Annotated in this window: 56 protein-coding genes and 1 pseudogene (1 of these 57 only partly in view); 19 read left to right on the top strand and 38 right to left on the bottom strand. The window is 50.1% G+C overall.

Features of this window, described 5'->3' with window-relative positions; genetic code table 11:
• The 7 genes from atpB to BMX58_RS07415 all read right to left on the bottom strand — a co-directional run.
• A protein-coding gene (gene atpB, locus BMX58_RS07445) for a F0F1 ATP synthase subunit A (protein WP_068623130.1) crosses the window boundary here: on the bottom strand, window positions 1–391 show its 5' portion. Its footprint begins 326 nt before the window's first position; the window shows 391 of its 717 coding nt (coding positions 1–391); it begins with the start codon at window positions 389–391; its stop codon lies off the left edge, out of view.
• 602 nt (window positions 392–993) lie between these two features.
• On the bottom strand, window positions 994–1,629 hold the full coding sequence (gene upp, locus BMX58_RS07440; RefSeq protein ID WP_068623131.1) for a uracil phosphoribosyltransferase: 636 nt from the start codon (window positions 1,627–1,629) through the stop codon (window positions 994–996).
• A gap of 305 nt (window positions 1,630–1,934) precedes the next feature.
• Window positions 1,935–3,173: a serine hydroxymethyltransferase gene (glyA, locus tag BMX58_RS07435; protein ID WP_068623132.1), complete on the bottom strand. Its 1,239-nt coding sequence runs from the start codon at window positions 3,171–3,173 to the stop codon at window positions 1,935–1,937.
• 161 nt (window positions 3,174–3,334) lie between these two features.
• Window positions 3,335–4,354 (bottom strand): L-threonylcarbamoyladenylate synthase, encoded by a 1,020-nt coding sequence (locus tag BMX58_RS07430; RefSeq protein WP_068623133.1) that lies wholly within the window; start codon window positions 4,352–4,354, stop codon window positions 3,335–3,337.
• Window positions 4,355–4,520: 166 nt separating this feature from the next.
• The gene (gene prmC / locus BMX58_RS07425) at window positions 4,521–5,369 is read right to left on the bottom strand and encodes a peptide chain release factor N(5)-glutamine methyltransferase (protein ID WP_068623134.1); all 849 of its coding nucleotides are present in this window, start codon (window positions 5,367–5,369) and stop codon (window positions 4,521–4,523) included.
• The gene (gene prfA, locus BMX58_RS07420; RefSeq protein ID WP_068623135.1) at window positions 5,356–6,435 is read right to left on the bottom strand and encodes a peptide chain release factor 1; all 1,080 of its coding nucleotides are present in this window, start codon (window positions 6,433–6,435) and stop codon (window positions 5,356–5,358) included. The genes prmC and prfA overlap by 14 nt, the downstream gene beginning before the upstream one ends.
• A 33-nt stretch (window positions 6,436–6,468) precedes the next feature.
• Window positions 6,469–7,050 (bottom strand): thymidine kinase, encoded by a 582-nt coding sequence (locus BMX58_RS07415; RefSeq protein ID WP_068623136.1) that lies wholly within the window; start codon window positions 7,048–7,050, stop codon window positions 6,469–6,471.
• A gap of 372 nt (window positions 7,051–7,422) precedes the next feature.
• On the opposite strand from BMX58_RS07415, the gene BMX58_RS07410 reads away from it, so the two are divergent.
• Window positions 7,423–8,775 carry a Mur ligase family protein gene (locus BMX58_RS07410; RefSeq protein ID WP_068623137.1) on the top strand — a complete coding sequence of 451 codons (1,353 nt, stop codon included), beginning with the start codon at window positions 7,423–7,425 and terminating at the stop codon, window positions 8,773–8,775.
• Window positions 8,776–9,435, top strand: a complete 660-nt coding sequence (locus tag BMX58_RS07405; protein WP_068623138.1) for a type 1 glutamine amidotransferase — start codon at window positions 8,776–8,778, stop codon at window positions 9,433–9,435.
• A gap of 60 nt (window positions 9,436–9,495) precedes the next feature.
• Here the strand turns inward: BMX58_RS07405 and BMX58_RS07400 are convergent, their stop codons facing one another.
• From BMX58_RS07400 to BMX58_RS07370, 6 genes are all read right to left on the bottom strand, one after another.
• Entirely contained in the window at window positions 9,496–10,632 is a 1,137-nt protein-coding gene (locus tag BMX58_RS07400; protein WP_068623139.1) for a DUF1648 domain-containing protein, read from the bottom strand.
• Window positions 10,619–11,020: a GntR family transcriptional regulator gene (locus tag BMX58_RS07395; protein WP_068623140.1), complete on the bottom strand. Its 402-nt coding sequence runs from the start codon at window positions 11,018–11,020 to the stop codon at window positions 10,619–10,621. Before BMX58_RS07395 ends, BMX58_RS07400 begins: the two co-directional genes overlap by 14 nt.
• A 180-nt stretch (window positions 11,021–11,200) precedes the next feature.
• Window positions 11,201–11,770, bottom strand: a complete 570-nt coding sequence (locus BMX58_RS07385) for an RDD family protein (protein ID WP_239420556.1) — start codon at window positions 11,768–11,770, stop codon at window positions 11,201–11,203.
• Window positions 11,770–12,810, bottom strand: a complete 1,041-nt coding sequence (gene sppA / locus BMX58_RS07380; protein ID WP_068623142.1) for a signal peptide peptidase SppA — start codon at window positions 12,808–12,810, stop codon at window positions 11,770–11,772. The genes BMX58_RS07385 and sppA overlap by 1 nt, the downstream gene beginning before the upstream one ends.
• Before the next feature lie 24 nt (window positions 12,811–12,834).
• Entirely contained in the window at window positions 12,835–14,034 is a 1,200-nt protein-coding gene (locus BMX58_RS07375; protein ID WP_068623143.1) for an AI-2E family transporter, read from the bottom strand.
• Window positions 14,035–14,045: 11 nt separating this feature from the next.
• The gene (locus BMX58_RS07370; protein ID WP_162268622.1) at window positions 14,046–14,405 is read right to left on the bottom strand and encodes a PTS glucitol/sorbitol transporter subunit IIA; all 360 of its coding nucleotides are present in this window, start codon (window positions 14,403–14,405) and stop codon (window positions 14,046–14,048) included.
• Window positions 14,406–14,581: 176 nt separating this feature from the next.
• On the opposite strand from BMX58_RS07370, the gene BMX58_RS07365 reads away from it, so the two are divergent.
• The 3 genes from BMX58_RS07365 to BMX58_RS07355 all read left to right on the top strand — a co-directional run bounded on the left by BMX58_RS07365 (window position 14,582) and on the right by BMX58_RS07355 (window position 16,591).
• Window positions 14,582–15,613, top strand: coding sequence for a lactonase family protein (locus BMX58_RS07365; RefSeq protein WP_068623144.1), 1,032 nt, complete (start codon window positions 14,582–14,584; stop codon window positions 15,611–15,613).
• A gap of 184 nt (window positions 15,614–15,797) precedes the next feature.
• Window positions 15,798–15,911 (top strand): VOC family protein, encoded by a 114-nt coding sequence (locus BMX58_RS15065; protein WP_084253926.1) that lies wholly within the window; start codon window positions 15,798–15,800, stop codon window positions 15,909–15,911.
• Between the two features lie 62 nt (window positions 15,912–15,973).
• Window positions 15,974–16,591, top strand: a complete 618-nt coding sequence (locus BMX58_RS07355; RefSeq protein ID WP_068623145.1) for a flavin reductase family protein — start codon at window positions 15,974–15,976, stop codon at window positions 16,589–16,591.
• A 112-nt stretch (window positions 16,592–16,703) separates the two neighbouring features.
• On the opposite strand, the gene BMX58_RS07350 is transcribed toward BMX58_RS07355, so the two are convergent.
• The gene (locus BMX58_RS07350) at window positions 16,704–17,213 is read right to left on the bottom strand and encodes a PTS sugar transporter subunit IIA (RefSeq protein ID WP_068623146.1); all 510 of its coding nucleotides are present in this window, start codon (window positions 17,211–17,213) and stop codon (window positions 16,704–16,706) included.
• Window positions 17,214–17,431: 218 nt separating this feature from the next.
• Between BMX58_RS07350 and BMX58_RS07345 the strand changes: the two genes are divergently transcribed.
• Both BMX58_RS07345 and BMX58_RS07340 read left to right on the top strand, forming a co-directional pair.
• On the top strand, window positions 17,432–18,253 hold the full coding sequence (locus tag BMX58_RS07345) for an undecaprenyl-diphosphate phosphatase (protein WP_068623147.1): 822 nt from the start codon (window positions 17,432–17,434) through the stop codon (window positions 18,251–18,253).
• A gap of 259 nt (window positions 18,254–18,512) precedes the next feature.
• Window positions 18,513–20,456 (top strand): heavy metal translocating P-type ATPase, encoded by a 1,944-nt coding sequence (locus BMX58_RS07340; RefSeq protein WP_068623148.1) that lies wholly within the window; start codon window positions 18,513–18,515, stop codon window positions 20,454–20,456.
• 296 nt (window positions 20,457–20,752) lie between these two features.
• Here BMX58_RS07340 and BMX58_RS07335 read toward each other — a convergent pair whose 3' ends face one another.
• Window positions 20,753–22,114, bottom strand: a complete 1,362-nt coding sequence (locus BMX58_RS07335; RefSeq protein WP_068623149.1) for an aspartate kinase — start codon at window positions 22,112–22,114, stop codon at window positions 20,753–20,755.
• Window positions 22,115–22,326: 212 nt separating this feature from the next.
• Between BMX58_RS07335 and BMX58_RS07330 the strand changes: the two genes are divergently transcribed.
• Window positions 22,327–22,689: a DUF4828 domain-containing protein gene (locus tag BMX58_RS07330; protein WP_068623150.1), complete on the top strand. Its 363-nt coding sequence runs from the start codon at window positions 22,327–22,329 to the stop codon at window positions 22,687–22,689.
• 335 nt (window positions 22,690–23,024) lie between these two features.
• Here the strand turns inward: BMX58_RS07330 and BMX58_RS07325 are convergent, their stop codons facing one another.
• The 7 genes from BMX58_RS07325 to BMX58_RS14655 form a co-directional block, all read right to left on the bottom strand.
• The gene (locus tag BMX58_RS07325; RefSeq protein ID WP_068623151.1) at window positions 23,025–25,421 is read right to left on the bottom strand and encodes a glycogen/starch/alpha-glucan phosphorylase; all 2,397 of its coding nucleotides are present in this window, start codon (window positions 25,419–25,421) and stop codon (window positions 23,025–23,027) included.
• A gap of 18 nt (window positions 25,422–25,439) precedes the next feature.
• Entirely contained in the window at window positions 25,440–26,879 is a 1,440-nt protein-coding gene (glgA, locus tag BMX58_RS07320) for a glycogen synthase GlgA (protein WP_068623152.1), read from the bottom strand.
• A gap of 17 nt (window positions 26,880–26,896) precedes the next feature.
• Window positions 26,897–28,042 (bottom strand): glucose-1-phosphate adenylyltransferase subunit GlgD, encoded by a 1,146-nt coding sequence (glgD, locus tag BMX58_RS07315; RefSeq protein WP_068623153.1) that lies wholly within the window; start codon window positions 28,040–28,042, stop codon window positions 26,897–26,899.
• Window positions 28,029–29,177 carry a glucose-1-phosphate adenylyltransferase gene (locus tag BMX58_RS07310; RefSeq protein ID WP_068623154.1) on the bottom strand — a complete coding sequence of 383 codons (1,149 nt, stop codon included), beginning with the start codon at window positions 29,175–29,177 and terminating at the stop codon, window positions 28,029–28,031. The genes glgD and BMX58_RS07310 overlap by 14 nt, the downstream gene beginning before the upstream one ends.
• A 62-nt stretch (window positions 29,178–29,239) precedes the next feature.
• A complete protein-coding gene (glgB, locus tag BMX58_RS07305) occupies window positions 29,240–31,150 on the bottom strand; it encodes a 1,4-alpha-glucan branching protein GlgB (RefSeq protein ID WP_068623155.1) in 1,911 nt (636 codons plus the stop codon).
• 599 nt (window positions 31,151–31,749) lie between these two features.
• Window positions 31,750–33,033: an alkaline phosphatase family protein gene (locus BMX58_RS07300; protein ID WP_068623156.1), complete on the bottom strand. Its 1,284-nt coding sequence runs from the start codon at window positions 33,031–33,033 to the stop codon at window positions 31,750–31,752.
• A gap of 78 nt (window positions 33,034–33,111) precedes the next feature.
• A complete protein-coding gene (locus tag BMX58_RS14655) occupies window positions 33,112–33,273 on the bottom strand; it encodes a hypothetical protein (RefSeq protein WP_157077233.1) in 162 nt (53 codons plus the stop codon).
• Window positions 33,274–33,388: 115 nt separating this feature from the next.
• Between BMX58_RS14655 and BMX58_RS07295 the strand changes: the two genes are divergently transcribed.
• Complete coding sequence (locus tag BMX58_RS07295; protein WP_068623157.1) at window positions 33,389–34,441, top strand: inorganic phosphate transporter; 1,053 nt, start codon at window positions 33,389–33,391, stop codon at window positions 34,439–34,441.
• A gap of 13 nt (window positions 34,442–34,454) precedes the next feature.
• Window positions 34,455–35,087 carry a DUF47 domain-containing protein gene (locus BMX58_RS07290; protein ID WP_068623158.1) on the top strand — a complete coding sequence of 211 codons (633 nt, stop codon included), beginning with the start codon at window positions 34,455–34,457 and terminating at the stop codon, window positions 35,085–35,087.
• A 135-nt stretch (window positions 35,088–35,222) separates the two neighbouring features.
• On the opposite strand, the gene BMX58_RS07285 is transcribed toward BMX58_RS07290, so the two are convergent.
• From BMX58_RS07285 to gloA, 3 genes are all read right to left on the bottom strand, one after another.
• Complete coding sequence (locus tag BMX58_RS07285; protein ID WP_068623159.1) at window positions 35,223–36,353, bottom strand: DUF4349 domain-containing protein; 1,131 nt, start codon at window positions 36,351–36,353, stop codon at window positions 35,223–35,225.
• 458 nt (window positions 36,354–36,811) lie between these two features.
• Window positions 36,812–37,459: an SGNH/GDSL hydrolase family protein gene (locus BMX58_RS07280; RefSeq protein ID WP_068623160.1), complete on the bottom strand. Its 648-nt coding sequence runs from the start codon at window positions 37,457–37,459 to the stop codon at window positions 36,812–36,814.
• Between the two features lie 9 nt (window positions 37,460–37,468).
• Window positions 37,469–37,843 (bottom strand): lactoylglutathione lyase, encoded by a 375-nt coding sequence (gene gloA, locus BMX58_RS07275; protein WP_068623161.1) that lies wholly within the window; start codon window positions 37,841–37,843, stop codon window positions 37,469–37,471.
• A gap of 149 nt (window positions 37,844–37,992) precedes the next feature.
• Between gloA and BMX58_RS07270 the strand changes: the two genes are divergently transcribed.
• On the top strand, window positions 37,993–38,841 hold the full coding sequence (locus BMX58_RS07270; protein WP_068623162.1) for a hypothetical protein: 849 nt from the start codon (window positions 37,993–37,995) through the stop codon (window positions 38,839–38,841).
• Between the two features lie 77 nt (window positions 38,842–38,918).
• On the opposite strand, the gene BMX58_RS07265 is transcribed toward BMX58_RS07270, so the two are convergent.
• The 3 genes from BMX58_RS07265 to BMX58_RS07255 form a co-directional block, all read right to left on the bottom strand.
• Window positions 38,919–39,317 carry a cytidine deaminase gene (locus tag BMX58_RS07265; RefSeq protein WP_068623163.1) on the bottom strand — a complete coding sequence of 133 codons (399 nt, stop codon included), beginning with the start codon at window positions 39,315–39,317 and terminating at the stop codon, window positions 38,919–38,921.
• 154 nt (window positions 39,318–39,471) lie between these two features.
• Window positions 39,472–40,584, bottom strand: coding sequence for an iron-containing alcohol dehydrogenase family protein (locus BMX58_RS07260; RefSeq protein ID WP_068623164.1), 1,113 nt, complete (start codon window positions 40,582–40,584; stop codon window positions 39,472–39,474).
• Between the two features lie 23 nt (window positions 40,585–40,607).
• Window positions 40,608–41,069: an S-ribosylhomocysteine lyase gene (locus BMX58_RS07255; protein ID WP_068623165.1), complete on the bottom strand. Its 462-nt coding sequence runs from the start codon at window positions 41,067–41,069 to the stop codon at window positions 40,608–40,610.
• A 181-nt stretch (window positions 41,070–41,250) separates the two neighbouring features.
• On the opposite strand from BMX58_RS07255, the gene BMX58_RS07250 reads away from it, so the two are divergent.
• Together BMX58_RS07250 and BMX58_RS07245 are read left to right on the top strand one after the other, a co-directional pair.
• Window positions 41,251–42,162 (top strand): AEC family transporter, encoded by a 912-nt coding sequence (locus tag BMX58_RS07250; protein WP_084253929.1) that lies wholly within the window; start codon window positions 41,251–41,253, stop codon window positions 42,160–42,162.
• 24 nt (window positions 42,163–42,186) lie between these two features.
• Window positions 42,187–42,813, top strand: coding sequence for a carbonic anhydrase (locus BMX58_RS07245; RefSeq protein WP_068623166.1), 627 nt, complete (start codon window positions 42,187–42,189; stop codon window positions 42,811–42,813).
• Between the two features lie 88 nt (window positions 42,814–42,901).
• On the opposite strand, the gene BMX58_RS07240 is transcribed toward BMX58_RS07245, so the two are convergent.
• From BMX58_RS07240 to aroF, 7 genes are all read right to left on the bottom strand, one after another.
• Window positions 42,902–43,459 carry a hypothetical protein gene (locus BMX58_RS07240; RefSeq protein WP_068623167.1) on the bottom strand — a complete coding sequence of 186 codons (558 nt, stop codon included), beginning with the start codon at window positions 43,457–43,459 and terminating at the stop codon, window positions 42,902–42,904.
• A gap of 86 nt (window positions 43,460–43,545) precedes the next feature.
• Window positions 43,546–44,070: a transcription repressor NadR gene (locus BMX58_RS07235; protein ID WP_068623168.1), complete on the bottom strand. Its 525-nt coding sequence runs from the start codon at window positions 44,068–44,070 to the stop codon at window positions 43,546–43,548.
• A 121-nt stretch (window positions 44,071–44,191) separates the two neighbouring features.
• Window positions 44,192–45,337: a prephenate dehydratase gene (gene pheA, locus BMX58_RS07230; RefSeq protein ID WP_068623169.1), complete on the bottom strand. Its 1,146-nt coding sequence runs from the start codon at window positions 45,335–45,337 to the stop codon at window positions 44,192–44,194.
• Window positions 45,338–45,357: 20 nt separating this feature from the next.
• Window positions 45,358–46,455: a chorismate synthase gene (gene aroC / locus BMX58_RS07225; RefSeq protein WP_068623170.1), complete on the bottom strand. Its 1,098-nt coding sequence runs from the start codon at window positions 46,453–46,455 to the stop codon at window positions 45,358–45,360.
• Entirely contained in the window at window positions 46,452–47,747 is a 1,296-nt protein-coding gene (gene aroA, locus BMX58_RS07220; RefSeq protein ID WP_068623171.1) for a 3-phosphoshikimate 1-carboxyvinyltransferase, read from the bottom strand. The genes aroC and aroA overlap by 4 nt, the downstream gene beginning before the upstream one ends.
• A 60-nt stretch (window positions 47,748–47,807) precedes the next feature.
• On the bottom strand, window positions 47,808–48,881 hold the full coding sequence (gene aroB, locus BMX58_RS07215) for a 3-dehydroquinate synthase (protein WP_068623172.1): 1,074 nt from the start codon (window positions 48,879–48,881) through the stop codon (window positions 47,808–47,810).
• Between the two features lie 50 nt (window positions 48,882–48,931).
• Window positions 48,932–49,957, bottom strand: coding sequence for a 3-deoxy-7-phosphoheptulonate synthase (gene aroF / locus BMX58_RS07210; protein WP_068623173.1), 1,026 nt, complete (start codon window positions 49,955–49,957; stop codon window positions 48,932–48,934).
• A gap of 452 nt (window positions 49,958–50,409) precedes the next feature.
• On the opposite strand from aroF, the gene aroE reads away from it, so the two are divergent.
• The 6 genes from aroE to BMX58_RS07180 all read left to right on the top strand — a co-directional run bounded on the left by aroE (window position 50,410) and on the right by BMX58_RS07180 (window position 54,194).
• The gene (gene aroE / locus BMX58_RS07205; RefSeq protein ID WP_068623174.1) at window positions 50,410–51,219 is read left to right on the top strand and encodes a shikimate dehydrogenase; all 810 of its coding nucleotides are present in this window, start codon (window positions 50,410–50,412) and stop codon (window positions 51,217–51,219) included.
• Between the two features lie 18 nt (window positions 51,220–51,237).
• A complete protein-coding gene (locus BMX58_RS07200) occupies window positions 51,238–51,768 on the top strand; it encodes a shikimate kinase (protein ID WP_084253935.1) in 531 nt (176 codons plus the stop codon).
• Window positions 51,752–52,612 (top strand): prephenate dehydrogenase, encoded by an 861-nt coding sequence (locus tag BMX58_RS07195; protein WP_239420557.1) that lies wholly within the window; start codon window positions 51,752–51,754, stop codon window positions 52,610–52,612. The genes BMX58_RS07200 and BMX58_RS07195 overlap by 17 nt, the downstream gene beginning before the upstream one ends.
• A 159-nt stretch (window positions 52,613–52,771) precedes the next feature.
• The gene (locus BMX58_RS07190) at window positions 52,772–53,509 is read left to right on the top strand and encodes a DUF2238 domain-containing protein (protein WP_068623176.1); all 738 of its coding nucleotides are present in this window, start codon (window positions 52,772–52,774) and stop codon (window positions 53,507–53,509) included.
• A complete protein-coding gene (locus BMX58_RS07185) occupies window positions 53,506–53,949 on the top strand; it encodes a GNAT family N-acetyltransferase (protein ID WP_068623177.1) in 444 nt (147 codons plus the stop codon). Before BMX58_RS07190 ends, BMX58_RS07185 begins: the two co-directional genes overlap by 4 nt.
• Window positions 53,950–53,969: 20 nt before the next feature.
• Complete coding sequence (locus BMX58_RS07180; protein WP_068623178.1) at window positions 53,970–54,194, top strand: hypothetical protein; 225 nt, start codon at window positions 53,970–53,972, stop codon at window positions 54,192–54,194.
• 209 nt (window positions 54,195–54,403) lie between these two features.
• Here BMX58_RS07180 and BMX58_RS07175 read toward each other — a convergent pair whose 3' ends face one another.
• From BMX58_RS07175 to BMX58_RS07165, 3 genes and pseudogenes are all read right to left on the bottom strand, one after another.
• On the bottom strand, window positions 54,404–55,408 hold the full coding sequence (locus tag BMX58_RS07175; protein ID WP_068623179.1) for a sugar kinase: 1,005 nt from the start codon (window positions 55,406–55,408) through the stop codon (window positions 54,404–54,406).
• Window positions 55,409–55,808: 400 nt separating this feature from the next.
• Window positions 55,809–55,952, bottom strand: a pseudogene (locus tag BMX58_RS14920) (group II intron reverse transcriptase/maturase); the annotation flags it as partial.
• A gap of 114 nt (window positions 55,953–56,066) precedes the next feature.
• A complete protein-coding gene (locus BMX58_RS07165; RefSeq protein WP_068623181.1) occupies window positions 56,067–56,840 on the bottom strand; it encodes an IclR family transcriptional regulator in 774 nt (257 codons plus the stop codon).
• Between the last annotated feature and the right edge of the window lie 292 nt (window positions 56,841–57,132).

Genomic DNA, 57,132 nt, shown 5'->3' with positions numbered 1-57,132 from the left:
AGTAGTGCGTCAGCAATATCACCATCAAGGCCAAGCCTAATGTGACGATCGGGCTAGCTGTCGGACTCTTCCAATAGGAATGCCCATCAATGTTCAGGATGAACACAAGCCCCAGCATATTGGCTACCCATACAAACAGGAACAGAGTGAATCCCAACAAGTGGAATTGCTGTCCCACTTTCCAGTGCAGCGAGCTGGAAATCATGTTCCGGATAAAATCAGCCAAGTACTCAATCGCCAGTTGGCCTTTGGATGTTGGCCTCACCGCCAGTTTCCGGGTAGCAATAAAACTAAATAAAAAAACAACAATGCAAGTTACCAATACGCTAATGATGATATTCAAACTGAAACCCAATCCCATAAAATGGATGACTTTAGATTCAGCTTCCAATATTTTCACCTCTTTTCAATGCAAATAAAAAAACAGCCATGCCTAACCCAGTCCACGCTACATTATTATTCAAAGACATTCGTAAAAGCAGACAACTAAATTAGCTGGACCTCCCATACTCTAGTCACAATAAGTGGCTATTTCATAAGTTTTTTTGCATACCTGTTCAACATCGCTAATCATAACACCAAGTTTATCGAAATTCAAAGCAAATCTATTGATTATAAAGATATTTTCAGCCTTTTCATGAAAATGATGAAAAGATACCGCCTTCATTATCAAAGATAGTCTATACATAAATATGTTGATATTATTCTGAAAATCGGCTTAATGGCAAAAAAGTGCGTCCGGCTAACGAAAGAAAAGCAATTTTATTGCTTTTGACGCTGTCACGAAAAGCCGTGGAAGCTGTAGCCTTAAGCGTTCAGAGTATAACAAACTTAGCTTCAGAAAACAAAAACAGAGCCGAAAATCCCGATCGGAATTCCGGCTCTGTTTTTGTTTTTGCTGGGTATGACCATGGAAAACGTAAGGCTGTTCTCATGATAATATTGATGTTTTGACAATTGCGGACACAATTGTCCGAACGCCATTGTGAAGGGTTATTTTGTGCCGAAGAGGCGGTCGCCGGCATCTCCCAAACCAGGCAGGATGTAGCTGTTTTCGTCCAATCTTTCATCCAATGATGCTGCATAGATGTCCACATCCGGATAAGCCGCATGCAAGGCTTCCACGCCTTCAGGTGCTGCCACGAGACAGATGAATTTCATCGATGATGGCGAAGCGCCTCTCTTTTCCAAAGCTTCGATGGCTGCGATAGCCGATCCGCCGGTCGCCAACATCGGATCAACGATGAACAATTGACGTTCCTGGATATCTGTCGGCAGTTTGACGAAATACTCGACAGGCTCCAATGTGTCATGGTCACGGTACATGCCGATGTGGCCGACTTTTGCAGCAGGCAACATCGCCAGGAAACCGTCGACCATGCCCAAACCTGCACGCAAGATCGGAATGATGGCAACCTTTTTGCCGGACAATGTTTTTTGAGTCGTTTTCACCAATGGCGTTTCGATCTCGATGTCCTCCAAAGGCATATCCCTTGTTACTTCATAAGCCATCAACATCGCGATTTCGCTTACTACCTCACGGAATACTTTGGTTCCGCAGTCTTTTTCGCGGATGATTGTTAATTTGTGTTGAATCAACGGGTGATTCATTACATGGAATTCTCCCATATACTTTTGCCCCACTTTCCTATTTTTGCTCAACCTATTGTAATGGAAATCGGCTACAAATACCAGAAATAAAACAATGAGAAAACACTGAAAGGCAAGTTTAAGGCGAAACATTTGTGGTTTAGCGGCATAGAGATTTGATCTCGGGTTCTTGTTCACGGCGGAATTCCCCGCCAAAACGGTTTCGGCGGGGAATCTCGTGTTGTCTAAGGGCGATTAGGACAGAACGCGTTTGCGCAAATTTTGGTCGGATGCAGACAAAAAGGCCGGGGTTTGTCCCGGCCTCTCCTTCTTCGATGATTGATTTATGCTTCGACAGCAGCTGGTTTTTTGTGCAATGGGAATGCTTTTGTGATGGCTTTGACTTCTGCACGGACTTCATCCAATTTCGCTTCGTCTTCGTGGTTGTGGATGGTCTTGATGATCAATTCCGCAATCTTGCGAGCTTCCGCTTCCTTCAGGCCTCGTGTCGTGATGGCAGGTGTACCGATACGGATGCCGCTTGCTTTGTTGGCGCCCAACGTTTCGAAAGGAATCGTGTTTTTATTGACAGTGATTTCGACGCTGTCCAACAATTTTTCCACTTGCTTACCGTTCAGGCCGCTGCTGGTGATATCCAGCAACAACAGATGGTTTTCCGTACCACCGCTGATGACGCGCAGGTCGGAGGCATTGAAGACATCAGCCATTGCTTGGGCGTTCTTGATGACTTGACCGATGTATTCCTTGTATTCCGGTGTTGCAGCTTCAAAGAATGACACGGCTTTTGCAGCGATGACGTGCTCCAAAGGTCCGCCTTGGATGCCAGGGAAGACCGCGCTGTTCAATTTTTTGCCGAATTCTTCTTTTGCCAAGATGACGCCTCCGCGTGGGCCGCGCAAGGTCTTGTGCGTTGTGGTGGTTACGATATGGGCATATTCGACTGGGTTTTGGTGATAGCCTGTTGCGCAAAGTCCGGCGATGTGCGCCATGTCCACCATCAGGTAGGCACCGACTTCGTCAGCGATTTCTCTGAAACGTTTGAAGTCGATTGCGCGTGGGTATGCGCTCGCGCCGGCAACGATCAATTTTGGTTGTTCTTTCAACGCGATTTCCCTAACAAGGTCATAGTTGATTGTTTCGGTTTCTTTATCGACTCCGTAGGCAACGAATTCATAGGTTTGACCGCTGAAGTTCACGGATGCGCCATGCGTCAAGTGGCCGCCATGGCTCAAATCCATCCCCAAGATCTTATCCCCTGGTTGCACCAAAACACGGTAAGCTGCCATGTTCGCTTGTGAACCGGAGTGCGGTTGCACGTTGGCGTATTCGGCGCCAAAGATTGCCTTGATGCGATCGATCGCCAGGTTTTCGATGACATCGATAAATTCGCAGCCACCGTAGTAACGACGACCAGGATAGCCTTCAGCATATTTATTGGTCAAGATGCTGCCTTGCGCTCTCATTACATCTTCCGATACAAAGTTTTCGGAAGCGATCAGTTCGATTCCGTTCTCTTGTCTTTCGCGTTCTTTATCAATTGCTGCAAATAATTCTTTATCCATGTTTGCACCCTTCCATCACATTATTCCAAAATTTTAAATACTTAAAAAAATGTAAGTTGAGTATAGCATAATTCTTCAGAAAATAAAGCAAATACGCTCACGGATTTGAATATTTCGTATAAAAAGTAAGCTAAACACGGATGTTATGCAATAGGACCCGTCTACTTTTTCGGATATTTTGCAGATGCGGCTTTTTCCAACCGGTTCATGTAAGCCTCGCCAATGCCGGCAGCGTCATAGGCTTCGGCCAAAATGACATCGACCGGTTGTTCATCGAGATATCGCAACCCGGCATAGAGGCGTTGCGATGCTGCGGCAACATCCATCTTCGGGCCCAACGAATAGACAGCTTCCGCTGCATCCTGATGGACAGCCACTAGTTCTTCCGATGCCAAAAGGCCGATTTTGTCGCCTTTTCCTCTGTACGCTTCGATGGCGGCTTCCCAATCGGCCGCTGCGCCATCGATGAGGATGACCGGCTGAGCGGGGGCATAATGTTGGTATTTCATCCCTGGCGCTTTCGGAGCTGTTTTTTCGTCGGCCGGGTGTGCACTGCCGGCCAGTTTGCCGATGATCGGCTCCAGCTCCACTTCCGTGATGGCGCCTGGGCGCAAAATCACAGGTCCGTCGGTATTGGTCAGATCCAGCACGGTCGATTCCAAACCGATCCGGGTTTCCCCTCCATCGAGGATGCCCGCAATTTTTCCGGAAAGGTCGTGCAGCACATGCTGGGCTGTCGTAGGGCTCGGTTTGCCGGATGTGTTAGCGCTCGGTCCGACCAACGGAAACCCAGTCTTCCTGATCAATTCAAGTGTCTGCGTTTGGGCAGGCATCCGTAGCGCGACAGTCTGATGGCCGGCTGTGACGGTCGGCGCGAATACCCCTTCCTTCATCGGAAAAATCAAGGTCAAAGGGCCCGGCCAAAATGCCTCCATCAACGCTTCGGCTTGTTCGGGCACGTAAGCCACATATTGGGCGATCTCCCTGTCGGCGACATGGACAATCAAAGGGTTGTCACTCGGCCTTCCTTTTACTTTGTAAACATTTTTGACTGCTTCATCATCGCAAGCGATCGCTCCCAGACCGTAGACAGTCTCTGTCGGAAAAGCGACCAATTCCCCGGTCCGCAGCAATTCGGCTGCCTCATCGATGGTTGATGCATCATATATTTTCGTTTCCATCCTATGTTTTTGCTCCTTTCTGGGTGTATCAGCAAGCAACGCGCTGTGCAGGTAAAAAAATAGCCGCGGCAATTGCCCGCAGCCATTTATTGCCCATGGATAACAGGCGATTCTTTTCATAATCTATTTGAGGTACTGGTTGGCTGGCGAACCAGCGCTGCTTTTCTTATTTGACTATCAGCATGCGGTCGAGGCCGGAAAGGTCTTTTTCGATCGTCACCATCTTGTCGGGGAATGCTTTTTTGTAGAGCTCCAGTAATTTTTCGCCTTGGTTGAAGCCGATTTCCATGAACAGGCAGCCATCCGTCTTCAAGTGGAACGGAAGCGTGAAGGCCATCTTTTGGTAAAGATCCAGGCCGTCATGATCGGCGAACAGGGCCGAATGCGGTTCGAAATCCAATACGGAGCGGTCCATCAAATCGATCTCGTCTTCACTGATGTATGGCGGATTGCTGATGATGCAGTCGAACGTCTCCAGTTGGACGGGTTCAAGCAGATCTCCCTGCAGGAAGCGGATATCGGCCCCCAGCTGTCTGGCGTTCTCTTTCGCCACTGCCAATGCCTCTTCCGACAGATCCGTGGCCGTCACTTCGTCCTGCGGCCGTTCCTTTTTCATCGCAATGGCAATAGCGCCGGATCCTGTCCCGATGTCCAGAACCTTCTGCGGACCCTTCCCTTCCAGACACTGCAGGGCCCGTTGGACGAGCTCCTCCGTTTCCGGACGCGGAATCAAAGTGGCTTCCGTGACTTTCAAAGGATAACCGTAGAACCATTCAACGCCTACGATGTATTGGATCGGTTTGCCCGAGACGTACTCTTTGATGTCGCTGAAATACTGCTTGTACTCCTCGTCTGTGATCGGATCGGCAAAACGCATCAGCAGATCCGTTTTCGTCCAGCCCAGTCGGTCCAGGAGCAACCTTTCCGCAGCCAACGGACTTTTTTCGTGCTGTTCCAGGAAAAGCGCGCCATTCTGCAGGGCTTGTTGGTAGCTGAGCTGCTTAGATTCCCCCATTGTTCAATGACTCCAATTTTTGCGTCTGATCCGCCATGATCAGGGCATCGATGATTTCATCCAATTTTCCGCTCAAAATCGTATCCAACTTTTGCAGCGTCAAGCCGATACGGTGGTCCGTCACCCGGTTTTGGGGGAAGTTGTAGGTGCGGATCCGCTCGGAACGGTCGCCTGTTCCGACTGCCGACTTGCGGGTCGCATCATACTCGGACTGTGCTTCCGAAGAAAGTTTGTCGTATACCCGCGTCCGCAAAACTTTCATGGCCTTCTCGCGGTTTTTGATCTGGGAACGCTCATCCTGCATGGCGACGGCGATTCCGGTCGGCAAGTGGGTCAAACGGACTGCGGATGCCGTCTTGTTGACATGCTGCCCGCCGGCTCCGCTGGCGTGATAGATATCCGTGCGGATGTCTTTGTCTTCGATGACCAATTCGACCTCTTCCGCTTCAGGCAGGACGACAACGGTAGCTGTAGAAGTATGCACGCGCCCCTGCGATTCTGTCTCCGGTACGCGTTGGACACGGTGCGCGCCGCTCTCGTACTTCAGTTTGGAATAGGCGCCGTTCCCGCTGATCATCAAAATGATCTCTTTGTATCCGCCGATGCCGGTGATGTTCGCGTCCATGACTTCAACCCGCCAGCCTTGGCTCTCGGCGTATTTGCTGTACATGGTGAACAGCGTGCCTGCGAATAGGGCTGCTTCATCCCCGCCGGCAGCTCCGCGGATTTCCATGATGATGTTTTTGTCGTCGTTCGGATCGGTCGGCAGCAACAGCACTTTGATGCGTCCCTCAAGCTCGGTCTTTTCTTTTTTTAAGTCGTTCAATTCCTCTTTTGCCATGGCCGCCATGTCATCATCCAGCTTCTCTGACAACAGTTCTTCGGTATCGGCGATTTCGCTTTCGACTTCTTTGTAGCGCTTGAAGGTCGCAACTTTTTCGCGCAATCCCGCTTCTTCCTTGGTCAATTCCAGGAAGCGTTTCGTATCGGCAAGGACTTCCGGATCGCTCAGCAGTTCCGAAAGCTCTTCATAACGGATAATGAATGCATCTAATTGATCATACATAACTTTTTCAAACTCCTCTTTTTTTGTATCTGATTATCTTGTCTGGGACAACGGCGGATGGTGGTAATGGTTGCGGCAGACGGGAAGATAGGATTCGTTTCCGCCGATCTGGATCTGTTCGCCGGTGTAAACCGGTTTTCCGTCCACAACGCGCATGTTCATGATTGCTTTTTTATGGCAGAACCAGCAGATTGTTTTTATTTCTTCTATCTTATCCGCATAAAGCAGCAGATACTTTGAGCCTTCGAACAATTCGTTCAGGAAATCATTCTTCAAGCCGAACGCCATCACCGGGATCGCCAATTCGTCGACGATGCCTGCCAACTGGATGACATGCGCTTTTGACAGAAACTGGGATTCGTCCACCAAAATGCAGGAGGGCTTTTCCGGATTTTCACTGACCGCAAGGAACACATCCGTATCATCCGCAATCGGAATGGCCTCGCGCTTCAAGCCTATGCGGCTCGAGACGTAGCCGACGCCGTCACGGTCATCGATCGCGCTCGTGAAAATCATCACCGACTTGTTCTGCTCTTCATAATTGTAGGCTACTTTCAGGATTTCGATCGATTTCCCGCTGTTCATCGCCCCGTATTTAAAAAATAACTGTGCCATCATGTCCACCTTTCCAACAGAAAGTCGCCTGTTTCCATTCATTGGTCGGAATTTCCTGCAAAAAGAAAGGATGCCCCATTTGTCATCCTCTTTCCGACCCTCTATTATCTCACTTTCATCAGGCCGCTCCGGCAAGGCTGCGGCTGACATAAAACTGAATAACATCCCGTATAATGATAGTAGGAAATGGCCCCAAAGTCAATAAAATTCACGATCAGCGGTCTCGTTCCGGAACGCAAAACGCCCGTTTCTGACACGTGAAGGCACCTTAAAATATTCAATCCGGGCGAATTCTGCTATACTAACGCTATCGAAAAATGCCTTGTTATATGCTATGATGGCAAGAGATACATAAGTAAGGAGCGAATTTATTTGACTATCCGCGGTTCACTAGCAATCAATATCGGGAAAATCGCCCAATGGGGTCTTCAGACATTCACCAAAGGCGGCACCAGCCTGCCGGGCAAACTGGCCGTCAAATTGGATCCCGATGTGTTGCAACACCTTTCCGAAAATTTCGATGTCGTCATCGTCACCGGCACGAACGGCAAAACGCTGACGACATCTTTGACTTATCATGTACTGCAGCAGAAATTCCCGAATATTTTGACGAATCCGACCGGCGCCAACATGGAGCAAGGCATCATCTCCACTTTCCTGGAAGGCTATTCGCGCAAAACCAAGAAGGAACGGGTTTTCGCTGTTTTGGAGGTCGATGAAGCCAGCCTGGTCAAGGTGACGAAGTTCATCAAGCCGAAAGTCATTGTCAATACGAACGTTTTCCGCGATCAGATGGACCGGTTCGGTGAAATCTATACGATTTACCAAAAAATGATCGACGGCGCTGCTCTCGCACCGGATGCCGTCATTCTGGCGAACGGCGACAGCCCGATCTTCAACTCAAAAGAATTGGTCAACAAGCAGATCTATTTCGGCTTCAACCATGCGCCCGACGGCGACACTTTGGCGCATTACAACACGGACGGCGTGCTTTGTCCGAAATGCCAACACATTCTGCGCTACAGATTCAATACCTACAGCAACCTCGGGAAATACTACTGCCCGCATTGCAACTTCAAACGTCCGGAACTGACTTATGCGGTCACTAAGGTCGACAAGCTGACGCACAACAGTTCTTCCTTTGAAATCGATGGACATCCGTTCCACACGAATGTTGCCGGTCTCTATAACGTCTACAATGCATTGGCCGCTTATTCGGTCGGCAAGCATTTCGGATTGACGCCGGAACAGATCCAGGCCGGCTTCTCGGCTGCCCAGCAAAAATTCGGCCGCCAGGAAACGATCACGGTAGATGACAAGGAAATCATCCTGAACCTGATCAAAAATCCGGTGGGGCTGAATCAGGTCATCGACCTCCTGCATTATGAAGACGAGCCATTCAGCGTCGTCTCGATCCTGAATGATAGGCCGGCAGACGGAACCGATGTCAGTTGGATCTGGGACGGCAATTACGAGCAATTTTTGGATTTTGACATTCCGAAAGTGACCGTCAGCGGCATCCGCCAAAAAGAATTGACCTTGCGCATGAAGGTCGCCGGCATTCCGGACGAAAAGCTGGAAGTTTTGCCGGAGATAACGGACGTCATCAAAGCTTTCAAAAAGGCTCCGACGAAAAAAATCTATGTGATGGCAACGTATACCGCTGTGCTGCAACTCCGCAAAGAGTTGGCGAATCAAGGCTATATCGCGGAAAGGATGAAATAAATGCGACTACGTATCTGCCATTTGTACGGCAACCTGCTGAACACATACGGCGACAACGGCAATCTTTTGATGCTCCAGTACTGCGCCCGTGAAAAAGGCATCGATTTCGAAACCGAAATCATCAGTCTGGATCAGCCGTTCGATCCCGAAAAATATGACCTCGTCTTTTTCGGAGGGGGCCAGGATTACGAACAGTTCATCGTCTCCAAGGACATTCAGGCCAAAGCAGCAGACATCAAAAAATATATCGAAAACGATGGCGTTGTGCTTGCTATCTGCGGCGGCTACCAATTGTTGGGGCACTACTACATGGATGCCTCCGGCAACAAAATCCCCGGCATCAGCGCCTTGGATCACTATACCCTAAGCCAGGACAACAACCGCTTCATCGGCGACATCACCATCCGCAGCGAGGAATTCAACGAGACCTATGAAGGTTTCGAAAACCACAACGGTAGGACCTTCCTTGGCGAAAACATGCGTCCGTTGGGAAAAGTCGAAAAAGGGATGGGCAACAACGGTGAAGACAAGACCGAAGGCGCCCGCTACAAAAATGTCTTCTGTTCCTATTTCCATGGACCGCTGCTGGTCCGCAACATCCACTTGGCGAACCGCATCGTCGATTTGGCCGTTGCCCAACACATCAAAAAGACCAGCTGATCGAAAAACAGAGGCGCTGTCCCGGAATGGGACAACGCCTCTGTTTTTCTGTGCAGCTCCTTATTCCATCGCGAATGAAAGCACAACTGTCAGTGCGACGAAAACCAGCAGCGCTCCGATGAACGCCCACGATTGCCATCTTGCCATATTCAGCGTGCTGCCGATGCCAAACCGTTTTTCGACAAAAATCGCCGGGTCTTCGGGATTGTAATACCAGACGCCCCATTTCCAGTAGGCCTCTTCATCCGCTTCCGTCACCTCATCCGGCAATTCCCCGGCTTCGTTCAGGAACAGCTTTTCGCCGCCTTGGCCGTATTTCCAAGTCAGATAGACGCTGTAACCCACTATGATGACCACGAAAGGAATCGTCATCCCGATGATCCATTCGGCCCCCTGATCGGCAAAGAACAAGGAAAAGAAATGGATGCCGCTCAACAGCAGTTGCGTCATCACTGTCACGACCAGGAAATAATAGGACCACGCCTGGCGGAAAAGCTTGCTCTGCTTGCTCGAAAGATCGGACAGATAAGGCGAAATCTTCTGTTTCGATTTGATGAAGGAATAGTGGCTGAAAAACATCAACGGAATCATCAGCAACTGCAGCGCCGGCAGCATAAATACATTCAAATAGGTTTTGTCCACGATCCGATCCGGTTCATTCGAACTGTTCCAGTGAACCGGGAAGCGCTCAGGTATCTGATCATAAAAGTAGAGCGTGACCGCCACCGTCACCATCAGGATGAACAGTTGCGCAGAAATGAACACCGAATGGGAGACCACCTTCAGATCCTTTTGATAGGCGGTATCGATGACGATTTTGGCTTTTTTCGATTCGATTTTGATGCCGTTTGCTTCTTTCCAGCTGCGGAGTTGTTTCCGCTTTTGCAGATAAAGCAAGAAAGAAAGAAAAATGAAGCCGAACATCGCGACCGTGACATAGATGCTGGTAAACAACTCCGCTTTTTCGGCGTCCTCCCAACGGAGAAAGAAAAGGATCGGCGCGGCCAGCAGCAAACTCCCGACCACATTTTGGTACAGGAACGCTTTTTTCAGCTTCAAAACATAGGGATCCCGCTGATGCGATGTCGGAACCGTCACTCCGAACGGCGTCCCCAAGCGGCTGTAATACGGTGTGATGCCATTGATCACCCCAATCAGCAAAAACAGAATCACCATGAACCAACTAAAGATCAGCATGTGCCTTCTCCTCCCCTTTCAGTTCTTTCTCGATTTCGTTCAGCCAGCCATTGAACGTTTCTTCATTGACCTCAAAAATATGCTTGTCGATCAGGATTTCCTTGAGCTTGTCCTGGATCGCCGCCTTTGTCCGCTCATTGGATGCAATCGCGGCGCGTTCACTGACGAAATAGCCTTTCTGGTTCTTTTCCAGGATGCCTTCGTCAGCCAACAGGTTATAGGCTTTGTTTACGGTATGCATGTTGATGCCCAATTCACTGGCCAAACTCCGGACGCTCGGCAACCCCTCACCGAATGACCATTCCCCTTTGAGTATCCCCATTTTGATCTGGTACATCAGTTGTGTATAGATCGGCGTTTCGCTATTCGGAAGAATCTCAATGAACATTTCTACCCCTCCTGTCCGTTATATAACAAGTATAACGCTGTTGCCGGAATTTGCAAGCAAGAAAGGTGGCGAGGTCCCTCCTCCGGCCAACAAAAAAACCCGTCCATATCAGATCTGCCCATAACAAAAAGGCATGCGCCCGAAAATCTCCGGGTGCATGCCTTTTTATGAGCATTCTTCTCATTGACAGCCTTCCAACAGAGCCCGGACACTGTTTTCGGTCACGACCGAGGTGTCGCAAAGCATATCGATCGGATGCTGTTTTTTGTTCTGAAAAGCAGCGATCAAATAGACCACAGCAACGGTTTTGCCGATGCAACGGCCGATGCCTTCGCGGATCAGGACTGTAGGCCAACTGAGTTTTTCTTCCTTGAAACAGACGACGCGGATGCCGAAAATCATCTTGCCCAAGGTTTGGCCATTCGTGTATTTCGTCGTCAGTACAAAGTAGCCGACCAAAACAAGCAGCTGGAAAAATCCGTAAAGCGTATAAGGGGAATCTCCGTGCATCCGGATGCCGATCAAAGCAAAAACTGGATTGATCAGGATCGCCACCAAGGCCTGCACGATCAGCAGATCAGTGAGGTAGGCAAAGAAGCGGATCCAGAAACCGGCGAATACGTAATCGGGATAGCGGTGGAACGGGCGTTCTTGCTGATCGGAAAACCGCTCTGCTTCCTCCCAGGCTGCCTTCTTTTGCCGGATCTGCTCCAAACGTTCTTCATGCGTAACCGTTCTATCCTCCATCATCACTCACCTCCGTAGAGATATAGCAATCTCGGAGCTGCTGTTGTCCCGAAGGTATCGCGGAGCAGCTGCAGTTCGGAAAGCGTCTGGTTTTCCTGACTCGTCAGCTTGGCTGCCGCCTGCGCGAACAACCAGGAAAAATCGGAGAACAGGCCGGGTGTTGACGCATACTCGAACACTTCGGCGTCCTCCAGTTCGTATGCTGTCTTCAGCGCTTCCAGCGCATCATCCGTGTAGGCGATTTCGTCAACCAAGCCCAATGTCTGGGCTTGAGTCCCGGAATAGATCATGCCGTTCGCCACAGCGCGGACCTCATCCTCCGGCATTCCTCTTCCGTTCGACACGACTGTCACGAAACGCTGGTACGCTTCATCGACATACGCTTGCAGCAAGGCACGTTCTTCTTCCGTCATGTCGCGGTCCGGCGATCCGATGTCCTTCAGGCTGCCGGACTTGATGGTATTGTATTCGATCCCTAATTTTTCAAGCAGTCCGGAGTACTCGATCGCCTGCATGATGACGCCGATCGAACCGGTGGTCGTTTCGGCAGTAGCATAAATCTTGTCTGCGCCTGCAGAGATGTAGTACCCTCCGCTTGCAGCCGTACCTTGCATAGAGGCATAAACCGGAATTTCCTTTTCAGCGGCAATCCGGTACAATTTGTCATGCGCTTCCGCGCTCTCATACACACCGCCACCCGGACTGTCGACTATCAGGAAGATCGCTTTTACCGTATCGTCCTCTTCGATGGCCTGCAGCTGTTCCAGAAACAGATCATGATCATAGCTGGAGCCGTCCGTCAACATCCCGCCTGACCCGGATTGGATGGCGCCTTCGACGTGGAGCACCGCGATCCGGTTGCTGGCATCACCGCCTTCCAGGACGGTCTCCTGCAGGCTGGTTCCCGGAATCAGGTTGCCGGTCAGTTGGCCGAGCGATTCTTCGGTCTGGTCAGCCAAACGGGTCGACAGAAATTGCGAGCCGAGTGATGCCACGAAAAGCACCAACGCGATCGCGACCGCAATCCATCTCTTTTTGTTCATCTAGCATTCCCCTTTTCTTTTCGGTTATTCCTGGATATAATCCTCGTCCGGTCCTTCCTCGGCTTCAGGTTCCTCCAAATACAGGCCGGAAATTTCCTTGTACCATTCAAAGATGTGCAGGAACAGGACCTTCAGCACAGCGTACCCGGGAATTCCCAAAATGAAGCCGGTCAGCCCGAACAACTTCCCGGCCGTGAGCAATACGAAGATGATCGTGACCGGATGGACTTCAAGGTTGCTGCCGAGCACCTGCGGCGAAATGACGCGGCCTTCGATGAATTGTTCGATCGAGAAGACCAGCAGCACTTTTGCCAGCATCAAAGGCGAATCGACGATCGCAACGATCACTGCAGGCACCATCGCAAGGAAAGAACCCATATAAGGGATGATGTTCAGGAAGCCGGCGAGTATTCCCAAGACGATGCCGTATTTCATGCCGATGACGGCATACCCGATGACGAACATCAGGCCGACAAAGAAAGCGACGGTGATTTGGCCGCGCACATACTGGCTGATCTGTGTGTTGATTTTCTTCAACAGTTCACCGATCGATTCCCGCAGATTAGTGGGAAAGAACTGCAGAAAACTCAGCGGCAACCTCTCCCCTTCTTTCAGCAAGTAATAAAGGATGATCGGCATCGTGACGATTCCCACAAACGCATTCGTCAACAATCCGACGACACTGCCCAATCCGCTGACAGTGTTGGACAACAGTTGATTCAGTTTCTCCGAAACGCTTTTGAAGATATCGGCATTGGCTTGGTTGATCTGTTCCTGTAGGGAAGTGAACCATTCATAATTGACCAATTCGATTGTCATTTTTTCGATCGCCTGCCAATAGCTCGGGAACTCGCGGACGATTCCGATCGTCTGGTCGCGGATGATTGGGATCAGGATCGCAAAACCCCAGATCATCCCCAACAGCACAAGCACGAATGCGACCCAGATCCCGACGAAACGTTTGATGCCCTTTTTTTCCATGAAAGTCACAAACGGATTCAGCATGTAATAAAAAATGCCCGCCATCACCAACGGAAAGCCGATGACACTGAAGAAACTGCTGATCGGCCCCAATAGGTAGGAGACCTTCGTGAAGACCAAAACGATCAACAAAATCAGCAGGACGATCAGGAGCACGGTCACGAACTTGTTGTTCAGGAACCACTTATCGAACCAGGAATACCGATTCGCGTGTTTGTTTCCTCTTCGGGGAGCTTTTTCCATCTGACTCACCTTCAATCTTTCTTCCTATAGGTTATGGTGGTGCCATCCGTGATGGTCGGCAAAATGTGAGGCGTCAAATAGATGCTCGTTTCCAAGCGTTCCTCATCCCAATTTTTGAAGATCATCGTCGTGTGGCCCAGCGCCTGCAGATTATTCAGAACATGGGTACCGATGTAGGAAATGCGGTACTCTTGCTCATCAAACAATATCCGGTCCCCATTCTCCAAGTCGAACCATTCCCGCGGCTCCACAAAACGGTGGATGACGGAGACTAGCTGCAAGGGTTCCGTTGCGCTCTCATCGAACAGGATGATCATCGGTTCTTTTATATCAATTGCTTTTTCTCCAATTTGGATTACTCTGCTTTGCATTATCATATCCCCTTTTTCAAACACTTTTTACAATCTCTATTCTATCATAGTTTTTTTGGCAGACCATTGATTATGACAAGGTTTGCAACTTTATTTGCCTCGCAAGCTGTTTTTCCTGTAATTGTGAAAAGCATTTGTTATAATGGAATTATCATAATATTTTAGGAGGTCTTTGGATGGAACAAGTTTTGTATCTTGGCTCTTACACGAAAAGAGAAAGTAAAGGGGTTCATCAGATCATTTTGGACACCGATAAAAAAGAATTGCGGGATTATCGCCTGATTGCGGAAGTGGACAGCCCTACCTATCTGGATTTATCCGCTGATAAAGGCACACTCTACAGCATTTCGAAAACGGATGAAGGCGGCGGAATCACTTCTTTCAAGAAAAATGAAAACGGAACCTATGACAAGGTGGCCGAAATTTCTGCTGAAGGCTCTGCGCCTTGCTATATCCATTACGACGAAGATAAAAAATTGATCTTCACAGCCAATTACCACGGCGGATACTTGACTGTCTACAAAGAGAACGCGGACGGCTCATTCACGATGAGCGACCGTGCCCAGCATGAAGGTTCCAGCATCCATGAGAACCAAACCATCCCGCACGTACACTACAGCGCGCTTTCTCCCGACAAAAAATTCCTGTTGGCTTGCGATCTGGGCACCGACGAAGTTTATACCTATACGGTTTCCGACGAAGGCAAACTGACGGAAGCAGCCCGTTACAAAGCGACACCCGGAACCGGTCCGCGCCATTTGGTTTTCCATCCGAACGGCAAAGTTGCATACTTGTTCGGCGAATTGAGCAGCGACGTTGAGGTGTTGGCTTACGAAGCGGCAACAGGCACCTTCTCGTTGTTGCAGGTCATCACGACCATCCCTGCAGAGCATACCGGCTTCAACGGCGGCGCAGCTATCCGTATTTCTGCGGACGGCAAATTCGTTTACGCTTCGAACCGCGGTCACGATTCGTTGGTCGTCTATGCGGTCTCTGAAGATGGCGAAACCTTGTCATTGGTCGAATATGTGCCGACCGAAGGAAACACCCCGCGCGACTTCAACCTGGATCCGAGCGGGCAATTCGTGATTGTTGCGCATCAGGATTCCGATAACCTAACCTTGTTCGAACGCGATGCAACGACCGGAAAATTGACATTAGTGCAAAAAGACGTCTACGCGCCAGAGTGCGTTTGCGTATTCTACTAGAATAGCTGCATACTCCCTCCCGTTCTGCTGAACGAGGGGGTTTTTGGTTTTTCCTCGATCGGAGGGGCTCCGATGCTCAGCCATTCAACCGTCCGGTCAGCGTTTTGAGCAGAATAGTACCCGCGCCTGGGCACTCTCCTGTATACTCGGCTTATGGACTATTTGAACGGAGGCTTAGTTTATCATGATCACGGGTTTTCATCATCTCATCGCCATCACCAAAGATGCGGAACGCAACAAACAATTTTATCGCGCTGTTTTGGGACTGCAACTACGGGGAAACATTTGCCCTGCCTGATTTTCTGGAACCAAAACAGGAAGCCATCGAATCCACTATCCTGAACAGAAAGAAGTGACCTTATGCAGCATTTCAGCTCCAACGACATCAGCACAAAACAGATGTACAAATTTTTGACAGGCAGCATCATTCCCCGTCCGATCGCCTGGATCACTACCGAAAACCCGGAAACGCAAGTCGTCAACGCGGCGCCTTTCAGCTTTTTCAGTGTCGCTTCGAACGTACTGCCGCTCATCAGCGTAGCTATCCTGCGGAACGGCGGCAAAATGAAGGATTCCGCCAAAAACCTGCTGGCCAACAAACAAGCTGTCGTCCATATCGTCAGCGAAGAATTGGTCGAGGAGATGAACCGGACGGCTGCACAGCTTCCGGACACGGAGAGCGAAATCGAGCTGACAGAATTGACCTTGACCGCCAGCCGCAGCGTCACTGTGCCTGCCATCAGAGAAGCGAAGATCCGGATGGAAACCTCCGTGCATCAATACGTGCCGATCGCAGATGCGGAAGGTGCAGTGCTGACCGATCTGTTCATTCTGCGCGTAGAAGATTTCCATTTCGATGAGGCAGTCTTCGACCCGGAAAAGCAGTATGTTTTGGCCGACAAGTTGCAGCCGGTCGCAAGGCTGGCCGGCAACGAATACACGAAGCTCGGGGAAATTTTTTCGGTGGAGCGTCCTTAGCAAGCCGGATTCCGGCAACGAGGTGCCTCGCCGGTAAGCACGCGCCTTCTCCATATCGCCAAAAAAAGCTTCATCCGGATGTCCGGATGAAGCTTTTTTTGGCTGGATTCCATTATTCCTTCGGCAAGACGCTACCGATTTCTGCTTTTGCGGCGGCGTCGCCGGTCACATCCAGACTGAAGTTCTTGACTTTGTCCATATTTGTGATCACGACAACCATCGCGGAATCTTTACCGGCTTCCTGAAGTTGCGCAAGATCCACCTTGGCAATCAGCGTATCGGCAGTCAAAGATTGCCCTTCCTTCACGAAGACTTCGAACGGCTTGCCATTCAATTCGACCGTATCCAATCCCATATGCAACAAAAGCTCGAGCCCGCTGTCCAACAAGATGCCTACCGCATGTTTTGTAGGGAATACGCTCAAAACTTTTCCTTTCGCTGGAGAGTGGATGTCTCCGTCTGTAGGGATGACCGCAAATCCGTCACCCATCATTTTTTGGGAAAACACCGGATCCGCAACATCCGAAATAGGCACTACTGTACCGTTGGCAGGTGAATACAGGATTTCCTTCTCAACCGGCAGTTTTCCCTTCTTGTCGTCCTTCTTAAAAAAGCCAAACATGCTATCGCCTCTTCCTTATTTAAATGATCTTATGTGAAAATCGGTACATCTTATTCTAACACAAACGGCCGGTTATTGTGAATTTTTTTAGCAACGCTTACATCCGAAAGCGCGTCCGCGTTTTCGGATGAATCCTTGAAAATGGTTGGCTAATCTTTTTCATTTCGTTATACTAGATGATGGAGCATCAAAAAATCATGTATCGGAAAGGATAATCTATGGCATTTATGGAAATACTGAAAGCAATCATCCTCGGCATCGTTGAGGGTGTCACTGAATGGCTGCCCATCAGCAGCACGGGCCACATGATCCTCGTCGAAGAATTCATCCAGTTGAACCTTTCGCAGGCCTTCAAAGAGATGTTCTTCTATGTGATCCAGTTGGGGGCCATCCTGGCTGTGGTCGTCATTTATTTTCACAAATTGAACCCCTTCTCACCAAACAAAACAAAGACGGAAAAAGCCCAGACTTGGGATATCTGGAAAAAAGTGGTCATCGGTTGCATCCCGGCAGGTGTAATCGGCTTGCCTTTGAACGATTGGGCAGATGAAAATCTGCTGAACGCGACGGTTGTGGCATTGGCGCTGATCGTCTACGGGATTTTGTTCATTGTCATCGAGAACAGACACAAGGATCGCGAACCCAGCATCACCGATTTCAGCGAATTGACGTATATGAAAGCCTTCCAGATCGGTTTGTTCCAAGCGCTGTCGATCATTCCGGGAACCTCGCGCTCCGGCTCTTCGATCCTCGGGAGCATCGTGTTGGGCACTTCCCGCTTTATCGCGACGGAGTTTTCTTTCTTCATGAGCATCCCGATCATGTTCGGGATCAGTTTCCTGAAGATCATCAAATTCGGGTTCAATTTCACCGGGCTCGAATTCGCTGTGCTCTTGTCGGGCATGCTCACGGCTTTCCTCGTTTCGATCATCGCCATCAAGTTTTTGATCGGCTACCTGAAACGCAATGACTTCAAGGCATTCGGCTGGTACAGGATCGCGCTCGGGGCGATCGTTCTGCTCTACTTCCTGTTTGTCTGAAAACCAGTTCGGCCATCCTCTTAGGGTGGCCTTTTCTGTTTGCCTTTCTTCCCATCCAGACTCTCTTTTGATAATAATTATAAACTGGAAAATTATCGGATACTTCCGGATTTATTGCTGTGTGCAATTTTTCCGCCCTCCCATTTGTGTCTGTTTTATGGACAATGAGAATGAAATTCATTTCTGTTTGATTGTAATAATTATAATCTGGATGTTTTTGATGCTATCATGAAGACATAAAAGGAAGGAGTGTCAAATAATGAAAGACCTATTCAAGAATAAAGCGATGATCGCAACCATGATCAGCGGCATTCTCATCATTCTTGGCATTGTGTTGCAATGGCAAAACCTTGATACAGCTGCAGCCATCATTTTCGTCCTATCTTTCTTCATAGGCGGCTATAAACAAGCAAAAGAAGGCTTCATCGATACAGTTGAGAATAAACATCTGAACGTTGACATACTGATGGTGCTTGCCGCAGTCGGCGCCTCGCTGATCGGCTACTGGATGGAAGGCGCGCTGCTCATTTTCATCTTCTCGCTGTCCGGATCGTTGGAGGAATACGCGACCGATAAAAGCACCCAAGCAATCACAGCCTTGATGGACATTGTCCCTGAAATCGCAAAACGCATCAACCCGGACGGCTCAATCGAGGACGTTGCCGTCAAAGAGCTTAAGGTCGGCGATACTTTATTGGTCCCTAAAGGCGCCAGCATCCCGATCGACGGCACGATCAAATCCGGCCAAGGCATGATCGATGAGGCAGCCATTTCCGGCGAATCCGTTCCAGTCGAAAAGCTGGTCGGCGACGAGATCTTCGGCAGCACAATCAACTTGAGCGAAGCGTTGACGATGACGGTCACGAAAGAATCGAAGGATACCCTGTTCGCCAAAATCATCCGCATGGTCGAAGAAGCGCAAAAGACCCCTTCGAAGACGGCAAGCTTCATCAACCGCATCGAAAACACCTATGTCAAAATCGTCCTGATTTTCGTGCCGGTCATGATCGCCGTCTTCTATTTCATCCTGGATTGGGGCTGGAATGAATCGTTTTACCGCGGCATGGTGCTTCTGACTGTCGCTTCCCCTTGCGCATTGGTGGCGTCGGCCACTCCGGCAGTCCTTTCCGCCATTTCCAACGCAGCCAAGCATGGTATCCTGTTCAAAGGCGGGATCCCGATCGAGAACTTCTCCGCGATGGACTGCATCGCTTTCGACAAAACAGGCACACTGACAGAAGGCAAACCGAAAGTGACGGAATCCAGTTACCTTGCGGGCACGGATGAAAAACACATCATGTCCGTCATCTATGCTTTGGAACATTCCTCGACCCATCCGATCGCCTCGGCTCTGATCCAGCATCTCGAAACGAAAGACTATGTGAAGTCCCAGATGGATTCGATCCAGGATCTTACCGGATTCGGATTGGCCGGTGAAGCATTCGGAAGCCAATGGAAAATCGGCAAAAAAACTTTTGTCGTAAGCGAAGAGCATAACGATTCGGCGCTAGTAAAAGAAGCTCTCGCGCTCCAGAACGAAGGCAAGACGGTCATTTACGTTTCCCAAGATGACAAAGTCGTGGCCTATTATGCTTTATTGGACACACCTAAATCAGAAGCCAAAGACATGATCGCATTTTTCAAGGCCAATGGCGTCCACACGATCATGATCACCGGCGACAATGAAGCAACCGGTCAGACCATCGGCAAGCAATTGGGTGTGGACGAAATCCGCGCGAATTGCCTTCCCGAAGACAAAACCACCATCCTGAAAGACCTGCAGGCCAAATACAAATTGGTCGGCATGGTCGGAGACGGCGTGAATGACGCCCCTGCTCTGGCAAACGCCGACATCGGCATCGCTATGGGTGAAGGAACGGACATCGCCATGGAAACGGCGGATGTGGTACTGATGAAGAGCGAACTGGACAAGTTGGAATATTGTTACGGTTTGTCGAAGAAACTGAAAAAAATTACGATGCAGAACATCATTTTTTCGATCAGCGTCATCCTCATCCTCATCCTGTCCAATCTGTTCCAGCTCATCAACCTTCCGCTTGGTGTGGTCGGGCATGAAGGCAGCACGATTCTGGTCATCCTGAACAGTCTGCGGCTTCTGGCAAAGATCCCTACCCACCACTTCAAGGGTTCCGCAACTTCGGCGGGGACGACAACGAGCACCAGACTGGCGCAAGAGAAGTAAACAATCTGAAATCCGCAACAGAAAAAGGAGGCTGGGACTAAACTCCCAGTCTCTTTGTGCATCCGAACATAGTGTGCGTAAACGCGGGACAGAACGCAACCCCTGGCTCCACTTCACGAACAATGCTCGAATGGCCTGCAGCCATTCTGCGCTTGTTCGCTCCAGTGGTCCGGAGCTAAACGCGTTCTGTCCCGCTCTCCTTTTTCGGCTGATCCGATTTGGCAAATCTGATCATCGGGAACAAAAAAACAGGCAGCGATGAAGTCATTTTCATCGCTGCCTGTTCCGATACTGATCTAGTCTTTTTTTGCCGGGAAGAAGGCATCATACAGCACTTTGACTGCTCTGGCTTCGTCCTTTTCGTCGATCCCGAACATGATGCTGACTTCCGACGAACCTTGGTTGATCATTTCCAGGTTGATGTCAGCTTCAGCCAACGCGGTACAGGCTTTCGCTACTGTCCCGACCGAATTGACCATGCCTTCGCCGACGATCATCAACAGGCAGATGCCGCCCTTGACCTGGACATCGTCCGCTTCCAATTCGTTCTTCAAACGGTACAACAGCTCTTGTTCCTGCTGCATCGTCATCTGATTGGCGCGCAGGATGATCGACAAATCATCGATACCGGATGGCATATGCTCGAAATTCAGGTTGAAATCTTCGAAAATCTGCAGCACTCTGCGGCCGAAACCGACTTCACGGTTCATCAAGTATTTGCCGATATAGATGCTCATGAAACCGGTCGAGCTGGCGATACCGGAAACGATCTGCTTGTTTTCCGGCTTCGTTCTCGTGATGCTGGTTCCGGGAGCGGATGGATTGTTGGTGTTTTTGACGACTACCGGGATGCCCGCGCTGAAAGCCGGCTGCAAAGCTTCATCATGGAAGACCGAAAATCCGCTGTAGGATAATTCACGCATTTCACGATAGGTCAATTGCTTGATTTTTTTCGGATGCTTGACCATCTTAGGATTCGCCACGTAGATGGCATCCACGTCCGTAAAGTTTTCATACAGGCTGGCTTTGACGCCGTTCGCGACGATCGCTCCGGAAATGTCCGAGCCCCCTCTTGAGAACGTCAGCAGCTGTCCGTCTTTCGTATAGCCGAAGAAGCCCGGAAACACAATGACTTCCTTCGAGTCGCGCAATGCGTAAAGATTCTTGAACGATTCCGGCAATACCCGCGCGTTTCCCGGGTTATCCGTGACGAGAAGCCCGGCATCCTTCGGGTTGACGTATTTGGCTGGGATCCCCTCTTTGTTGAAAAATGCGGCTACCAGGATGGCGCTGTTGTTTTCGCCGCTGGCTTTATATGCGTCCAGCGCATACAATTCATTGTAGAATTTTGTCTGGATCAATTCATCATAATTTTTGGAAATGGTCGTCATCACGCTCGGATCGATTTCCAATTCATCGACGATATCTTGATATCTTTTCAAAATCGTCTGCAACGTTTTTGTGTGATCCTCTTTGTTCTTCACTTCATCGGCCAACTTGATCAAAAGATCCGTAACTTTTTCATCCGAATCATTGCGTTTGCCTGGAGCCGAGACGACGACGATCCTTCTGTCTGCGTCATCTTTCACAATCTGCAGCACTTTTTTCAATTGAGTCCCATTCGCAAGGGAACTCCCGCCAAATTTAATAACCTTCAAACCGAACACTTCCTCGCTAGATTTCTTTAATTCTTTTTTAATTTTGTAATTGTTTTTTCATTTATGCTTTAGAATATCATCATATCACAGCAATGGCAATTACCTTTTCAAACTTTACATCATTTGTAACATATTTGTATTGTTAATGCTATGGCCATTTGCAAAAAAAAGAATATACTATGAGTTAACTTATTGTGGGAGGTTTCAAATCAGTGAAAAAAAATAACCCTTGGAGGATCATAGTCGGATTATCCGTAGTCGCAAGCATCAGTTCTGCTTTGTTCAAGTCCAACCGCAATGCCGGTAAGAACCTGTCAACATCGTTCACCCCTTACATCGGCACATGGAAAAACGACGCACAGTCCTTGAAGGTTGAAATTACTGATAATCTTGAGATTCTCCTGAACAACAAAAAATTGAAGGCCACTCTCGAGGAGGCCAAGCCAAACGAGCTGGTCTTCCGCGATCATTTCGGCTATTACCTGATCCTCAAAAAGGACACGTCCCCTACGCTGACCATCTACGACGAAGCGGAAGAGAAAGAATTCTTCTTTAAACGCGAAAGCGATCAATAGCGCCTCAGCTGCATGAATACGCGCACGCGCCAGTGTTCCCGCAGTAAAAACTATTCATGAAAACAGAGGCTGGGACTAAACTCCCAGTCTCTTTTTGTATCCGAACATAGTGTGCGTAAACGCGGGACAGAACGCAGCCCCTGGCTCCACTTCACGAACAATGCTCGAATGGCCTGCAGCCATTCTGCGCTTGTTCGCTCCAGTGGTCCGGAGCTAAACGCGTTCTGTCCCGCTCTCTTTCTGTATTACTGCCCTCGGCTGGCGGTCAGTCGGTCAGCGGACGCAAAATCAAGGGCCACCTCTTTTAAATTCGAGGTGGCCCTTGGCGTGCGTTCTTAGGATTGTGGTTTTATCTTCCAGATTTCATCCGCATAACGCAGAATCGTGTAATCCGATGAAAACGGACCTGAACTGGCGATATTCATCAGTGCCATGCGGTTCCATCTGTCTCTGTCGGAAAAGGCCGTATCCGCCTCGTATTGCGCTCTGATATAGCTGTCGAAATCCTTCAGCAGGAAATACTCGTCGTTGTACATGACCAAAGAATCGAAGATATCCCGGCCTTCCGCTTCGACGCCGGGAATCGTCCCGTCGATCAGCAGGTTCAAGACGCGTTTCAAACGCGGATTTTTGTCGTAGATATCCCGGGAATTGTACACACCGTTCCGGTAATATTCCTGCACTTCTTCACTCTTCAGACCGAAGATGAAGATATTTTCATCGCCGACATTATCGCGGATTTCAACGTTGGCACCATCCAAAGTGGCCATCGTTACGGCACCGTTCGACATCAGTTTCATGTTGCTCGTGCCGGAAGCTTCCTTGCCGGCCAGAGAAATCTGTTCGCTGATATCAGCCGCCGGGATGATCAGTTCCGCCAGCGACACGCCATAATTCTCTACGAAAACGATTTTGATCTTGTCGTTGATGGCAGGGTCATTGTTGATCAGATCAGCAATCGCATTGATCAGTTTGATGATTTGTTTGGCGTAATAATAGCTCGGGGCAGCCTTCGCTCCGAAAATGAAGACGCGCTTCTGCAGGTTGACTTTCGGATCATCCTTCAGCTGCAGGTATCTGTCCAAAATGTGTAGCACGTTCAACAGCTGCCGCTTGTAGGCGTGCAGTCGTTTGATCTGTACATCAAACAAAGCGTTCGGATCGATTTCGAGGTTCATTTCCTTGCGCGCATACTCGGCAAAGCGCCGCTTGTTCGCAAGCTTGACTTGCTCCAGCTTGTCCAGGACCTCTTTGTTGTCCCGGTGCGCCTTGAGGATTTTGATGTCTTCCGGATCGCTCTTCCAATCGGTGCCGATGGTTTCATCGAGCATGGCCGTCAGATTTTCATTTGCGATCTGCACCCAGCGCCGCTGCGTGATACCATTCGTTTTGTTGTTGAACTTTTGCGGATACATCACGTAGAAGTCATGCAGCGTGTCAGCCACCAGGATATCCGTATGCAGTTTCGCTACGCCATTGACGCTGTGGCTGCCGATGATGGCGAGATTGGCCATTTTGATTTGGCCATTGGCGATGATCGCGGTGCGCATAGTCAAGTCCTCACCATACAACGGTGCTTTCTTGTCGATATGGCGGCGGTTGATTTCCTGAATGATCTGGTAGATGCGCGGCAGCAGGTCTTGGATCATCGTTTCCGGCCAACGCTCCATCGCTTCCTGAAGGATCGTGTGGTTCGTGTAGCTGACTGTTTTCTTCGTGATCTCCCAGGCCTGATCCCACGTCAATCCTTCCTCATCCAATAAGATCCGCATCAGTTCCGGGATCGCCAACGTCGGATGGGTATCGTTGATATGGATCGCGATTTTATCCGGGAAAAGGCTCCAGTCGAGCTTCAGCCGTTTGAAGTAGCGGACAATGCTCTGGACGCCTGCAGAAGAGAAAAAGTATTCCTGCTGGACGCGCAAAAGCCGTCCTTCGTAGTTGGAATCATCCGGGTACAGCACTTCAGTGATGCGTTTGACTTCTTCGCGTTGTTGTTCGGTCGAAAAGCGCGCTTCATCCCCGTAAGGAATCTCCGCCGACCAGAGACGCAGATTGTTGACGATGCCATTTTTGTAGCCCACTTGTGCCGTATCGTATGGTACAGCCAGGATATCGCGGGTGTTGACATGGTTCACGCGCAGCCTGCCGTCCTCGTCCTGCGTAAAGCTGACATCCCCGCCGAAGCGGACGATGACGGCCTTATTCTCTTTGCGCACTTCCCAAACGTTGCGGTTGCGCAGCCAGTTTTCCGGCAACTCGATCTGGTACCCGTTGATGAATTTTTGTTTGAAGAGACCATAACGGTAGCGGATGCCGTTTCCGTTGCCGGCAAGGCCGGTCGACGCTATGGAATCCATGAAACAGGATGCCAACCTGCCGAGCCCGCCGTTGCCCAAAGCCGGATCGACTTCTGCACGGGCGACTTCATCCAGATCCAGTCCCAGTTCTTCCATTCCCTGTTTGACACAATCCAAGATGCCCATGTTCAGGAGATTGCTTTTCAGCATCCTTCCCGGCAAGAATTCCATCGAAAAGTAATAGACTTGTTTTTCCTGTTTTTTGTTATAGGCTGTGATTGTTTGGATCCAGTCCTCAGAATAACGCCCACGGACCAAGTCCCCCAACGCAATGAACTGCTCTGTTTTCGAACCGTCCTCATAACCATAGGCGAATAATTCTTCGAATGTTTTTTGGTATTCCTTCTTGAATTCTTGAACGTCAAATGCCATATACGCTTTCAACTCCTCTTATTCGTTGACTAACGACCGATAGACATCCAGATAATCTTTGGCCGGCTCTTTCCAGCTGAAATCGCGGCTCATCGCTTCGCGCACCATTTCCGCCCAAGCTTTCGGTTGGTTTTCATAGACATCGAGAGCCCGGTAGATGGTGCCCAACAGCGTGTAGCCGCTGAAATCCATGAAAGTGAACCCGGTCCCCTCACCCGTATAGGAATTGTAAGGGACCACTGTATCCTTCAGGCCACCCGTCTCATGGACGATCGGCAACGTGCCGTAGCGTAAGGAAATCATCTGCGACAAGCCGCATGGTTCGAAGGCGGAAGGCATCAGGAACATGTCCGCGCCTGCATACATCTGTTGCGCCAAGGAGATGTCGAAATCGATGACCGCCGCGAAGCGATCAGGATATTTCGCGGCGAAATAACGGAAGGAATTTTCGTATTCCGCTTCGCCGGTCCCAAGGATGGCGATCTGGACATCGCGGGCATTCAATAATTCCTCGGCCTTTTCCTGCACCAGTTGATAACCTTTTTGGTCCGTCAAGCGTCCGACGCTCGTGATTAAAGGAATATCCGGATTGACCTCCAATCCCAAACGTTCCTGGAGAGCCGCTTTATTTGCGGCTTTGCCGGACAGATCGTCGGCAGAGAAATGGTATTCCAACTTCGGATCGCTCTCCGGATCATTGACATCGTAATCGATGCCGTTAATGATCCCTTTGATTTTCCAGCTGTTGTAGCGCAGCGTACCATCCAGCCCTTCGCCGAATTCCGGAGTCTGGATTTCGTTCGCATAGGACGGACTGACCGTCGTGACGACATCGGAAAAATTGACCCCGCCTTTCATGAAATTGACGCTGTCATAATACTTGACGCCGTCTTCATGATAGATGTTCATCCCGGTCCCGAAGATACTGTGCAGGATGGACGGATCATAGACCCCTTGGAAACGGATATTGTGGATCGTGATGACTTTGCGGATACCTTGATAGGCTTCGATCCAGTGGTATTTGTCCACCAGCAGGACCGGCACCATGGCTGTATGCCAATCATTCACATGGACGACGTCCGGGATGAAGTCGATTTTTTCCATCATTTCGCAGATCGCCAGTGAGAAGAATCCGAATCTTTCGGCGTCGTCCATTTGCCCGTACAGGGATGGTCGATTGAAATAGGCCTGGTTATCGATGAAATAATAAGTGACGCCTTCCAATTCCAATGTTTTTACGCCGCAATACATGCTCTTCCAACCGACTTGCACACGGAAATGCAGTAATTCTTTGATTTCTTCCTTGTATTTCGCAGGCATGGTCGAGTAGTACGGAAGCACTACCCGGATATCCACGCCTTGTTTGACTAACTCCTTCGGCAATGCGTACGCGACATCCCCGAGCCCGCCTGTTTTGAAGAAAGGAGCGGCTTCACTTGCGGCAAATAAAATTTTCATCTCGCGCATCCTTCTCTCTAAACAGTAATTGTTTTATTTTTTTCGATCACAACTAGATTATCTTTCGTGCCTTTCAAAGTCACACCGGGTCCGACAGTCACGTTTTTGTCCAGGATGCAGTATTCCAGAACCGCGCCTTCACCGATCTGTGATCCCTGCATGATGATGCTGTTGCGGACTTCGGCATCCTTAGCGATAGTTACTTTACGATGAATCAAGGAATCCTCGACTGTCCCTTCAATGACGCAGCCTGTGGCGAATTGGGCATTCTTCACATGAGCCCCTTTAGCATAATAGGTAGGTGCCCCATTCTTCACCTTCGTGATGACGTTTTGGCTGCCGTGGAACAGCGCTGAGAATTTGTTCTTTTCCAACATTTCCATATTTGCATTGAAGTAGGCTGGGATAGAATCGATATTGGCCATATAGCCTGTGTATTCGTAAGTATTGACTTGGTATTCCGGAAGATAGTGTTCGATTAGTTTGTCCGCGTCGAGTTGCACATCTTCCAATTCGGCACGCTGAATCAATTCCAGCATTTTGTCCGCTCTCATGAAGTACATGTTCATGGTCATCGCAAGGCGCTCGAGATCCGCAGGGGCATCTTTCGCATCGGTCAAGTGCAATAGATATTCATCACGATCGATTTTCAAAATTTTCTCCTTCGGTCTGTTTTCAAGGAAGGCTTTAGGCACGGTCTTGTAGACTACCGTGATATCGCCATCCTTTGCCAAATGATGTTGCATGATCGCTTTGATGTCGACATTCGCCAAAATCTTGCTGCCCATGACGATGACATATTCACCTTGGGAACGTGTGATGAATTCTTTATGGTTCATGTAGAAATCCAGGGCATCGCCATTGTGTTCCTGGAGCGCTTTCAGCCACAGTTGGGAATAGGTGAAGATTCCGCCCCCCAAGCCGGATTCAAGGTCCCAAACGGATCCGCTGCGGATATGGTCATAAATAGAGCGACCGCTTCCGGCGATGAACATGCCCACTGATTTGATTTCAGCATGGCTGATGCTTGAAAGATTGAAATCGATCAGCCGGTAACGGCTAGCGAACGGTAATGAAGCAATCGGGCGAACCTGCGTCAAAGGTTTCAACGCTTTCTCGTCCTCGGTCAGGTTTAATATGGCACAGATACTATTCATCTTCATCTTTCAGTCCTCCTATAACTTCAGCATATCCAACAACTTCGATCGCACTGTCATTGCCGATGACATTCGCATTGTCGGCAATTTTTGCATTTTCTCCGATGATGGCATGCTCGATTGTGACATTCTCTCCGATCGTTACATTCGCCATGATCAAGCTATCGCGTACGACCGATCCGTTGCCGACCCGAACGTTCTGGGAAAGGATCGAATGGGTGATTTCACCGGCCACATAGCAACCGTCCACAATCATTGAATCCGTCACATTGGATGTCTCCGTCAAAAATTGAGGAGGGGATACCGGATTTTTTGAATAAATGCGCCATTCTTCATCCCTGATGTTCAGGATATGGTTCGGATCCAGAAATTCCATGTTGGCTTCCCAAAGGCTTTCGATCGTACCGACATCTTTCCAGTAGCCATCAAAAGCATAAGCGAAGCAGTTTTCGCCATTATCAAGATAAGTTGGGATAACGTTCTTGCCGAAATCTTCCATTTCGCGCTGTTTCGCTTGATCTTCCACCAAATATTTGCGCAGTACGGCCCAGTTGAAAATATAAATCCCCATGGATGCCAAATTGCTTTTCGGCTCTTTCGGCTTCTCTTCAAATTCGATGATGCGGTTCGTCTGATCCGTATTCATGATTCCGAAACGGGGTGCTTCTTCCATCGGAACCGGGATAACGCCGACGGTCAAACTAGCATGATTCGCCATGTGGAAGTCCAACATATGCGAATAATCCATTTTATAAATATGGTCACCGGACAATACCAGTACGTATTCCGGATTGTATCTGTCGATATAGGCGATATTTTGATAAATGGCATGTGCGGTTCCTTTGAACCACTTTTCACCATCAGCGCTTGAATAGGGCTGTAGGATGGTGACTCCGCCATCTCCGCCGTTCAGCCCCCATGATTCACCGTTGCCGATGTGTTCATTCAGTTCCAATGGCTGGTATTGGGTCACTACCCCGACTTTATTGATGCCTGAATTAGCGCAGTTGCTTAATGCGAAATCGATAATCCGATATTTTCCGCCGAACGGAACGGCCGGTTTGGCGGTTTCGCGCGTCAATTTTCCAAGCCGAGTCCCTTGCCCTCCGGCTAATATCATTGCAACCATTTGATTTTTCATAGTATCAGGAAGATTGCCTCTTCCTTTCGCCTCCTTCTGTTCATGTCTTTCTGTTTGTGGATCTATTTATTAACACCAAAAACGCGTTTCGGTTTGATGAACAAAACTCCTAATGCCGGTAAAGTGAATTCGATCGAGAAAGGTTGGCGATTCATGCCGTCGAGGCTGGTCACCATCTCAGGCAGATTTTTCGTCCATGTGCCGCCGAATTCCTGCATTTCCGTATTCAGCAACACTTCATAGTGGCCTTCATACGGCACCCCCACACGGAAATTTCGGCGCTCGACAGGCGTGAAGTTGCAGACGACAATCAGGAAGTCGCGCGGCTTTTCGCCGGTTCGGATGAAGGAGAGGACGGACTCCAGATGGTTGTCCGCGTCCAGAATCTCCAGCCCGGTGTGGGCATCATCGACTTCATGCAACGCTTTCGTGTCTTTGTAGAGATGATTCAAAGTCTTGATGTAATGCTGGAACTCCGGATTGAATTCGTTGTTCAGGACGCCCCACTCGATTTGATCGTAGAAGCGCCATTCCAGGAATTGTCCGATTTCATTCCCCATAAAATTCAACTTTTTGCCGGGATGAGCCATCATATAGGCCTCCAGCGTCCTCAAGCCCGCAAATTGCTTATAGCGGTCACCGGGCATTTTACCCAGCAGCGACTGTTTCCCGTGAACCACTTCATCATGGGATATCGGCAGAATAAAGTTTTCGTTGAATGCATACATGAATGAGAAGGTGATCAGATTGAAGTTGTCTTTGCGGAACAAAGGATCCATTTCGAAGAAACGCAGGGTATCGTTCATCCAGCCCATGTTCCATTTATAATTGAAACCCAAGCCGCCCGCTTCAATCGGTTTCGTGACGTTCGCCCAAGCAGTGCTTTCTTCCGCGATCATGTAGGTATCCGGATGGCGCTCGAAGACTTTTGTGTTCATCTTCTTCAGGAACTCGATCCCTTGGCGATTGTGGTTGCTGCCGTCTACGTTCGGTGTCCAAGGACCCTCATCATAATCAAGGTAAAGCATATTCGAAACGGCATCGACACGGATCCCATCAAAATGGAACTCCTGCAGCCAGAAAATGGCGTTCGAAATCAGGAAGCTGTGCACTTGCGCCTTACCCAAATCAAAATTCAATGTGCCCCAACGGTTGTTGATGGCGCGATTCGGATCGGCATATTCAAAAGTCGGCGTGCCATCGAAATAGGACAGCGCATAATCATTTTTGCAGAAATGTCCGGGAACCCAGTCCATGATGACCCCGACCCCTTCTTTATGCGCTTCTTCCACAAAATCCCGCAGCTCGAGCAAGTTGCCGTACCGGGCAGCCACCGCGAAGTATCCGGTGATTTGGTAACCCCAAGAAGCTTCGAGCGGATGTTCCATCAAAGGCATGAATTCTATGTGCGTATAGCCCATTTCCTTCACATATGGAATCAGCGTTTCAGCAAGATCCTTAAAGGAATACCAACTGCCATCTTCGTGTTTTTTCCAGGAACTGAAATGCACTTCGTAAATGTTCAACGGTTTTTGGTAGATGGATTTCCTTTTTTTGTTGGCGGTCCATCTGCCGTCTTTCCATTTCTTTTCTGGCATATCAAACACGACCGAAGCATCTTTTGGCGGAACTTCGTACGCAAATGAATACGGATCGATTTTGTATTTCTTTTTGCCGTTTTTGTCCTCGATATAATATTTGTAACAGTCGCCTTGTGCCGCATCTTCCGTGAAGATCGACCAGCCACCGGTTTTGCCTATTTTTTGCATTTCCACGGGTTTCCACTCAGTAAAGTCCCCGACCAACGAAACGTTTTTTGCGTTGGGCGCCCAGACTGTGAAACGCCATCCTTCTTTTCCGTTTTCGGTCCGTTGTTTACTTCCTAAAAAGCGGTAGCTTTCAAGATGTTCCCCGATGTTGAACAAATACATCTCTTTTTCCAACTCTTTAAGTATGTTCATTTTTGCACTCATCCAGACACTTCCCTTACAATTATATTGCCGTAACAAAAAGATATAATGATGATTTATTTAATCATGCCAGGTCCTTTCATTAATATATATTCATAATAACATTTACCGGATGCTTTTGCCATAATTCAAGATAAATATATTGAAACCTCTTTTCCTTACGGATAGTAATAATCTTTTATCCTTAACAGATTTTTTACATAAAAGCAACATTGTAAACGCTAATCAAAAATTAGCTACGAATATCACTATATAGGGCCGGCACTAACCGAAAAAATGAAATTTGCATTAAAAAAAGATGAGAGGGAAGTCCAGCAACCGCATCGTCTCACCGTTTCCCGATTATTCACTTGTAAATAAAACGTGAAAATAGGCAGGTAGAATTAGTTATTTATTTCACAAAAAGAAGATTCAAACAGTCTGCGAATGATCGCGCTTACATAATGAAAGCGAAAAAAACCTGATTTGCAAAGATTGTGGCCTAATTTTTACAATTCAGGATTATTTTTACTTCCTTGTTTACACACGCCCAGCAGCGTCGGCACCACAATGATTCCAAAATCGTAAGGATGTTTGCTCATGCGGCTGCAGCATACCCCTGACTACAGAAATATTTTATTGATGACCCTTCCATCGGTGGCTTCCGGAAATTTCAGCCCGATCGCGTGCAGGAAAGTCGGCCCTTCATCTATCAACCTGGCCTTTTCCACTACAGCGTCTTTGTCTATTCCAGGTCCCGAAATCATCAGCATCGTGGCGTACTTTTTCTTTTTCGGGCTGAATCCGTGCGTGGCGCTGTGCAGTTTCCGGTCGGGAAGGTTTTTGGCGGTGCTTTCCATAAATGGGTACAGCACATCGCTCTCGAAATAATAACCCGGCTTGGCTTCCAGAATGAAGAGGCAATTCTCATCCGCACCCATTTTTCTGGCTTCCGCCGCCGAATGGATGGTTTCCACCCTGCCCTCGATCCCTTTCAATGCATCCAAGATCATTTTATTGGTGACGCTGACATCTCTGCGATAGATGTAACAAGCGCCATCCGCAGCTTTCGCCAGCACTTTCCAGTCCTTGATGTTGTGTTTGCGATCGACCGTTTGCCAACCCTTGTCCAAAAAAAGATGATTCGGCCGGATGACCGTATGCGTATCGATCTGATAGTGGTCTCCGAATACGGCCAACACGGTGTCCTCATAAATATCCATTTCTTTCATCGCATCGATGATCTGGCCGAGATGACGGTCCATGCGGATGATCGCTTCTTTGGCCTGATCGCTCAAAACGCCATACTCGTGGCGCATGCTGTCCAAATCGACCAGATGAACCGCCAACAAATCCGGTTGTTTCGTCTTGATCGTATCGACCGCTATCGCCGTTACAAACTCGTCCAGTTCCGGCTGGGCAATGCCATTCCGCAGTGAACCGTATTTTTTGTTCATCTCCAGTGCGTACTTTGTGCTGGACGCAAGAGCGGAGACCATCACCTGATTTAGCCACGGCCTGTTCGGGAAGATTTCCGCAAGGTTATAGTCGATGGACGGGCTTTTCCCCGTCACCGGCCAAAGCAATGCGCAGGTTTTGTACCCGGCTTTTTTTGCGACATCAAAAAGCGTCGCCTTCTTTATTTCTTTGGCATACCAGTACCAGTCCGGAGACTGCCTTTCCGGTTGCAGATGTGTATTATGGATGATGCCGTGCCGGTTCGGATTCATCCCGGTCGCGATTGAAGTGTGCGCTACATAGGTCAGGGACGGATAAACCGATTCCACCTCTTTGACGAGTGCGCTTCTGTTCAATATTTCCTGAAAATGGGGCAGCATCTTGGCAAATTCTAAGTCACTGGCACCAAATGCATCTAATGAAATGATATACAGTTTTCTTTTTACCATATTATTACCCTCCTATTCTGTTATTTTACCACATCTTGGGGCTTGCATGGATACAGCAATGCATTTAATTTCTGTGTCTTATGCCATTGACGCATGAATTTCTCCGCGATAGAGCAATCCCGGAAAATGCAACCGCTTATCCGCTTGAATTCCTGAAAAAACATTTCTAATTTCAGACCTGTAGGAGTAAAATGGATAATGTGCAACAACTAACAATAGAATAGCGTATTCCGCATCCATGCCGACTCCTGCCTAAATGCATTCCAGCTTTGCCCATCAAGCTGGTTCCGCACAATAAGGCGAGCGTTTTCGTGATGTTGTGTACGCTATCCAAGAAAGTGTGGAATTGCAAACTATGACAATCACATTCTCGGATTTTATCGACAGCGTCCAGACGAACCCTATGCTTCTGATCATAGTGGTATTGACTTTGGGTGTTATTTTGGTGAACGGCTGGACCGATGCACCGAACGCAATCGCAACCTGCGTGTCCACCAGATCGATAGCTCCGCAAAAAGCCATCTTGATGGCAGCCGTCTTTAACTTTCTCGGCGTCTTTGTGATGACGGCCGTCAACGCGACCGTAGCCCAGACGATCGCGAACATGGTCGACTTCGGCAACGACCCGAAACTCTCGATCATCGCCCTCTGCGCCGCCCTGTTCGCGATCGTGCTCTGGGCGACTGCAGCCTGGTATTTCGGCATCCCGACCAGCGAGAGCCACGCCCTGATTGCGGGCATATCCGGAGCTGCGATTGCGCTTCAGGGAGGTTTCGGGGCCATCAACGGTTCCGAGTGGATCAAGGTCATCTATGGGCTGGTCCTCTCCACCCTTCTGGGCTTCGGTTTCGGATTTGGCGTATCAAAGCTCACCACCGCCATCTGCAGAAAGAAGGCGCGGCAAAAAACAGGGCCGTTTTTCCAGAAAGGACAAGTCTTGGGAGGAGCGGCGATGGCCTTCATGCACGGAGCCCAGGACGGGCAAAAATTCATGGGCATCTTCATGCTCGGAATTTTCCTCGGGCAAGGAAACAGCGATACGACCCAATTCGTCATCCCGCTTTGGCTGATGATCCTTTGCTCATTCGTAATGGCACTCGGCACTTCGATCGGCGGATACAAAATCATCAAAACGGTTGGCATGAACATGGTCAAGTTGGAAGGCTATCAGGGCTTCAGCGCTGATGTGGGTGCAGCGGCCTGCCTGCTGCTTTCATCCATCTGGGGTCTGCCCGTCAGCACCACGCACACAAAAACGACCGCCATCATGGGCGTCGGTGCTGCCAAACGCTTGTCTTCCGTAAACTGGATCACCGTCAAAGAGATGGTTTGGGCTTGGGTGCTGACATTTCCGGGCTGCGGTCTGGTCGGTTACCTGATGGCATTAGTTTTCATGAATATATTCTGAGGAGATTGCGACCATGTTGAAGAGAAAAAACACAAAAGAATACAGCTACTATCAGGCATTTATTGAAGTTTCCGCATTGGCCGTTTCCGCAGCCAAAATGGTGACCGGCATTCTGACTGCTTATGACCTGGAGACCCTGGAAGACCGACTCAAGGAATTGCATGAGATCGAACATGCAGCGGACCAAAAGAAACACAAAATGATGAGTTACCTTTACAGTGATTTCCTGCCTCCGTTGGAACGCGAGGACATCATCGATCTGGCCGGCGAATTGGATACGACCATTGACACGATCGAGGATGCGCTCATCCACATCGATATCTATCAAATCAAGGAAATCACGCCGGAAATGATCAAGTTCATGCAACTGGTCGAAAAGAGCGCATTGAGCCTCGATGAAGCCATCAACGATCTGAAAAATTTCAAGAAATCAAAAGTCATCAAGGAAGCCATCATCGCCATCAACCGGCTTGAGAAACAGGGGGATGCCCTGTACACCGATTCGGTCAAAAAATTGTTTGTCGAACAGCGGGATGCCTTGACGACAATGGCCACTACAAACATCTACGACCGCCTCGAGCGGGCCACCGATTCCTTCGAAGCGGCAGCCGATGTCATCGAAAGGATCGTCCTGAAAAATTCATAACCGCGCAAAACAGCGCGAAGGGTTATTTTTGAACACATTAATTCAATTCCCAAATAGAAAGGCTGTATCAGAACCGGAAAGTACTCTTTCGGTTCTGGTACAGCCTTTTCTTTGTGTTAAAGCGATTTCTGATCGTTAGGGTTCCAAGGGATCTTCCTTGTTGCCGGCTTCAGGGGTTGTTTCCTTTGCGTCATCGCTTTTCGTTGCCGTTGCTTGCGGTGCGGTCGGTGCAGCCTCTTTGGCCGGCAGAGGCGGCGTCACGGTCGGCTTGGAGGCTACGGCCGTCCCCCCCGTTTTTCTTGGATGGGTCCGTTCAAACCGTTCTTTCCGGCGTTCTTCGATCCGCTTCTTTTCCTGGAGTTGCTTCTCGGCCCTTTGCTTCCCCCAAGTCGTTTTCGCGAACAATTTTTTGAGCGCCCATAGCAGCAAAAGCAACAACAGAACAGCCACAAAGAACGGTAGCGCATAGATAAACCAGATGGCCGCATCCTGCAGCCAGTAATAGAAGGCATAGAGCGAATCGACAGCCGCCTCCTTGACGCGATCCCAGAATGGCGTCGATCCGCCCCGATTGTTCGAAATCCGCGAACGCTCGGAAACGGTCAGATACAAGGCCGTATAATCGATCAGGTCGTCGATGTTGTCCAATTCAGCTTGCAGCACTTCCCGCTCAGATATGGTTGCGCTGAGGCTGTCCTCGATGGCGAGGATCTCTTCGACTGTTTCCGCCTGTTCGAGCAACGTCAACAGGCGCTCTTCTTTGCTTTGCAGCACACTGATGCGGGTGGCGGTGTCCTCGTAATACTGGGTGACGTCTTCATTGCCTTGTTGCTCGCTGATTTTCGTGCCCAATCCGCCCTCCAGATCACCCAGGAAAGCCGTCACGGAATCTTTCGGGATCCGGATTGTGTAGCTGCCTTGGCGATAGTTTTGGCTCAAAGAAGAAGGGGTATAGATCATGTCACCGCCATTTGATTCGTATGAATATTCAACGTAGGCTCCGTGTTTAGCGATGATTTCCTTCAGATACGCAATGGAATCATCATATGTCAGCGTTTCATAGGAAAGTTGGACGGTTGTCACTACCTTTTCCCCGATCAGCAAGCCGGATCCGACTCCTCCATCCGTCTTGGATATTTCTGTTGTTACGTTATCTACACCGGCAGCGTCCTGCTGCGAAACACCTGTGTCTTCCGGCGTCAAGAATGAACAACCCACCAGCGAAAATGAGAGCAGCGAAAGGATCAATAATTTCAGTTTTTTCAATTGAGGCGCCTCCAATCTTTCCTGAATTTCCTACTTAGATTATACCGCATGCGGGGCGCTGCGCCTAATAAAGCCCTTGCAGATTCAAGTTACGGTTGTGGTTGATTTGGCTTGGCCAGGGGAACCGGCCCATTTTCGGGGTTCTTCGCCGGAGGTGCCGGCCCATCACGGACGACACAAAAAGAAAGGGCCGGAAAGGCAAACACCTAAGTGTTCATCTTTCCGACCCTCTCTTCTGATACGGCATGGGAAAACCCATGGATGGGACTGTTCACAGCAGTCACCACCAAACATCCACATCCTGTGGTTGTGCAAGCACGTATGTCCCGTTTGATTTGCAATCACTTCGCCGCTTGCGCGGAATGGGCGAACCCACCTGATTGCTCGTCGCCTCATCGCATGTAGAGAATCTTACCACGCTGAAGTTGAAAAAGCAAGTTTTTTCGCTGCGGTGCCCCTTATTCCATTACACCTTCACGAAATTGCTTCAGCCAAGCATCGGCAATCAGGCGGTGCCCTTTCTTGGTCGGATGGACGCCGTCATTGGATAAGGTGTCATATCCCTCGGCAGCACCGATTGCATTCAGATAAGCATCCAAACCGATCCATTCGGCATCGAATTCTTCCGCCAGGCGTTTGACGATTTCCTGTTTCGGATCCAAATCAACCCGCCAAGTCTTGCGGTCTTCCGGGTGCGGAAAAACGAACGGTTCCATCAGAATGATCCGGGCATCCGATTTTTTCCGCAGGGAAGCCAACAGATGGCGGTAATGCATTTCGAACTGATCAGCCGCTTGTTGGGTCGCGAACACCGTTTCATCGCCGACATTATGCCACGTATCGTTGATGCCGATCAGCATCGTGACCACGTCAGGTTCGAGCGAAACGCAGTCTGCGTGCCACCGTTCCGCTATATCATGGATTCGGTTACCGCTGATGCCGCGGTTGATCACTTCGTAGTTTTCAGCGAAGCCGGTTTGCGCTAAGTTTTTTGCGATCATCGCCACATAGCCTTTTCCCAATGACTCCGGCTTGTTGCGGTCACGGCCGGCATCAGTGATGCTGTCGCCGATGAAGAGCAATCTTTTCTTCTGCATCTTTTCCATAAACAGGGCCTATCTGTTCTGGATGACTTCAATCTTGTAGCCATCCGGATCGGTGATGAAGTAGTATCTGACGGAAGAATCCGGCAGGCCTTTGTAGTCGGTCACGTTGAAGCCGGCAGCCACTTGTTTGTCGTGGAGCGCTTCGAAATCGTCCACTCCGATGGCGATGTGGCCGTAGCCGTCGCCGATGTTGTAAGGTTCATGATCGTAATTGTACGTCAACTCCAACTCGTAGTCATCGCCTTCCAGACCCAAATAGACGATCGAAAACTTGTGCTCAGGATAATCCAGCTTTTTCTTTTCTTCGAAACCGAAAGCCTCTTCGTAGAATGCGATCGATTTATCCAAATGCTGTACGCGGATGCAAGTGTGTAACATTTTCATTATGCTATCATTCCTCTCTTTTATGCTGTCTTTATCATACCGAATTATCCGGTCCATTACAAAAAGTTTATCGTAAAAATAACCTTGCTATATCCCACAAACTGACTTATTCTAGAAGTTAGTTACCATCGAGAAGGAGAAATATTCCCATGAAGATATGCATTTATTGCCATAACCGCATCCCGAAAGAAGCTTTGATCTGCCCGATGTGCGGGTCCGATGTTTCCGGTTCGGACGCAATCCATCAAGATGAATTTTATCAATCCACTTTATTCGAAGACAACACCGAAAAATTTGTCGACCTGACAGCTGATGAGGATGAGGAAAAGACTGCAGCGGCTTTGCGCGCTGAAAAGCAACCCTTTTCCTTCAATGAAGCAAAGCATAAACTCAGCCGCTACATCCGTTTTCTCTGGAAAAAAATGCAAGACCCTGCGGAAAGCAGAAAATCGCGAAGGGAAAGCCATAACCTGTACGGCTACATCACATTCATCATTTCGGCATTGCTTTCAGCCGGATTGGTGACGCGGATCGCCGTCGCCCTGGCCAACCAATATGATCTGCTGTCGCAGATTTCCTTGCTTCCGGCCGTCACTTTCGAAGTCGAACCGGTCATCTGGTTCATGAAGAGTTTCCTGCTGTTCGTTGCCTTCTACTATCTGTATCCCGTGTTGGCATACCTCATCAAAACCTTCTTTTTGCACAGACGCAATGCCTTCCATAACTGGATGACGCAATATGCGGGAATGAACGCTTTCGGGCTGTTGCTGTTGGGCACTGCCTTTGTGGCCAGCCTGATCGCCCCGATTCTGCTGGCGGTTCCGGTGCTTTTGTTGTTCCTGGTCCATCTGTCCAGCTACCTGGTGACATTCATCGCCAGCCTTTACCAGACCATCAACGAAACGAAACGGGATACTCTTTATCTTTGCCTCGGCGGCATCAGCGCCCATCTGCTTTTGATGACGACAATCACCTATCTTTTGTTCCTGAAAATGTAGCGCCGAAGGGAGCACAACTGCTCCAAAAACTGAAGAACACTGCAGCCACCCGTCAGAGGTGAGCCGCAGTGTTCTTTTTACATATCCAGGTCGGTGAATGCATACGGCACCAACTCTTTGATCGTCAGTTCCTTGATGTTCCCGTGCTTGTCGGAAAGATAGACCGGCGTCTCATACCCGCACAATTCCACCATCACTTGGCGGCAGATGCTGCAAGGCGGGAGGAACGTCTCTGTGTCGCCGGCTATGGCGATGGCTGCGACATCCTCTTTGCGGTAGCCTCTCGTCACACCTGTGAACAAGGCGGTCCGCTCCGCGCAGTTGGTCGCACCGAAGGAAACATTTTCCACGTTCACGCCTTCGATCACTTCGCCGTCCTTATAGAGGACGGCCGCCCCTACCGGAAAATGGGAATATGGGCTGTAAGCATGCTGCATGGCGGTTCTTGCTCTGGATACTAAATCTTTGCTGTTCATCGCTGATCCCTCGCTTATCCTGAATGGGCTTTTCATCCGGCCGGTCAATGTTCGTGTTTACAGTATACCGATTATTCCGGATTTTGCCAAACCGGAAAGATTGGAACCTGAGTCCAATCCCGAATCGTTCCCGAGCCGCCGATTGTTTCTTGCTTCAGAGTTCAGGCAAGCTGGCCATATACTCTTCGAGCGCTTGGATTGCTCCGTCCATCAAGTCGGCAGTGACGAGGTAAGGCAGACCGTGCGCCGGTGCTTCCGGTTTGGTTGACAGGCGGGCGATTTCCATGATGCCATCCGCGTCCAGCCTGTCCAAATGCAGATCGTGGAGGCTCTTCGGAAGGCCTAAGTGTTCATAGAACGGAATCAGATTATCGATTTCCGCCCATTTCTTTTCGTAAGCCAGTTGGACCATGATTCCATAAGCCACTTTGTGCCCGTGCAAGAAATGGTGCGACTCGGGGAAATTGGTGATGGCATCGTGGATTTCATGGGCGATAGTAGTGCGCGCAAAAGCGTCCCCCATCCCGCCGACCATGCCGCTGATCGAAGTGATGACTTCCGTCAGTTTCACAAAAGCCTCGGTCACTTCCCCCGCCTCCAGGCTGGCGATCGCCAGCTCGGCATGGTCAAGGATGCTTTGTCTGCAGATGAAAGCCGCTTGGCGTGCCATCATCAGCATCGGCTGTTGGGCATTCTCGGGTAAGGAAAGGATTTCATCCGATTCGTACCACTTGGCCAACGTATCCGCCAGGCCGGCAACAAAGAAATCCTTCGGAGAGTCGATGATTAAGCGCGGTTCCAACAACAAAAGCGAAGCTTGTTGCGGCAGGAAGTCATAGCGGATGAAGACGCCATCCTCGCTGTACATGACGCTCAGCGGCGTCCAAGGCGCGCAATTACTGGCCAACGTCGGAATCATCACATTCAGGATGCATCCGGCTTTTGCCGCCGCGTATTTCACCGCATCCATGATTTTTCCGCCGCCGACACCGATGATCGCATCGCTTTCGTGCTGAGCGGCCAACCCGACGATGCGCTCGACTTCCTCATAGCTGCACTCGCCCGAAAAAGCTGCCTCCGTGATCGCAAAATCAGCTCCGTAGAGATCTTCCAGGTACGGACGGGCTTTTTGCCAGGACACAGTCCCGTGAACGATCAAAATATTTTTGACGAAGCGTTCTTCCAGGCGTTTCGGCAAAGTCGACAGGACGCCTTCCCTGCATTCGTATTCCTGCGGGCCGGTCCTTACGATCAGTTCTGCTGTCATGTTGCGTTCCCCCTTCCGTTTGCCTAAACTGTACGCGTGAAGGGGTCACGGCTGATGCCGGCTGCCAACACTTGCTTCGCGTATTCTTTTGCGCCGAACAAGGAATGATCGCGGTAATTGCCGCATTCCTTCGCAGTCGTTGCCGGAACTACCGTCGTTTCCAACACGATCTGCAGCACTTTTTCCAACGCAGAAGCGATTTCTTCAGGCGTGTGTTCGCCCCAACAGATCATGTAGAACCCGGTGCGGCAACCCATCGGCGACAAATCGATGACGCCGTCCACATAGTCGCGGATGTTGATCGCCAATAAGTGTTCCAGCGTGTGCATAGCCCCTGTCGGCAACGCATCCTGGTTGGGCTGCACAAACCGCAGATCGAATTTTGTGACGACCGCTCCTGTTTCGTGCACCTCATAGCCTGCTTGGCGGACATATGGCGCCTTCACCAAATCATGATCCAATTCAAAACTTTCTACTTTAGCCATTTATATTTCTCCATTCTTCAGCGCAGCACGCTGTTGTTTGTTTATCATCAAAATGCATTCCAGTACATTATACTAGACATTTATGAGAATTTCCTTAAAATTATAACACGTGGTGTGTTATCATGTAGGAACAGCTATCGCTAAAAATATGTTCTGCTCATGAAAGGAGTGCCGCACCACTTTGATAGGCATCGTTTTCCAACAGTTGCTGACGATGTTCAGCATCATGTTCTTTGGTTTCATTCTGATCCGGACGAACGTCATCACCAGCGAAGGGACGCGCCAGATATCGACCATCCTCTCCTTGTTTGTGATGCCCGCGACCATGATCACCTCGTTCAATGCCGATTTTGATGGGCAGCGTTTGAAATTGCTGCTGTGGGCGACTTTAGCGGCTTTTCTGACAATTTCCATCCGCGTGTTCCTCGTCCGTGTGTTATTGAAAAAAGAGGATCAGATCGATAAGTATGCCACGATTTTCCCGAATGCCGGTTTCGTCGGCATCCCGTTGGTGCTCGCGACAGTGGGCTATGAGGGCGTCTTTTTCATGTCCGGCTACATTATGGCCAACAATATCACGCAATGGACGTACGGCCAATACCTGATATCCGGGGACAAGAAAGCGATGACGCTGCGGCAGACCATCCTCAACCCGGGCATGATCGGGGCTGCCATCGGTTTGTTCTTCTATATCAGCCGCTTCCCGGTCCCGGCTTTTCTTTGGAAATCGGTCGACAGCTTGGCGGCTTTGAATACGCCGTTGGCCATGATCATCCTCGGCAGCTACATCGCCAACAGCAACTTTTCGGAATTATTCGCTTTCCCGAAAGCCTATTGGACCACATTTCTGCGCCTGATTGCCACCGCCCTCGTATCGATCGGGATCATCTATTTGTTGCCGATCGATGATTACAAGGTGGAAATCGTCCTCACAATCGCTTCCTGCGCTCCGTCAGCAACAAACACAGCCATCCTTGGACGGCTGTTCGGCGGGGACTACGAATACGGCGCGCGGCTCGTGGTCCTGACCACCTTATTGTCCCTATTTACCATTCCGATCATCGTGCAATTGGCACAACTGTTGTTCGGCTAATCAATTCAGAAAGAAGGTATGCGCATGGAAAAGTTATTAGAAGGAATCGTCAATTTCAGGAGAGGGGATTTTGAATCGCATCGCGAACTGTTCAAGGGTCTGAAAGCTTCCCAGAAACCCCATACCCTCTTTATTTCCTGTTCCGATTCGCGTATCGATCCAAATATGATCACCGGAACGCTGCCGGGGGAATTGTTCATCATCCGGAACATCGCCAATATCGTGCCCCCTTACCGGATGACCACCGAATACGTGGCGACGACATCCGCCATCGAATACGCCGTCTTGGCATTGGGTGTCGAAAACATCATCATCTGCGGCCATTCCAACTGCGGCGGCTGTGCCGCTTGCCTGCACCCCGAGGGCAAACTGGAAGAATTGCCGCACACCCGCAAATGGCTGGAACTGATCCATCCGGTCCGCGACCGCGTCCTCAAGGAAATCCCGGAATCCGAACCAGAAGCGCGGGCTTGGATGATGGAGCAAGGCAATATCGTCGAGCAGCTGAAGCACTTGATAACATTCCCGTACATAGCCGAAAAAATGAAGTCAGGCAAGCTGAAGATCAGCGGATGGCACTACATCATCGAGACCGGCGAAGTTTTTATTTACGACCGCAAAAAAGGCGAATTTCTGCTGGGCAACGGTTAAGAGCAATAAAGCACAGATGCAACGCACAGAAAAAGGACGCACCCGACAACTTCGGGATGCGTCCTTTTCATTTTCTATTCAATCCGGGCTACAACGAGCGGACCGGAAAGGCCTTTTTGCCGACTGCTTTCCAGACGATTTGAGCCAGCCAATAATCGACCATGCTGTGGATGACGGTTCCGACGCCGACAAGCAGCATGACGGAGGTGAGCAGCCCTTTATCGTAGTAAGCTTCGGTAAGGTTCCCCGCAAAATAGAACAGGCTGACGACGATGACTTCGCAACCGGCATGCAGAATGCCAAGCACCAAGCTGAACAGCAATGATTTTTTGATGTCATGCGCCATTTCCGGGTGTTTTTGGATGTATTTCGCACCCACATAGGAGAAGATCATGTGCGTCGCTGCGCGCAGGACTACCACCAACGGAAAGCCGCCCAGCATAAAGCCGACCGCTGTCCCGAATGCCACCGCAACCGCGATGCCGGGTGACAGGAACATGGCGATCATCGTCGCCACGTGGCTGGCCAATGTGAAGGATGCCGGTTCCAGAATTATTTTTAAAGGGGAGATCATCGGAATCAGGATCCCTATCGCAATCAGTAGAGCAGCTATCGTAATGTGCTTCGTTTGTGTACGTGTATTCATTTCGCCAATCCCTCCAAGGTTGTTTACAACTGTCTTGACAGTTGTAATATATTATATAACCTTTTCAGGAGTTGTCAAGCCTATTTTCATCCGGAATAAAGGATGCCCGCTTCCTGCAATTCCTTTTTGATGCGCAGAAAGGTATCCTCATCCTTGCAGGCGAGCGTGTGCAGATGCACGCCGCCCGTCAGCGAAGACAGCATCGCTGCTTCGTTTGAGGCGATTTTTTTCATGAAGTCGATGACGTCATGGCGCGATCGGATGTGCAGTTCCCCGGTCAGCGTGCCATAGACCGGATGCTCGACCTGGACATCCACGACTTCTCCGCCGTTGTCCACGATGATGTTCAGTTCCGTCACTGCCTCCGCCTGCGCGTGCTGGCAGGCAATTTTGCCCGTATACGTGCTGCCTTCGCCTTTGAAGGCATTCGCTGAAAGATAGCCTCTGGGCGTTGCAAGGATCTCAATCCCTTTGGCGCGGATCAATGCGATATCGCCCACGATGACCTGACGGCTGACCGACAACAGTTCGGCCAATTGGGTGGCATTCACCGGCTGATCCGTGGCCTCCAATATTTTGATGATTTCATTTCGTCTCTCTGCTGCTTTCACAAACCTCACCCTTCCGTAACGCGTTCTCTTCTTTATAGTACCTATTTTTGCGATGGACTGCAAGAATCGGAAAACAAAAAGCCGGCAACGCACGCAGATAGCGGTGATTGCTGGCTTTTCCCTATTTGTTTTCGGTTGCGGCGAGGTAGCAGCCCAGCAAGCGGAAATAGACGCTGCTCCGGTGGATGAAGCGCAGGGCTTCATGGACATTCTCGTCGGCGATGTTGCCTTCGAAATCAAGGTACAACAGGTATTCCCATTTCTCCCCTTCGACCGGGCGGGACTCGATTTTGATCAGGTTGATGTGGTAGCGCGCGAAATGGCGCAGCAGCTTGAACAGGGTCCCGGCTTGGTTGTCCAAAGAAAATACTACGCTGACTTTGTTGCAACGCGGATTCGATTCGAGATCCTTGCCGACGATGATGAAGCGGGTCGTATTTTCGCTCTGGTTCTGGATGCTTTCCGCCAGAATCGCAAGGCCGTGGATCTGCGCGGCCCTTCTGCTGGCGATGGCGCCTTTGTGCACATCACCGGAGTCCTTCACCATTTTTGCGCTGTCGGAAGTGCTGTGGAACGGAATCTGGCGCCACTGCTCATGTTCCTTGAAATAATCGGTGGATTGCTGGAAGCCTTGCGGATGCGAATAGACTTCCTCGATCTGCCCAAGGTCGGTCCCTTCCAAGCCGATCAGGTGCTGCTCGATTTTGACGTATTGCTCGCCCACGATGGACAGGCCGTATTTGTACAACAGATCGAGCACTTGCGAAATCGCGCCGGTAGAAGAATTTTCCACTGGCAGAACGCCATAATCGATCTCCCCGTCCTGGATGGCCAGGAACAATGATTCGAAGGTATGGTAGTTTTTCGGATCGCGGGGCGCTGTCTTGAAATAGGCCAACATCGCTTCTTCGCAGAACGAACCCGTCTCACCGAAATAACCGATCTGGGCCTGCGCTTTCGGCTCGTGGATCGCAAAAAGCTGCTCGTAGTCGTTCGAGGCTGCCCGGACATCCTTTTGGACTTCCTTCGAAAGATCCATGATCGTATCCAGGAAATGATGCGTCTGCACCGCAAACTCATCACCCTGCAGATGGGTGAGATTTTGTTCCACGACCTGCTGCTCGCGGCCTTCATCAAAGATCGGCAAATCATGCGCCAATTTGTAATTGCCGATGGCTTGGGAAATCTGCATCCGCTTTTCGAACAGGGCCACAAGCTCCCGATCGATGGCATCCAACTTTTTGCGATAGTCTTCTAAATCCGTCATACTCGCCTTCCACTCCGTTCTCAGTCGTATTTGTAGAATTTGGAATCCAGCAGCAGATCCAGGATCGCGATCGCTGTCACGGCTTCCAATACAGGAATGGCACGCGGAACGATGATCGGATCATGTCTGCCTTCAACGGAAAGCTCCGCATCCGTTTTGTCTTCGATATTGATCGTTTGCTGCAGTTTTGTGATTGAGGCTGGCGGCTTGACCGCCACTTTGAAGATGATCGGCATGCCGTCCGTAATGCCGCCCAAAACACCGCCGTTATGGTTCGTGCGCGTCTTGATCTGATCGCCGTCATAATAGTAGGAATCGTTCGCTTCCGATCCGAGCATCTCGGCGATGCCGAAGCCGCTGCCGAATTCCAGACCTTTGATGGCCGGCACAGAGAACAGGATATGCGCCAGAACGGACTCCACGGAATCAAAGAAGGGGTTGCCGACCCCTGCCGGGATTCCCAATACACAGATTTCAGCGGTACCGCCGACAGAATCGCCGCTGGCTTTTGCTTCCCGGATCAGGTTGCGCATTTCGTCCTCAAGCGACTCGTTCAACAACGGCAGTTCTTTGCCGGCAAAGCTTTTCAGCATTTCCGGCGTGACTTCCGTATTCAGGAAACTGTCGTCCTGGATTTTGGCGACGCTCTTGACGTGCCCGCCGATGGTGATGCCCTGCTTGGCAAGCAACTGCTTGGCGATGGCGCCAGCGAAAACCAACGGAGCTGTGATCCGGCCGGAAAAATGGCCGCTGCCGCGGTAGTCGTTGAAGCCGTCGTAACGGACATAGCCGGGATAATCGGCTTGGCCGGGACGCATCAATTTTTTCATCTGGCTGTAGTCTTTTGAACGCGTATCGCTGTTGCGGATGATCGCGGCAAGCGGGCTGCCGGTCGTCCTGCCGTTGAAGTAGCCGCTCAGGATTTCAGGCTGATCTTTTTCTTTTCTTGGAGTCGTCAGAGCCCCTTGGCCCGGCGCTCTTCGTTTCATTTCCTGGAGAACGTTGTCCATATCTATCTCATGCCCTGGCGGCAAACCGTCGATGGTGACGCCGATTGCGGAGCCATGGGATTCCCCGAAGATGGATACCTTTAATTTATTCCCGAATACACCACTCATTGTATCTTGCCCCCTATTGCTTTATAGTCTTCCCAAAAATTGGGATATGATTTTGAAACGCACTCGGCATCCTTCACCGTGATCGGCTGCTCGCAGACGGTCGCAGCGATCGCCAGCATCATCGCGATGCGGTGATCCTTATGGCTCCAGACCGTCTCTCCGCCCTTCAGCGATTTGACGCCGTGGATCAATAGGCCTTCCGGCAGCTCTTCGATGTCGGCGCCCAGCTTCTTCAGTTCGCTGGCAGTGGCTTCCAGACGATCGCATTCCTTGATGCGCAGTCTGCCGGCGTTGATGATCTCCGTTCTGCCTTCGCTCAGGCATGCCGTCATCGCGACGACCGGGATGATGTCCGGGCATTGCGCCGCATCGATCAGCGTGCCGTGCAGTCCGGCAGCTGCCGTGCCGATCAAACCGTTGCCTTGCCGTTCGAAAGATACTCCCATCGCCTCCAGGATCGAAACGACAGCGCGGTCCCCTTGCAGCGAATCCATCGACAGATCGTCCACGAGCAGGTCATTGCCCAATGCGTCTGCGCAAAGGAAGAAAGCTGCTTGGGAATAGTCGCCTTCGACGCGGTAATCGGTCGCTTTGTAGGACTGGCCGCCGGAAATCCGGAAAACTTGATGGCCTTCGTGTTCGATGGCCACACCGAAAGCGTTCATGACATCCAACGTCAAATCGATATAGCCGATCGATTCAAGCGGCGTCGTGATTGTGATGACCGAATCCCCGTCCAGTAAAGGCAAGGTGAACAGCAAACCGGTGATGAATTGTGAGCTGACATTTCCCGGGAACGAGAAATGCCCCGGTTTCAGGTTTCCGTCGACGACCAGATCCAATTCGCCTTCGGTCGCTTGGTAAGAGACGCCTTGTTCCTCGAAAATATCGTAGAAGATGGTCAACGGGCGTTTGCCCAGGTTCCCTCTGCCAACGAAGCGGGTCGTGCCTTGGAAAAGCGTCGAAATCGGCACGACAAAACGCAGCGTCGATCCGGACTCATTGCAGTCGATCAGTTGCTCAGCGGCAGTAGCGCCCTCATCAGCTTTTGCTGCTGTGACGTATTGGCCCGCGCCCTTAATGGTCAAAGTGCTGCCGTCCTGCTCGATGACTGCTCCGAAAGCCTTCATGGCCTCCGTAGTTGCGATGATGTCATCCGAAAGCGCGATATTTTCGATCTTGCAGATGCCATCGGAAAGCGCTGCACAGATGACTGCACGGTGCGCCAGGCTTTTTGAAGGCGGGACAGTCACTGTTCCCGATAGCTTGTGTGGCTGTATCGTCAAATCCATTGTAATCCTCCTGTTTGTTCCCTCGATTTTGTTTTTTTCTGTTTCTTCTATAGTATAGTTCTACATGTTCTCCAGTTCATCAAAGAAGGCAATGGTTTCATCCTGAACGTAGCTGACGCCGATTTCCTTCAACAGGATGACTTTCAGATGATCGTCCAGATTCTTCTTGTCCAAGGTCATGATCGCCAATAAGCTGTCCAGATCGATTGTCTCGATGTGCAGCTCCGTAGGCAGCCCGACTTGTTTCGCCAACGCTTCGATTGCTGCAGCCGTCCCCGGTACGGTGAAGCCTTTCTTCTCGGAAAGGCGTGTGATCGCGACCATGCCGATCGCCACCGCTTCCCCGTGCGAATATTTCGCATAATTGGTGTACGTCTCCAGCGCGTGCGCGATTGTGTGGCCAAAGTTCAGCAGCATCCGTTCGCCGGTATCCTTTTCGTCCGCTTCCACAACTCTGCGTTTGATGTCGCAGCACGTATAGAGGATCCGTTCGATATGCGCCATCATCTCTTCGCGGGTATGCAGCGTCTGCAGGAAGCTGAAAAATTCGGCATCCTTGATGCAGCCGTATTTGATGACTTCCCCGAGACCGTCACGGAAATAATGGTCCGGCAACGTGCTCAGCACCTCCGGATCGATGAACACTTTCTTCGGTTGGTTGAAAGCCCCGACCAGATTCTTGCCTCTTGCCAGATCGACGCCGACCTTGCCGCCGATGCTGCTGTCCACTTGAGCCAACAAGGAGGTCGGGATCTGGATGAAAGGCACTCCACGCAGGAAGCTGGCGGCCGCAAAGCCTGCCAAATCCCCGATAACCCCGCCGCCCAAGGCGATGATCAATTCGCTGCGGTTCAGTTGGAAGTCCAGCAATTGGTCATAGATCTGCGGAAGCATCTGGAAATCTTTCGTCTGCTCACCGGGCGGCAAGGCGACCACAAGCGTCTCGAATCCGGCAGCCTGCAGTCCTTCCTCCAGTTGGGTCCCATAGTGCGCATTGACGTTATGGTCCGTGATGATGGCGATTTTCTTGCCGCTGTAGATGTTTTTGATTTCTTCAGGAAGACGGTGGCGCAAGCCATTTTCGATCAGGATCGTATAGCTGTTCTTGCCGAGTCCTACATGTAATTCAGCCATTGTTTCACTCCTCATTCAGATTTGGTTGTGTTTCAAGGAACATGCTTCCTTTATTTTACCGCATCCAAATGCTTGCCTTCAATGGCAATCAATTGTTTTACGACAGCCATCAACTCATCGAATTCATTCGGGTTCAGGCACTGTTGGCCATCGCTCCATGCGTTCTCAGGATCGTGGTGGATTTCCACCATCAGGCCGTTCGCGCCGGACATGACCGCTGCTTTGGACATCGACGGAACCAGGTATGAGGAGCCGCCTGCATGGCTCGGATCGATGATGATCGGCAAATGGGATAATTTTTGGATGACCGGGACGGCTTGGATATCCAAGGTATTGCGCGTTTCCGTCTCGTAAGTGCGGATGCCGCGTTCGCAAAGGATGACGTTCTCGTTCCCTTCGGACATGATGTATTCAGCCGACATCAACCATTCTTCGTAAGTTGCGGAAAGGCCGCGCTTCAGCAGCACTGGCGTCTTTGTCTTGCCGACTTCCTTCAACAGATCGAAGTTCTGCATGTTGCGTGCGCCGATTTGGATCAGATCGACATCCGCCTCGAACTCATCGACGAATTTTGTTGACATCAATTCAGTTACGATCGGCAATCCGGTCGCTTCCTTCGCCAGTTTCAGCAACCGCAAGCCTTCCAATTCCAAACCTTGGAAGCTGTACGGGGATGTGCGCGGTTTGAAGGCTCCGCCGCGGAGGAAGTTGGCGCCTGCCGCTTTTGCGCGTTGCGCGATGTTGATGATCTGTTCTTCGCCTTCAACGGAACAAGGCCCTGCAATCACGCCGAAGTAGCCGTTACCGATGCGTTGGCCGTCGATTTCGACAACCGTATCGTCCGGATGGAATTTGCGGTTCGCCTTTTTGTAAGGCTCCTGAACTTTCAGTACACGTTCGACGATATGGTGTTGCTGGATGGAGTCCATCGATACTTTCGAAGTATCTCCCACCAGGCCCAAAATGGTCATGGTTTCGCCGATGACCGGGCTCACGATGACTCCTTTGTCGGTCAAGCGTTTTGTCAGTTCGTTGATTTCCTCTTGTTTGGCTGTTTTCTTCAAAATGATGATCATGTCTTGTTCCTCCTAGTTTGTTTTTGCTTTAAAAAAATAAAAAACGGTGCCCATATCATATGAGCACCGCGTTAAGCTTCGTTATCCAAAAATGCTGTTGCCCGACAATCCGTCCTGCAAACTATTTTTCGCATCCTCTGATGTTTCTCATATTCGCTCTATGCAATTTTTTGCAAACAAAATATCCAGCGCTAAAATAAAAGCCCCAGAATGTAAAGTATGTAAAGTAAAAGTTTGTTTGTAAAAGATTGATAGCGTGCGTGGAACCCATCGGGAGACCTCTTCTCTTGTGTATCATTTAACCAGCTGGACTCATAATGAAAACGACTGATTTCCATCATTATAACAAACACTCTCATCATTGCAAGCCTTTTTTAATTTTTTTTTAATTTAATCTAGGTATTGAAATTTAGGGGGCGATAATCTACACTTTCCTAAAAGGAGTGAAATTGATGCAATTTTTCGGATTATTCGGCGAACATCTGAGCCACAGTTATTCAGAAAGAATCCATTCGGCTTTTTTTGACCGGATCGGACTGGATGCCGGCTATAAACATATTGAACTATCCCCTGACGAATTGGGGTCGGCGATCGAAGGGATCCGCGTGCTGGAATTTGTCGGCGTGAACGTGACGATCCCCTACAAACAGGCCGTGATGCCCTACCTGGATGAGATCACACCGGAAGCCACGCGCATCGGTGCGGTCAATACGATCAAAGTCAAAAACGGCAAACTGTATGGCGCCAATACCGATTATTACGGATTCGGCACCATGTTGGCTTCCCACGGCATCGCGGTCGAAAACAAGACGGCCATGGTTTTGGGTTTCGGCGGTTCAGCAAAGGCAGTCGTGCTCTATTTGCTGGATAATGGCATCAACAAGATTATCATCGTTTCACGCAAAAAAGGCTCGTTGACTGACCTTCCGGACGACTCCCGCATCGCCCTGATGAATTATGACGAAATCGCGGATATCACGGGCGATCTCATCATCAACACGACGCCGCTCGGCATGTTCCCTGACAACATCGGCATCAGCGCGGTCCCGTTGGAAGTGATCAGCCACTTCACTGCAGCGGTGGATCTGATCTACAACCCGCAGGAGACCGAGTTCCTCCGTCTGGCAAAAACAGCCGCATTGAAGACCTGCAACGGTCTGGAGATGCTGGTGCATCAAGGCATCAAATCCGAGGAAATCTGGCTGGAACGGTCTTTCGATCTTGCATTGAACCAAGAAATCTATGACAAAATAACATCATAACAGGAATAGGTGAAGGAATTGGGAAAAAATATCATCCTGATCGGACTGCCTGGTGCAGGCAAGACGACTTTAGGCAAATTATTGAGCAACATAACCGGTTACCGTTTCATCGATTCGGATGCTTTCATTGAAGAAAAGACCGGCAAAAGCATCACTGAACTCTTTCAAGAAGGCGAAGACCATTTCCGCAGCATCGAATCGGAAGCCTATAAAAAAATTGCGGATTTCGAGGATACGATCGTCAGCACGGGCGGCGGTGTCGTCAAGCGCAACGAAAACATCGTAGCCTTGAAGCGGAACGGAACAGTCTACTACATCGACCGCTCTGTCGAAGACATCTCGCATGACATCGAGGTATCCCACCGTCCGCTGCTGAAAGATGGGCTGGAGCGGATCCATGCCCTGAAAGCCGAACGCGAGGCCCTTTATCAGGATGCAGCGGATTGCATCATCAAGAACGATAAGCCTCTGGAAGAGGTTGCTGACGAAATCATCGCCCACCATTATGGTTCGGGAAAAGGAGGCAGCGCTCATGACAATCCCCAATAAAGAGCTGAACATCACGATCGTCGGCCTGGGCGTTATCGGCGGGTCTTTCGCGATGGCTCTCCACGATGCCGGCTACCGCAATCTGTACGGCATCGACATCGATCAGGCGACGCTGGACAAAGCCAAAGCGCAACAGCTCATCAAGGAAGGCTACCGGGACGGGAAAGACATCCTGCCGCAATCCGATTTGGTGATTTTTTCGCTCTACCCTCGTCTGGTGCACGACTTCATCGTCACCCATCAGCATCATTTCAAGCCGGGTTCGATCCTGACCGATGCGACAGGCGTCAAAAAATTCTTCATCGAAGATATCCTGTCCGTTCTGCCCGCTTCGATCGACTTCATCTTCGGTCACCCGATGGCCGGACGCGAAAAGAAAGGGATCGATTTCGCCAGCAACTCCGTCTACAAGGGAGCGAATTATATCCTGACGCCGGTCCCGTCCAACAAGGAAGAAAACCTGGCTTTCCTGGAAGCTTTGATCATGGAAATGGGCTTCGGCCGGATCACGCGCATTTCGGCGGATTACCACGATGAGATGATCGCCTTCACCAGCCAATTGCCGCATGCGATCGCGGTGGCTTTGGTGAACAGCGATGTCGAGGGCCGCGAAACCGAGAAGTTCACCGGCGACAGTTACCGCGAGTTGACCCGGATCGCCAAAATCAATGAAGAGCTGTGGAGCGAACTTTTTCTGGAAAACAAAGACAATCTGCTGAGCAGCATCCAGACGTTCGAGGATCAGCTGGACCTGATCAAAGATGCAATCAAGTACGACGACAGCGTTGCTTTGAAACAACTTTTCATCAAATCAACCAAGCGCCGGGAAAAATTTGACCGTTAAGCGCAAGCTGCCGGTACATCCGCTGCAAAAAAGATGCCTTGAGGGCATCTTTTTTTTGTGGTTCAAAAGCGGCTCGGCAAGTTGCGAATCCCTCTGAAGTCGACTAAAATGAGAGTAGCTGATAGATGCATCGAGTAACCGAAAGAGGGCTGAAAAACCATGCGTGAAACGCTGAAAAAATTCAGTTATGCTGTTGTCCTTTTAATCTTTGCAAGCTTCATCCTGCTCACCGGATATGAATTCGTGCGGTTGATCCAAACGATGGGCACTGCGGAGCAAGCCGATCATTTCCTGCGGCTTGTTCAGGTCGGTTTCGGGCTGATCGCCCTGCTCTTCCCTTCGCTCCTTGAGAAACACACGCGCATCCTCTTGCCGCAAAGGATTAGTTTCATCTATGCAGTGTTCCTCTTTATGGCTCTCCTGCTGGGCAGCCTGGGCGGATTCTACGACACGGTCGCCGAATGGGACACCGTCCAGCATGCCTTGAGTTCCGCTCTGTTCGCGGTGCTCGGCTTTTCCGTTGTCGCCAACCTGCAGGAGGGGGGCATCGAGAGGCTGAACCTGACGCCGGTGCTGTCTTCGCTTTTTTCTTTTTGTCTGGCGACCACGATCGGTGTGCTCTGGGAATTCTATGAATTTTTTGCCGACAGTGTTTTGGGCCAGAACACGCAGCGGACCGCTACCGTCGAGGGTGTCCCGTTGATCGGTCAGGCAGCCCTGATGGACACGATGGGTGACCTGATCGTGAACTGCAGCGCAGCAGCGATCGTCGCCATCCTCGGCTACTTTGCCTTGAAGAGCAGCGGCAACTGGATGGAAGCCTATCTCATCACCTTCGAAACTGAACCCAAAAATAACGAAATGGACAAACTGAAACGGAAAAGGGGTAAAAAATGATCAGTATACAAAACCTTTCTAAAGAAAATATCGAAGCTGCACTTGCGTTATCCGTCGATGATTGGCAGCGCAAATACGTCAGGACGAATGCGGAAATGATTGCATCGGCCTATGTCCAACCGCAGGAATTGTTTCCGATCGCCCTTTACGCCGAGGAGGAAATGGTCGGCTTGGCTTTCGTCAAAAAAGAAAAAAAGGCCGCAATCATGACGCTTGAGCAGGTCATGATCGGCCAGCCTTTCCAATCCAAAGGTTTCGGTTCGGAAAGCATCCGGGAAGTCGTGAAGTGGATCGAAACCCAATTCGACTGCTCGCTGCTGCAGGCATTCACCCAGATCGGCAACCAGTGGGGGCGCGCGGCGCTTGAAAACGCCGGCTTCATGAAGCGCGGCACCGATCTCGAGAAACGCGAAATCGAAATGATCAACATCATGAAATGAAACAAATTGGAGGACAAGGAATGAAACCCGGACAATACGAAGCTTACATCAAATGGCGCGCCAGCATGGTCGATTTTTCGGAGGATCTCGGCGAAGATGAGGCGGCACATACACTCATCTGGGATGCCGCCGATCCGGAAGCCCGTGAAGATTTCAACCTGCTGTTGGCTTCCATGACGCTCGACCAAGTGAGCTACCACGAAATGAAACAGATGGAGACGCAATACGACAGCGAATTCATCTGAAAAAGCCCAAGCGGCACCGCCGAAAAAGGCCGGGAGAAAATCCCGGCCTTTTTCTGCGTCCGAACATAATTTGCTTAAACGCGGAAAAGAACGCAGCCCCTGGCTCCACTTCACGAACAATGCTCGGATGGCTTACAGCCAGCCTGCGCTTGTCCGCTCCAGTGGTCCGGGGCTGAACGCGTTCTGTCCCGCTCTTTTTGTGAACATTTTTATCTTTTGATCGCTCCGGAATCGGAATTCATGAAGTCTTCCACTTCGTCAGCGGAAAACTGGTTGCAGTCGCCGTGGATCGTGTGCTTCATGCTGGATGCGGCGATCGCAAAATCGACGGTGTGCTCCGCCGTATAGCCGGAGAGGATTCCGTGCAGGATCCCTGCTGCATAGGCATCCCCGCCGCCTACCCGGTCTACGATCGGCGTGATGGTATGGACATTCGAGAAAGTCGTCTCTCCGTCGCGCCACATGGTCCCTTGCAGCACATTGTGGCTGGCAGAATGCACCTGGCGGATCGTGGAATACAGAACTTCGATGTTCGGATACTTTTCCGCCATCTTCTCGTAATAGTAGGTCACATCTTCCTGCTCGCTCGTATTTTCAGGGATCCCCATCAAGTACAGGGCATCCAATTTGCCTGCGGAAAGATAATCGGTCAATGGCAGGACTTGCTGCAGAAACGCCCCGCATTCCGCTTGCGTCCATAGCTTGGCGCGGTAGTTGATGTCGAAGCTGACTTTGATGCTGCGCCGTTTGGCTTCCTGAACCAATTCGACCGTCCATTTCGCCCATTTTTTGGTCAGTGCAGCCGTAACGCCGGAAATATGGAACAGGTTGACGTCCTCAAACAATTCGTCGAAATCCCATTCCAATGTTTCCATGCTTGAGAAACTTGAATGCGCCCGGTCGTAGACGACGGAAGCCGCACGTTCCCCGACGCCGCTCTCCAAATAGTAGGTACCCAGACGTTCGCCGCCTTTTCTCAGTAATGCCGTACAAACGCCGTAACTTTTCAGATGTTTCCGGACGGCAACACCGAGCGGATTGGAAGGGACTTTACTCGCGAAAGCCACTTCATGGCCAAAATTAGCCAGACTGATGCCGACGTTCGCCTCCCCGCCGCCGTAATGCCCGGTGAAATTTGTGGAATAAGTCATCAATGTCCCTGGATCTGTAGATAGGCGCAACATGATTTCGCCCAATGTCAAAATTTTACTCATCTTTCCGCACGCTCCCGATTTTTTCGATTTTTCAACTGAACGCGGTTACATTCTTCTTCCCAGAATGATGCACCTGCCCTGAAATGCATAATATGAAACGCAATGAATTTCCAAATAGGAAATAATGTTTTCTTTTAGGAAATACTTTGGTTTCATTATACGGTTTCCTTTTGCTTATTTCAACACCTATATGACCGAATTTCTGTTTTATTGCTGTTTGGACAGCAGCATGCCGCCTAACATTCGGAGTTCCCTGGAGCCCCTGTGGCTTCGACGCCATGGGAATTGAATATACGAATCGAGTAGGAGGAGCCTTTAGGCTCCGACCTCTCACACCACCGTGCGTATGGTTCCGTACACGGCGGTTCAGTATCTTGAGTAAGCAGACTCTGCCAGGTGACTTAATGTCTTTCTCGATAAAGCGAGTGACGCTCTCAAGAACCCGCTCGCCTGCTCTCTTTGTTTTTACAAAGATTACGAAGTCATCGGCGAAGCGAACGAAACGGTGCCCTCGTTGTTCCAACTCCTTATCCAGTTCATGCAGTTCCTACTGCAAAGCCTGTAGTGGACTTTCACCACCAAGTTATCACCCATGCCGGGCGCACATCAGAAATACCCCGCCAAAAGCATTTTTGGCGAGGTAAAACAGCTCAAATCATCAGCCAAAAGTGTTCCTTCTGCTCAATTCGGCCAACAGATTCTTTTTCGTTTCCAAAACCTTCTCGATAGTCTTCTCGCGCTCGAAACGGTATTTCGGCGTACTGACGCTGAAAGCGCCATAGATTTTGTGGTCGGCCACGAGCGCCGCCCCGATGCAGATGACATCCAGATCGTTCTCTTCGTCATCGGTGGCAAATCCCGCCGTTTGGACGTTCCTGATTTCCGCTTCCAGGACAGCCCGATCCGTTATCGTGTTCGGGGTGGCCGCGACCAGTTCGACCCGGTCCAGATATGCCGCAAATTCATCCTCGCTGAATGCGGCCAGCAGCGCCTTTCCCATCGCGGAACTGTAGAGATGGTTGGTGTTGCCGATCCGCGAATTGATGTTGGCGATCGCTTTTTGGGTCTCGAGCTTGTTGACATAGAGTACTTCATCCTTATCGAGGATGCCCAGATGGACGGTTTCGTCCAGACTGGCCTGCAGATTCCGCAAGTACGGATTGGTGATTTTGATGATGTCCAGATTCGCCAAGCGGTTGTTGGCATGGCGGATCAGCGCGCTGCCCAACGTGAAACGCTTTGTCTGTTCATCCTTTTCGACATAGCCGATCAGCAGCAGCGTATCCAGAATTTTCAGTGCCGTCGGGCTGGTCAGGCCCGTGCTCGCTGCGATGGCGGCCAGGCTCTGGGCCTCCTTGCTGTTCGACAAATTATCAATGATTTTGGCTGCTTTCAGCAGAACCGTCCCGTATGGTTTTTTCTCTTCTTCCATTTTTGACACCCCTCCACGGTTTCCTATTCAGAAACAGTTTACTCCAAAACGAATATTCCGTACAGAATTATTTCCAAATAAGCAACACAAAAGAGAGCGGGACAGAACGCGTTTAGCTCCGGACCACTGGAGCGAACAAGCGCAGAATGGCTGCAGGCCATTCGAGCATTGTTCGTGAAGTGGAGCCAGGGGCTGCGTTCTGTCCCGCGTTTACGCACACTATGTTCGGATGCACAAACATACTAAGATTAGTAGTACAAACCACGGCCATGGTTTGTGCTACTATTTTTTT

The organism is Trichococcus ilyis (genome assembly GCF_900109135.1).
GTDB lineage: Bacteria > Bacillota > Bacilli > Lactobacillales > Aerococcaceae > Trichococcus > Trichococcus ilyis.
Note: the sequence above shows the minus strand (reverse complement) of the source record. Positions and strands in the feature narration are given on the sequence as shown.

Excerpts from the sequence above, each read along its gene's own strand:
- upp (WP_068623131.1), bottom strand. The coding sequence starts at position 1,629 with ATGGGAGAATTCCATGTAATGAATCACCCGTTGATTCAACACAAATTA.
- glyA (WP_068623132.1), bottom strand. The coding sequence starts at position 3,173 with ATGGATAAAGAATTATTTGCAGCAATTGATAAAGAACGCGAAAGACAA.
- BMX58_RS07430 (WP_068623133.1), bottom strand. The coding sequence starts at position 4,354 with ATGGAAACGAAAATATATGATGCATCAACCATCGATGAGGCAGCCGAA.
- prmC (WP_068623134.1), bottom strand. The coding sequence starts at position 5,369 with ATGGGGGAATCTAAGCAGCTCAGCTACCAACAAGCCCTGCAGAATGGC.
- prfA (WP_068623135.1), bottom strand. The coding sequence starts at position 6,435 with ATGTATGATCAATTAGATGCATTCATTATCCGTTATGAAGAGCTTTCG.
- BMX58_RS07415 (WP_068623136.1), bottom strand. The coding sequence starts at position 7,050 with ATGGCACAGTTATTTTTTAAATACGGGGCGATGAACAGCGGGAAATCG.
- BMX58_RS07405 (WP_068623138.1), top strand. The coding sequence starts at position 8,776 with ATGCGACTACGTATCTGCCATTTGTACGGCAACCTGCTGAACACATAC.
- BMX58_RS07400 (WP_068623139.1), bottom strand. The coding sequence starts at position 10,632 with ATGCTGATCTTTAGTTGGTTCATGGTGATTCTGTTTTTGCTGATTGGG.
- BMX58_RS07395 (WP_068623140.1), bottom strand. The coding sequence starts at position 11,020 with ATGTTCATTGAGATTCTTCCGAATAGCGAAACGCCGATCTATACACAA.
- BMX58_RS07385 (WP_239420556.1), bottom strand. The coding sequence starts at position 11,770 with ATGATGGAGGATAGAACGGTTACGCATGAAGAACGTTTGGAGCAGATC.
- sppA (WP_068623142.1), bottom strand. The coding sequence starts at position 12,810 with ATGAACAAAAAGAGATGGATTGCGGTCGCGATCGCGTTGGTGCTTTTC.
- BMX58_RS07375 (WP_068623143.1), bottom strand. The coding sequence starts at position 14,034 with ATGGAAAAAGCTCCCCGAAGAGGAAACAAACACGCGAATCGGTATTCC.
- BMX58_RS07370 (WP_162268622.1), bottom strand. The coding sequence starts at position 14,405 with ATGCAAAGCAGAGTAATCCAAATTGGAGAAAAAGCAATTGATATAAAA.
- BMX58_RS07365 (WP_068623144.1), top strand. The coding sequence starts at position 14,582 with ATGGAACAAGTTTTGTATCTTGGCTCTTACACGAAAAGAGAAAGTAAA.
- BMX58_RS15065 (WP_084253926.1), top strand. The coding sequence starts at position 15,798 with ATGATCACGGGTTTTCATCATCTCATCGCCATCACCAAAGATGCGGAA.
- BMX58_RS07355 (WP_068623145.1), top strand. The coding sequence starts at position 15,974 with ATGCAGCATTTCAGCTCCAACGACATCAGCACAAAACAGATGTACAAA.
- BMX58_RS07350 (WP_068623146.1), bottom strand. The coding sequence starts at position 17,213 with ATGTTTGGCTTTTTTAAGAAGGACGACAAGAAGGGAAAACTGCCGGTT.
- BMX58_RS07345 (WP_068623147.1), top strand. The coding sequence starts at position 17,432 with ATGGCATTTATGGAAATACTGAAAGCAATCATCCTCGGCATCGTTGAG.
- BMX58_RS07340 (WP_068623148.1), top strand. The coding sequence starts at position 18,513 with ATGAAAGACCTATTCAAGAATAAAGCGATGATCGCAACCATGATCAGC.
- BMX58_RS07325 (WP_068623151.1), bottom strand. The coding sequence starts at position 25,421 with ATGGCATTTGACGTTCAAGAATTCAAGAAGGAATACCAAAAAACATTC.
- glgA (WP_068623152.1), bottom strand. The coding sequence starts at position 26,879 with ATGAAAATTTTATTTGCCGCAAGTGAAGCCGCTCCTTTCTTCAAAACA.
- glgD (WP_068623153.1), bottom strand. The coding sequence starts at position 28,042 with ATGAAGATGAATAGTATCTGTGCCATATTAAACCTGACCGAGGACGAG.
- BMX58_RS07310 (WP_068623154.1), bottom strand. The coding sequence starts at position 29,177 with ATGAAAAATCAAATGGTTGCAATGATATTAGCCGGAGGGCAAGGGACT.
- glgB (WP_068623155.1), bottom strand. The coding sequence starts at position 31,150 with ATGAGTGCAAAAATGAACATACTTAAAGAGTTGGAAAAAGAGATGTAT.
- BMX58_RS07300 (WP_068623156.1), bottom strand. The coding sequence starts at position 33,033 with ATGGTAAAAAGAAAACTGTATATCATTTCATTAGATGCATTTGGTGCC.
- BMX58_RS14655 (WP_157077233.1), bottom strand. The coding sequence starts at position 33,273 with ATGGATGCGGAATACGCTATTCTATTGTTAGTTGTTGCACATTATCCA.
- BMX58_RS07295 (WP_068623157.1), top strand. The coding sequence starts at position 33,389 with ATGACAATCACATTCTCGGATTTTATCGACAGCGTCCAGACGAACCCT.
- BMX58_RS07290 (WP_068623158.1), top strand. The coding sequence starts at position 34,455 with ATGTTGAAGAGAAAAAACACAAAAGAATACAGCTACTATCAGGCATTT.
- BMX58_RS07280 (WP_068623160.1), bottom strand. The coding sequence starts at position 37,459 with ATGGAAAAGATGCAGAAGAAAAGATTGCTCTTCATCGGCGACAGCATC.
- gloA (WP_068623161.1), bottom strand. The coding sequence starts at position 37,843 with ATGAAAATGTTACACACTTGCATCCGCGTACAGCATTTGGATAAATCG.
- BMX58_RS07270 (WP_068623162.1), top strand. The coding sequence starts at position 37,993 with ATGAAGATATGCATTTATTGCCATAACCGCATCCCGAAAGAAGCTTTG.
- BMX58_RS07265 (WP_068623163.1), bottom strand. The coding sequence starts at position 39,317 with ATGAACAGCAAAGATTTAGTATCCAGAGCAAGAACCGCCATGCAGCAT.
- BMX58_RS07260 (WP_068623164.1), bottom strand. The coding sequence starts at position 40,584 with ATGACAGCAGAACTGATCGTAAGGACCGGCCCGCAGGAATACGAATGC.
- BMX58_RS07255 (WP_068623165.1), bottom strand. The coding sequence starts at position 41,069 with ATGGCTAAAGTAGAAAGTTTTGAATTGGATCATGATTTGGTGAAGGCG.
- BMX58_RS07245 (WP_068623166.1), top strand. The coding sequence starts at position 42,187 with ATGGAAAAGTTATTAGAAGGAATCGTCAATTTCAGGAGAGGGGATTTT.
- BMX58_RS07240 (WP_068623167.1), bottom strand. The coding sequence starts at position 43,459 with ATGAATACACGTACACAAACGAAGCACATTACGATAGCTGCTCTACTG.
- pheA (WP_068623169.1), bottom strand. The coding sequence starts at position 45,337 with ATGACGGATTTAGAAGACTATCGCAAAAAGTTGGATGCCATCGATCGG.
- aroC (WP_068623170.1), bottom strand. The coding sequence starts at position 46,455 with ATGAGTGGTGTATTCGGGAATAAATTAAAGGTATCCATCTTCGGGGAA.
- aroA (WP_068623171.1), bottom strand. The coding sequence starts at position 47,747 with ATGGATTTGACGATACAGCCACACAAGCTATCGGGAACAGTGACTGTC.
- aroB (WP_068623172.1), bottom strand. The coding sequence starts at position 48,881 with ATGGCTGAATTACATGTAGGACTCGGCAAGAACAGCTATACGATCCTG.
- aroF (WP_068623173.1), bottom strand. The coding sequence starts at position 49,957 with ATGATCATCATTTTGAAGAAAACAGCCAAACAAGAGGAAATCAACGAA.
- aroE (WP_068623174.1), top strand. The coding sequence starts at position 50,410 with ATGCAATTTTTCGGATTATTCGGCGAACATCTGAGCCACAGTTATTCA.
- BMX58_RS07195 (WP_239420557.1), top strand. The coding sequence starts at position 51,752 with ATGACAATCCCCAATAAAGAGCTGAACATCACGATCGTCGGCCTGGGC.
- BMX58_RS07190 (WP_068623176.1), top strand. The coding sequence starts at position 52,772 with ATGCGTGAAACGCTGAAAAAATTCAGTTATGCTGTTGTCCTTTTAATC.
- BMX58_RS07185 (WP_068623177.1), top strand. The coding sequence starts at position 53,506 with ATGATCAGTATACAAAACCTTTCTAAAGAAAATATCGAAGCTGCACTT.
- BMX58_RS07180 (WP_068623178.1), top strand. The coding sequence starts at position 53,970 with ATGAAACCCGGACAATACGAAGCTTACATCAAATGGCGCGCCAGCATG.
- BMX58_RS07175 (WP_068623179.1), bottom strand. The coding sequence starts at position 55,408 with ATGAGTAAAATTTTGACATTGGGCGAAATCATGTTGCGCCTATCTACA.
- BMX58_RS07165 (WP_068623181.1), bottom strand. The coding sequence starts at position 56,840 with ATGGAAGAAGAGAAAAAACCATACGGGACGGTTCTGCTGAAAGCAGCC.